This is a genomic window from Methanosarcina horonobensis HB-1 = JCM 15518 (assembly GCF_000970285.1).
GTDB classification, from domain to species: Archaea; Halobacteriota; Methanosarcinia; order Methanosarcinales; family Methanosarcinaceae; genus Methanosarcina; species Methanosarcina horonobensis.
In genome coordinates, this window is the sequence record NZ_CP009516.1 from 2248638 (window position 1) to 2306308 (window position 57671).

Annotated in this window: 55 protein-coding genes (2 of these 55 cut by a window edge); 31 read left to right on the forward strand and 24 right to left on the reverse strand. The window is 40.6% G+C overall.

Annotated elements, in window-relative coordinates:
* The 4 genes from MSHOH_RS09800 to MSHOH_RS09815 all read left to right on the forward strand — a co-directional run.
* On the forward strand, positions 1-496 hold the 3' portion of the coding sequence (locus tag MSHOH_RS09800; RefSeq protein ID WP_048139274.1) for a DMT family transporter. 470 nt of this gene lie to the left of the window's left edge; 496 of the gene's 966 nt are visible here — the last part of the coding sequence; the start codon falls outside the window, past its left edge; the stop codon is at positions 494-496.
* Positions 497-608: 112 nt separating this feature from the next.
* The gene (locus tag MSHOH_RS09805) at positions 609-1526 is read left to right on the forward strand and encodes a DMT family transporter (protein WP_048139276.1); all 918 of its coding nucleotides are present in this window, start codon (positions 609-611) and stop codon (positions 1524-1526) included.
* A 156-nt stretch (positions 1527-1682) separates the two neighbouring features.
* Positions 1683-2366, forward strand: a complete 684-nt coding sequence (locus tag MSHOH_RS09810) for an ABC transporter ATP-binding protein (protein ID WP_048139277.1) — start codon at positions 1683-1685, stop codon at positions 2364-2366.
* 9 nt (positions 2367-2375) lie between these two features.
* Positions 2376-2831, forward strand: a complete 456-nt coding sequence (locus tag MSHOH_RS09815) for a PPC domain-containing DNA-binding protein (protein WP_048139278.1) — start codon at positions 2376-2378, stop codon at positions 2829-2831.
* 170 nt (positions 2832-3001) lie between these two features.
* Here MSHOH_RS09815 and MSHOH_RS09820 read toward each other — a convergent pair whose 3' ends face one another.
* A complete protein-coding gene (locus tag MSHOH_RS09820; RefSeq protein WP_048139280.1) occupies positions 3002-3391 on the reverse strand; it encodes a transcriptional regulator in 390 nt (129 codons plus the stop codon).
* A gap of 682 nt (positions 3392-4073) precedes the next feature.
* Here MSHOH_RS09820 and eno point away from each other — a divergent pair.
* Positions 4074-5360, forward strand: coding sequence for a phosphopyruvate hydratase (gene eno / locus MSHOH_RS09825; protein WP_048139282.1), 1287 nt, complete (start codon positions 4074-4076; stop codon positions 5358-5360).
* A 590-nt stretch (positions 5361-5950) separates the two neighbouring features.
* On the opposite strand, the gene MSHOH_RS25630 is transcribed toward eno, so the two are convergent.
* Together MSHOH_RS25630 and MSHOH_RS09830 are read right to left on the reverse strand one after the other, a co-directional pair.
* On the reverse strand, positions 5951-6073 hold the full coding sequence (locus tag MSHOH_RS25630) for a hypothetical protein (protein ID WP_269850390.1): 123 nt from the start codon (positions 6071-6073) through the stop codon (positions 5951-5953).
* Positions 6074-6397: 324 nt separating this feature from the next.
* Positions 6398-7210, reverse strand: coding sequence for a sulfite exporter TauE/SafE family protein (locus tag MSHOH_RS09830; RefSeq protein ID WP_048139284.1), 813 nt, complete (start codon positions 7208-7210; stop codon positions 6398-6400).
* 609 nt (positions 7211-7819) lie between these two features.
* Between MSHOH_RS09830 and MSHOH_RS09835 the strand changes: the two genes are divergently transcribed.
* Entirely contained in the window at positions 7820-8473 is a 654-nt protein-coding gene (locus MSHOH_RS09835) for a hypothetical protein (protein WP_048139285.1), read from the forward strand.
* Positions 8474-8585: 112 nt separating this feature from the next.
* On the opposite strand, the gene MSHOH_RS09840 is transcribed toward MSHOH_RS09835, so the two are convergent.
* Positions 8586-8819 (reverse strand): hypothetical protein, encoded by a 234-nt coding sequence (locus MSHOH_RS09840; RefSeq protein WP_048139286.1) that lies wholly within the window; start codon positions 8817-8819, stop codon positions 8586-8588.
* Between the two features lie 249 nt (positions 8820-9068).
* Between MSHOH_RS09840 and MSHOH_RS09845 the strand changes: the two genes are divergently transcribed.
* The 6 genes from MSHOH_RS09845 to MSHOH_RS09865 all read left to right on the forward strand — a co-directional run bounded on the left by MSHOH_RS09845 (position 9069) and on the right by MSHOH_RS09865 (position 13792).
* Entirely contained in the window at positions 9069-9608 is a 540-nt protein-coding gene (locus MSHOH_RS09845) for an APC family permease (protein WP_052730803.1), read from the forward strand.
* A gap of 192 nt (positions 9609-9800) precedes the next feature.
* On the forward strand, positions 9801-11138 hold the full coding sequence (locus tag MSHOH_RS09850) for an APC family permease (RefSeq protein WP_048139289.1): 1338 nt from the start codon (positions 9801-9803) through the stop codon (positions 11136-11138).
* A gap of 172 nt (positions 11139-11310) precedes the next feature.
* Complete coding sequence (locus MSHOH_RS25635; RefSeq protein ID WP_275425566.1) at positions 11311-11439, forward strand: hypothetical protein; 129 nt, start codon at positions 11311-11313, stop codon at positions 11437-11439.
* Between the two features lie 362 nt (positions 11440-11801).
* Complete coding sequence (locus MSHOH_RS09855; protein ID WP_048139291.1) at positions 11802-12188, forward strand: SET domain-containing protein; 387 nt, start codon at positions 11802-11804, stop codon at positions 12186-12188.
* 266 nt (positions 12189-12454) lie between these two features.
* Positions 12455-13273 (forward strand): hypothetical protein, encoded by an 819-nt coding sequence (locus tag MSHOH_RS09860; protein WP_048139293.1) that lies wholly within the window; start codon positions 12455-12457, stop codon positions 13271-13273.
* A 150-nt stretch (positions 13274-13423) separates the two neighbouring features.
* Positions 13424-13792, forward strand: coding sequence for a metal-dependent hydrolase (locus tag MSHOH_RS09865; protein WP_082089302.1), 369 nt, complete (start codon positions 13424-13426; stop codon positions 13790-13792).
* A 667-nt stretch (positions 13793-14459) separates the two neighbouring features.
* Here MSHOH_RS09865 and MSHOH_RS09870 read toward each other — a convergent pair.
* On the reverse strand, positions 14460-14918 hold the full coding sequence (locus MSHOH_RS09870) for a pyridoxamine 5'-phosphate oxidase family protein (RefSeq protein ID WP_048139296.1): 459 nt from the start codon (positions 14916-14918) through the stop codon (positions 14460-14462).
* A gap of 352 nt (positions 14919-15270) precedes the next feature.
* Here MSHOH_RS09870 and MSHOH_RS09875 point away from each other — a divergent pair, with 352 nt between their 5' ends.
* Positions 15271-16992: a thiamine pyrophosphate-binding protein gene (locus MSHOH_RS09875; protein ID WP_048139298.1), complete on the forward strand. Its 1722-nt coding sequence runs from the start codon at positions 15271-15273 to the stop codon at positions 16990-16992.
* Positions 16993-18081: 1089 nt separating this feature from the next.
* Here MSHOH_RS09875 and MSHOH_RS09880 read toward each other — a convergent pair.
* The 3 genes from MSHOH_RS09880 to MSHOH_RS09890 form a co-directional block, all read right to left on the reverse strand.
* Positions 18082-18870 carry a hypothetical protein gene (locus MSHOH_RS09880; protein WP_048139300.1) on the reverse strand — a complete coding sequence of 263 codons (789 nt, stop codon included), beginning with the start codon at positions 18868-18870 and terminating at the stop codon, positions 18082-18084.
* 147 nt (positions 18871-19017) lie between these two features.
* The gene (locus tag MSHOH_RS09885) at positions 19018-20670 is read right to left on the reverse strand and encodes a vWA domain-containing protein (RefSeq protein ID WP_048139303.1); all 1653 of its coding nucleotides are present in this window, start codon (positions 20668-20670) and stop codon (positions 19018-19020) included.
* Positions 20671-20707: 37 nt separating this feature from the next.
* Positions 20708-22300 (reverse strand): AAA family ATPase, encoded by a 1593-nt coding sequence (locus tag MSHOH_RS09890; protein ID WP_239451315.1) that lies wholly within the window; start codon positions 22298-22300, stop codon positions 20708-20710.
* A 351-nt stretch (positions 22301-22651) separates the two neighbouring features.
* On the opposite strand from MSHOH_RS09890, the gene MSHOH_RS26010 reads away from it, so the two are divergent.
* From MSHOH_RS26010 to MSHOH_RS09955, 13 genes are all read left to right on the forward strand, one after another.
* Complete coding sequence (locus MSHOH_RS26010; protein ID WP_082089303.1) at positions 22652-22855, forward strand: NosD domain-containing protein; 204 nt, start codon at positions 22652-22654, stop codon at positions 22853-22855.
* Positions 22856-23171: 316 nt separating this feature from the next.
* Positions 23172-23657 (forward strand): MarR family winged helix-turn-helix transcriptional regulator, encoded by a 486-nt coding sequence (locus tag MSHOH_RS09900; protein WP_048139306.1) that lies wholly within the window; start codon positions 23172-23174, stop codon positions 23655-23657.
* A 104-nt stretch (positions 23658-23761) separates the two neighbouring features.
* Entirely contained in the window at positions 23762-24121 is a 360-nt protein-coding gene (locus tag MSHOH_RS09905) for a TrmB family transcriptional regulator (protein WP_048139308.1), read from the forward strand.
* Between the two features lie 327 nt (positions 24122-24448).
* Positions 24449-26797: a hydrophobe/amphiphile efflux-3 (HAE3) family transporter gene (locus MSHOH_RS09910; RefSeq protein WP_052730805.1), complete on the forward strand. Its 2349-nt coding sequence runs from the start codon at positions 24449-24451 to the stop codon at positions 26795-26797.
* 488 nt (positions 26798-27285) lie between these two features.
* The gene (locus tag MSHOH_RS09915) at positions 27286-27762 is read left to right on the forward strand and encodes a MarR family winged helix-turn-helix transcriptional regulator (protein WP_048139312.1); all 477 of its coding nucleotides are present in this window, start codon (positions 27286-27288) and stop codon (positions 27760-27762) included.
* 117 nt (positions 27763-27879) lie between these two features.
* Positions 27880-28239 (forward strand): TrmB family transcriptional regulator, encoded by a 360-nt coding sequence (locus MSHOH_RS09920; protein WP_048139314.1) that lies wholly within the window; start codon positions 27880-27882, stop codon positions 28237-28239.
* Between the two features lie 237 nt (positions 28240-28476).
* Positions 28477-29529: an AI-2E family transporter gene (locus MSHOH_RS09925; protein ID WP_048139316.1), complete on the forward strand. Its 1053-nt coding sequence runs from the start codon at positions 28477-28479 to the stop codon at positions 29527-29529.
* A gap of 207 nt (positions 29530-29736) precedes the next feature.
* Positions 29737-30501 (forward strand): ABC transporter ATP-binding protein, encoded by a 765-nt coding sequence (locus tag MSHOH_RS09930; protein ID WP_048139318.1) that lies wholly within the window; start codon positions 29737-29739, stop codon positions 30499-30501.
* Positions 30502-30789: 288 nt separating this feature from the next.
* A complete protein-coding gene (locus MSHOH_RS09935) occupies positions 30790-32205 on the forward strand; it encodes a hypothetical protein (protein ID WP_048139320.1) in 1416 nt (471 codons plus the stop codon).
* Positions 32206-32421: 216 nt separating this feature from the next.
* Positions 32422-33537 carry an IS200/IS605 family element RNA-guided endonuclease TnpB gene (gene tnpB / locus MSHOH_RS09945; protein ID WP_048139324.1) on the forward strand — a complete coding sequence of 372 codons (1116 nt, stop codon included), beginning with the start codon at positions 32422-32424 and terminating at the stop codon, positions 33535-33537.
* A 112-nt stretch (positions 33538-33649) separates the two neighbouring features.
* A complete protein-coding gene (locus tag MSHOH_RS25640) occupies positions 33650-33937 on the forward strand; it encodes a mechanosensitive ion channel family protein (protein WP_275425567.1) in 288 nt (95 codons plus the stop codon).
* Positions 33934-34473, forward strand: coding sequence for a mechanosensitive ion channel family protein (locus tag MSHOH_RS09950; protein ID WP_269851823.1), 540 nt, complete (start codon positions 33934-33936; stop codon positions 34471-34473). Before MSHOH_RS25640 ends, MSHOH_RS09950 begins: the two co-directional genes overlap by 4 nt.
* 91 nt (positions 34474-34564) lie before the next feature.
* The gene (locus tag MSHOH_RS09955) at positions 34565-35605 is read left to right on the forward strand and encodes a class I SAM-dependent methyltransferase (protein WP_048139326.1); all 1041 of its coding nucleotides are present in this window, start codon (positions 34565-34567) and stop codon (positions 35603-35605) included.
* A gap of 72 nt (positions 35606-35677) precedes the next feature.
* Here MSHOH_RS09955 and MSHOH_RS25170 read toward each other — a convergent pair whose 3' ends face one another.
* The 5 genes from MSHOH_RS25170 to MSHOH_RS09980 form a co-directional block, all read right to left on the reverse strand.
* Positions 35678-36277, reverse strand: a complete 600-nt coding sequence (locus MSHOH_RS25170; protein WP_239451316.1) for a hypothetical protein — start codon at positions 36275-36277, stop codon at positions 35678-35680.
* Positions 36278-36380: 103 nt separating this feature from the next.
* On the reverse strand, positions 36381-37016 hold the full coding sequence (locus MSHOH_RS09965; protein ID WP_158024109.1) for a hypothetical protein: 636 nt from the start codon (positions 37014-37016) through the stop codon (positions 36381-36383).
* 220 nt (positions 37017-37236) lie between these two features.
* Positions 37237-37731, reverse strand: coding sequence for a DUF6141 family protein (locus tag MSHOH_RS09970; RefSeq protein ID WP_239451317.1), 495 nt, complete (start codon positions 37729-37731; stop codon positions 37237-37239).
* A 544-nt stretch (positions 37732-38275) separates the two neighbouring features.
* Positions 38276-38821 (reverse strand): DUF6141 family protein, encoded by a 546-nt coding sequence (locus tag MSHOH_RS09975; protein ID WP_082089304.1) that lies wholly within the window; start codon positions 38819-38821, stop codon positions 38276-38278.
* A gap of 200 nt (positions 38822-39021) precedes the next feature.
* A complete protein-coding gene (locus tag MSHOH_RS09980; RefSeq protein ID WP_048143353.1) occupies positions 39022-39381 on the reverse strand; it encodes a carboxymuconolactone decarboxylase family protein in 360 nt (119 codons plus the stop codon).
* A 122-nt stretch (positions 39382-39503) separates the two neighbouring features.
* Between MSHOH_RS09980 and MSHOH_RS09985 the strand changes: the two genes are divergently transcribed.
* On the forward strand, positions 39504-40640 hold the full coding sequence (locus MSHOH_RS09985; protein ID WP_048139328.1) for an aldo/keto reductase: 1137 nt from the start codon (positions 39504-39506) through the stop codon (positions 40638-40640).
* A gap of 72 nt (positions 40641-40712) precedes the next feature.
* Here the strand turns inward: MSHOH_RS09985 and MSHOH_RS09990 are convergent, their stop codons facing one another.
* The 3 genes from MSHOH_RS09990 to MSHOH_RS10000 all read right to left on the reverse strand — a co-directional run bounded on the left by MSHOH_RS09990 (position 40713) and on the right by MSHOH_RS10000 (position 44422).
* Positions 40713-41042, reverse strand: a complete 330-nt coding sequence (locus MSHOH_RS09990; RefSeq protein ID WP_048139330.1) for a TrmB family transcriptional regulator — start codon at positions 41040-41042, stop codon at positions 40713-40715.
* 153 nt (positions 41043-41195) lie between these two features.
* Entirely contained in the window at positions 41196-43469 is a 2274-nt protein-coding gene (locus tag MSHOH_RS09995; RefSeq protein WP_239451318.1) for a hydrophobe/amphiphile efflux-3 (HAE3) family transporter, read from the reverse strand.
* Positions 43470-43933: 464 nt separating this feature from the next.
* Positions 43934-44422 carry a MarR family winged helix-turn-helix transcriptional regulator gene (locus MSHOH_RS10000; RefSeq protein ID WP_048139335.1) on the reverse strand — a complete coding sequence of 163 codons (489 nt, stop codon included), beginning with the start codon at positions 44420-44422 and terminating at the stop codon, positions 43934-43936.
* Between the two features lie 880 nt (positions 44423-45302).
* Between MSHOH_RS10000 and MSHOH_RS10005 the strand changes: the two genes are divergently transcribed.
* On the forward strand, positions 45303-46085 hold the full coding sequence (locus MSHOH_RS10005) for a hypothetical protein (RefSeq protein WP_048139337.1): 783 nt from the start codon (positions 45303-45305) through the stop codon (positions 46083-46085).
* A 612-nt stretch (positions 46086-46697) separates the two neighbouring features.
* Here the strand turns inward: MSHOH_RS10005 and MSHOH_RS10010 are convergent.
* The 7 genes from MSHOH_RS10010 to MSHOH_RS10040 all read right to left on the reverse strand — a co-directional run bounded on the left by MSHOH_RS10010 (position 46698) and on the right by MSHOH_RS10040 (position 53494).
* Complete coding sequence (locus MSHOH_RS10010; RefSeq protein WP_048139338.1) at positions 46698-47315, reverse strand: TasA family protein; 618 nt, start codon at positions 47313-47315, stop codon at positions 46698-46700.
* Between the two features lie 62 nt (positions 47316-47377).
* Entirely contained in the window at positions 47378-48454 is a 1077-nt protein-coding gene (locus MSHOH_RS10015) for a DUF5305 family protein (protein WP_048139341.1), read from the reverse strand.
* A gap of 764 nt (positions 48455-49218) precedes the next feature.
* Entirely contained in the window at positions 49219-50244 is a 1026-nt protein-coding gene (locus tag MSHOH_RS10020; protein WP_048139343.1) for a signal peptidase I, read from the reverse strand.
* Positions 50245-50297: 53 nt separating this feature from the next.
* Positions 50298-50969: a SipW-dependent-type signal peptide-containing protein gene (locus MSHOH_RS10025; RefSeq protein WP_048139345.1), complete on the reverse strand. Its 672-nt coding sequence runs from the start codon at positions 50967-50969 to the stop codon at positions 50298-50300.
* Positions 50953-51453: a signal peptidase I gene (locus MSHOH_RS10030; RefSeq protein WP_048139347.1), complete on the reverse strand. Its 501-nt coding sequence runs from the start codon at positions 51451-51453 to the stop codon at positions 50953-50955. Before MSHOH_RS10030 ends, MSHOH_RS10025 begins: the two co-directional genes overlap by 17 nt.
* A 242-nt stretch (positions 51454-51695) precedes the next feature.
* Positions 51696-52451 (reverse strand): TasA family protein, encoded by a 756-nt coding sequence (locus MSHOH_RS10035; RefSeq protein WP_048139348.1) that lies wholly within the window; start codon positions 52449-52451, stop codon positions 51696-51698.
* Positions 52452-52954: 503 nt separating this feature from the next.
* Complete coding sequence (locus MSHOH_RS10040) at positions 52955-53494, reverse strand: DUF7344 domain-containing protein (protein ID WP_048139351.1); 540 nt, start codon at positions 53492-53494, stop codon at positions 52955-52957.
* Positions 53495-54143: 649 nt separating this feature from the next.
* On the opposite strand from MSHOH_RS10040, the gene tnpA reads away from it, so the two are divergent.
* A complete protein-coding gene (gene tnpA, locus MSHOH_RS10045; protein WP_048137183.1) occupies positions 54144-54608 on the forward strand; it encodes an IS200/IS605 family transposase in 465 nt (154 codons plus the stop codon).
* Positions 54609-54930: 322 nt separating this feature from the next.
* On the opposite strand, the gene MSHOH_RS10050 is transcribed toward tnpA, so the two are convergent.
* Complete coding sequence (locus MSHOH_RS10050) at positions 54931-55128, reverse strand: hypothetical protein (protein WP_048139353.1); 198 nt, start codon at positions 55126-55128, stop codon at positions 54931-54933.
* 1080 nt (positions 55129-56208) lie between these two features.
* Here MSHOH_RS10050 and MSHOH_RS10055 point away from each other — a divergent pair.
* Entirely contained in the window at positions 56209-57120 is a 912-nt protein-coding gene (locus MSHOH_RS10055) for an EamA family transporter (RefSeq protein ID WP_082089305.1), read from the forward strand.
* A 132-nt stretch (positions 57121-57252) separates the two neighbouring features.
* A protein-coding gene (locus MSHOH_RS10060; protein ID WP_239451319.1) for a carotenoid biosynthesis protein crosses the window boundary here: on the forward strand, positions 57253-57671 show its 5' end (the start). 463 nt of this gene lie beyond the right edge of the window; 419 of the gene's 882 nt are visible here — the first part of the coding sequence; the start codon lies at positions 57253-57255; its stop codon lies beyond the right edge, outside the window.

Here is a 57671-nt window from a genome sequence, read left to right on the forward strand (position 1 = left end):
AATTTTCGGGCTCGTGGGGGGCCTTTTCAGCAGCGGAGTCATAATATCTGTCCGCTATCTCAGAGACGAGTATAACGGCCTTACTCAGCTGGTCTGGCAGAGTGTAATCAGTCTGGTCTTCCTGTCACCTTTCGCAATATCCGTGCCAGGGCAAGTACTCGCTGAAAACCTTTATATCCTGATGCTTTTCGGGATCCTGATTACAGGTGTAGGTGCAGTGTTCTATATAAGAGGGGTTGCAGGTGTAAGTGCAATTACAGGCAGCATTCTTACCCTTCTTGAGCCCGTTTCCTGTATCTTTTTCGACTACACGGTACTGGGAAGCCCGGTGCACAGTGGAATGCTTACAGGTTGCTTCTTTATCCTTGCAGCAGCAGTTGTGGTAAGCCTTGATAACTCTATTTTTCTGAGAAAGCTGATCTTCGGGGAAAAAACGTTCTCGAGCAAAAAGATATCGTTCTGGAAAAAAGAACTCCTAAGGCCACAGGGAAAATAAACCCTCCTTCTTTCTTTTTTTCATTTGTCATTCCCGGTAAAAATCAAGTTCTTAATAAACCCCTTTCCCCGTTTCCAAAAAATATATATCTTCAGTATTTTATTTCTCAAATGTGCCAGTTAAGGGAAACTCTTTCAAGCCTTACTCCGAGGTCATAACAGGTAGCGTTATTTACGGTACCATAGGAGTTTTTCTCGACAGGATCCAGGACATGTCAGTGGGATCCGTTTTATTTTGCCGGCTCTTTTTCGGTTTATGTATGATTTTCTTTTACCTGCTATTGAGTGGAAGTCTGGGGCAGTTAAGGCCAGGCAGGAACAGAAAATACCTTCTCCTGCTGGGTTTCCTTAATGCGGTAACAGGCATATGTTATTTCTCGGCTATAAGGTACAGCGGAATTTCTATTGCTGTACTGCTCCTTTATACAGCTCCCGTATATGTGAATCTGCTTGCTCCTGCAATCCTCGGAGAGAGAAACAGTAGCAAAGGCCTTCTACCTCTTATCCTTTCGGTTTCAGGGGTATTGCTTATTACCCGTCCCGGAGAAGTTCTGGTTAGTCTGAGTACGGGCTCTGATTTTGTTAGAGGCCTGTTCTTCGGCTTGGTCTCAGGGCTTTCTTTCGGCACAACTATAATTATAATCCGTTATCTGAGGCACGACTATACAGGGATCTCCCAGACTTTCTGGCTGACCGGAATAAGTCTTCTCTTTATGCTGCCGTCCGCATTTTTAACCCCGGCTTCGGTCTTCTCCAGGAACTTCAATACTCTGTTTCTCTTTGGTTTGACAATTACCTTTGCTGCCATTCTCTACCTCAGAGGAATTTCAGGCATAAAGGCACAAACAGGCAGCATTCTTGCTCTGCTCGAACCTGTATCAGGAATCTTCTTTGATACAGTGGTCCTTAAAAACCCTATTTATATCTCTACCTTTCTGGGCTGTGTGCTTATCCTTTCAGCGGCTTATCTTGTGAGCAAGAAAGGGAGAGAAAGCAGGAATCTGCCAGCAGATTTCCCGTCAGTACCCTGACCAGCTTTATCAGTTGTATCTTTTTGAAGCAGTGCTATTATCTGGAATAATACAGGCCGTTAATTTTATATAAGTTGTCTGCACCTCTGCCCAAAAGCTCTTTACTTAAGAACCCCTCTATTTTTAATATTAAAGTTCTGAAAACGCAGGAAAAGCATGACAGACAGAAGCCCAATTATAGAGCTTAAGAACCTGACCAAAGTTTACAAAAACGGAGTTGAATTTCGCGCTCTCGACAGTGCAAACCTGAGAATTAAAAAAGGGGAATTTATTGCGATTGTAGGTCCTTCTGGTTCAGGCAAAAGTACACTTATGCATCTCATAGGTCTGCTGGACACGCCCAGTTCAGGAACTCTCCTTATAGACGGTAACGATGTGACAAAAATGTCGGATAAGGAGCGTTCCGGAATGAGAAATAGGATGCTAGGCTTTGTTTTCCAGTACCACCACCTGCTTCCCGATTTCACAGCTCTGGAAAATGTAATGATGCCGCTTTTGATTGCAGGAAAGAGCAGAGAGGAAGCAAAGGTCACTGCCGAAAAACTTCTAAAAGAGGTTGGGCTTGAAGACAGAATGGATCACAGGCCAGGAGAACTTTCCGGAGGGCAGAACCAGAGGGTCGCAGTAGCACGGGCTCTTAGCTGTTCTCCGGCAATTGTGCTCGGAGACGAGCCTACAGGCAATCTTGATACGAAAACAGGAGATTTGATATATGAATTGCTCCGCAGGCTGAACAAAGAATATAATCAGACTTTTATTGTGGTAACCCATAATGAGGAGCTTGCTGGAAAAGCCGATAGAGTTGTCAAAATTATAGATGGAAAAATAACTGATCAGTGAGGGGGAAGTATGGAGTACGCGAAAGGAAGGATAGGAAGGGTCTTTACCGTCAGGGTTGATCACGGGGATGACCTTATTCTGGAACTCATCAAACTTGCAGAACTGGAGAAGATCGAGTCGGCTGTGTTTATGCTGCTTGGTGCGCTGAAGGAAGGAAAACTTGTTGCAGGTCCGAAAGAAAACAGAAGACCCCCGGAACCTGTCTGGACCAGCTTTAATGATGCTCATGAAATTCTCGGGATAGGAGATATTTTCCAGGAGAATGGAAAGCCCAAAATTCATCTTCATGCGGGAACAGCCCGGGGAGACAGTATTAAACTGGGATGCCTGAGAGGTGAAAGTGAAGTTTTTATGGTTGTCGAGGTATTCATTTTCGAGCTGGAAGGAATTTCTGCCAGAAGGGTAATGGATACTGAGCAGGGCTTTGCTCCTGTGAGCTTTATGCAGATCCCTGATCAGGAATAATATTTCCAATAGAGTATGAGTTATAATATGGCTCGGGAATTGAGTAGTTAAAGCTGAAAATGATTTACGGAAAAATCAGATCTGGCAGATTCCCTTACATCCATTTTTAAGAAACTTATTTCGTAAACTTAATTTAAACTTAGTTGCTGTGAGTTTAATTTCCAGTAAACTTAATTTTGCAGGATAATCTCCAGTTCCCTTAGCCTTTTGAGTGCGATTATTTTCTCTTTATTATCTTTTAAAAACTCTTCTTCAAGGATATGTATTATTTGGGGGAACGGTACGGTTAACTGATAGTATTTTACAGGTCTGCCTTTTCCTTTATTCTTCTTTTCAGACCTTTCATCTACCCAGCCTCGATCCCTTAGAGGGCGCATGGCTACACTCACCTCAGGCTGCCTGAGTCCGGAAACAAGTTCGATATGAAGAGATCTGAGTTCCTTGCAGTCTTTTAAACACACGATCGCGGTGGCCTCTGTCCTCGGGAGTCCCAGGCTCTGGAGCATGTCAATAATTGAATACTCTTTTTCGGTTAAATTAACTGGAGAATCTTCGGTCATCGAGAATGAATAATACTTTCAGGTTTATATATTTTATGTAGATAAAATTATTTTTTTAAATAAACTGATTATTGTCAGTAAGTAAAAAAAGCATCTAACCCTAGTAAGGCTTTTTTTCTGGAGTTTTTGTATAAAAGACTGAGGGAACAAATCTCCAGAAAAAAATAAGCTTTGTAGTTCTAACCAAAACCTTTAAAGCAGGTGTTTACAGGAATAAGACACCTCTAAGCAGAAAATAGACTTCCCGGAAGTAAGAATATATGCTCTGCCACAACAGGATATTAAAGTTACTAAAAGCCGGAAATAAGCACCTTCGATAAATGAATACCGGCTTTAAGCGCATTAGCTTTAAGTGCACTAATATCTTCAACTCTTTAAACGGGGAAGACCCGCTCTAAAGATGAAAGAGTCAATTCTTCAAAATAGAACTTCTTAAAAAATGAGACTCCTTAAATATTACTGCCCTGAGATAAACAGGTTGTTGAATGCATGAAAAAAGGGGGTGTCTTCTGTAAGAAGTAAAAGAATAACTCAGGTAAATTTATTCATTTGAACCGGATAAAGAATTAAATACCATTCGGACATGTAACGCTTAGATTAACTGACGCTTAGATTAACTAAAAGTCAAGTTCAAATAACAGAATATATGTATAGATAGTCAGAGATTAGAAAGGGTGAAATTATGTCGTATATCGGTTTACAGCAGGATTCTGGAGAATATAAGATCCAAAAGATACATGCTCGGGAGATCCTGGACTCAAGGGGAAATCCCACAATTGAAGTTGATGTGTTTACACCTAAGGGATTTGGCAGAGCAAGTGTTCCTTCAGGAGCTTCCACAGGTACGAATGAAGCCCTTGAACTGCGCGATGCGGACCCTAACAGGTACGGAGGAAAAGGAGTCCTGACTGCAGTCAAGAACGTAAATACCATTATCCAGAAGGAACTGCTTGGACTTGATGTGCGAAACCAGCGGGAAATCGATGAGCTTATGATCGAACTCGATGAAACCGAAAACAAATCGAACCTCGGAGCAAACTCCATTCTTGGCGTATCCATGGCGGTTGCAAAGGCTGCAGCAGATTCCCTTAACATGCCCCTTTATCGCTATTTCGGCGGTTCTAACGCTTTTACCCTTCCAGTGCCCACAATGAATGTCCTGAACGGAGGCAAACACGCAGGAAACGAGCTTGCAATTCAGGAGTTCATGATTCAGCCCAAAGGTGCTGAAACCTTCTACGAAGCCCTTCAGATCGGGGCTGAGATCTATCATATTCTCGGGAAGTACCTTGAGAAAAAGTATGGACGCTCTTCTACAAATGTAGGCTACGAAGGCGGATATGCTCCTAAAATGAGCGAATCCACAGAAGCCCTTGATGCTCTCGTACACGCAATTGAAGAAGCAGGCTATACCGAGTCCGAAGTCACAATAGGACTTGATGCCGCAGCAACCGAATTCTATGAAGAAGAGTTCTATAATATTGACGGGAAAAAACTGGCTGCCCCTGAACTGCTTGACTACTATGTCGAACTTGTAAATTCCTACCCCATCCTTTCTATCGAAGATCCCTTCTACGAGGAGGCTTTCGAAGACTTTGAAGCCCTTACCAATGAACTCTGGGATACTATCATTGTAGGTGACGACCTCTTTGTTACAAACATTGAAAGGCTTTCAAAAGGTGTGGATATGGGAGCAGCAAATGCCCTTCTTCTCAAAGTTAACCAGATCGGTTCAATCTCCGAGGCTTTTGATGCCGCAAGCATGGCTTCCAGAAACGGCTACACCGTAATCGTAAGCCACCGCTCTGCCGAAACCGAAGACACCACCATTTCAGACCTGGCAGTTGCAATAGGAGCAGAAATGATCAAGACCGGAGCTCCAGCACGTGGCGAGAGGACTGCAAAATACAACCAGCTCCTTAGAATAGAAGAAGATCTGGGTGAAGTTGCACATTATGTGCAGCTCTAATCCTTTTTTTAAGGCAGCTTTCTAACTTTTTTATTCATTTTTAGTTTTTTATTCACTTTGTATCGATTTTCTGATTCTTTCCGATTCTTGGTCGTATCCCCAAGTTATTGAACTGGAACTCTGAAAGTTAATTCCATTAAACTCCATATATGATCAGTTAATTTTTCTGCCATTGCTGGAGTTCTCTGGAATCATTTTTCCTTTTTCAGAGTCAATTTTTAATTTTAGAGAGTCATGAGGCTTTATAAAATATACCATGCCTGAAAGAAATCAAGAGTTTTCTGATGCATTTTCATATTTTTACTAAAATATAAACATAATCCCATATCGTTATCAGTCCTCAGGACGGGGAAGAAGGGTTCATTCATCTTTACAGGCATAAATCTGCTTTGATTGCCGAAAAAAAGGGGCTATAGCCGTATCCCCCCAATATCTGGGTCAGGCTGCTCTGGAATATTGGGACAATGCCGAAAGTGTTTTCCTCCAGGGAGTTGATCCTGCAGCTGAAGAGAGTGTTATCCGGGTTTATTTTTTTCTTTCAAGCGCTGGAGAATCGCGTAAGTAAGGATCTTACTACCGTTTTTAGGATCTTAACGTTGAGCTTCTTCTTTTGCCGCAATGACACCCTGTACAAGTGCTTCGCGCACATTGGGGAAACTGCCATCGATAATAGGCACATGTGTGAGATTAGGTTCTTCGGTTACCTGAAGCATTGATATTTTAGATCCATAACATCGAACTACGGTTCTGACGAACTCGACCCATCCGGTGGCATCCCCACTCTTCGATATGTATGAGAGCGCCAGATTCAGCTCTCTTTCTTTACAAATATCTTAGACCTGATATCTCATTAATTGAACTAGTTAGAAAATAATTGGGCAAATTCAAAAACCCAAAATTTAACTCTTGAATCTTAATTTCTAATAGTCGATCAAATTTATGATCACGGAAGCAGTCCAGAAGACTCTCTATAATTAGAATAAAATAGCTTTTGAGACAGGCTCTTAAACAGATTCTATTTTTTGGTATTTTGGTTTTTAAATAATTCCTATCATTTTCAGCCCCACATAGAACATAAGGAGTACAAAAAGGTGCTTCAGGTACTCGGGATTTACCATATGGGCAATCTCAGCTCCTTTTCTTGCTGCAAGAAAACCGGGTACTGCCAATAAAACCCAGTTAAGAAGATTAATATATCCTACGGAATAAGGAGGAAGTTCAGGCTGACCCCAGCCGTTAACTATATACCCCAGTGATCCTCCCAAAGATGTAAAAATTATTACTGCAGCTGAGGTTCCTATGGCTTTCAGCATATCAAAATGCAGGAAGATCAGCATAATTGGAATTCCGATTACTCCTCCTCCTATCCCGAGAAGTCCTGAAAAAAAGCCTATAAGAATACCGGCAAGAACATAAGAGAGTTTGTTGGAGCTTATTTCTTTTTTTTCACTTACAGCCGGTGTTGTATAAGTTCTGAGTGCTCCCAGTATGACCACGACCCCAAAAATTGTGCTCAGTACGGATGCAGGGAGATAAGAAGCAACTGCTGCACCCCCAAAGCTGGCAGCTGACCCAAAAACACCCATCAGTGTTGCTTGCCTCCAGAGTACTGCCTGTTTTTTCTGGTACTTTAAGGTAACACTTATGGCATTTAAAAGGACCACAAAAAGGCTTGTCCCGAGAGCCACTCTTATAGCCAGATCGGGGTCAAGTCCCGTTTCCTGCAAAAGCCAGTACTGGACAGGGAATATGATAAAGCCTCCTCCCACACCCAGAAGGCCTGAAATAGTGCCTGTAAAGGCGCCTGTGAGAAGGAGGATTCCAATGTAAAGGGGTTCTGCAGGAGTCATTTCCAGAGTCTGTTTTTGTCTATTTTCCAGTTCTTTTATTTGGCATGAAAGTGCTTTTAAGTACTTTCATTTTTTTGGGCCTGTTATTCGAAGAGTTTCATGTTCGTTTTCTGGGTTTAAGGACAGGTTTCAGATTTCCTTTTACATGAAATTTGGAGCTCATTTAAGTTAACAATATCGTGCTGAAAATACGCAGTGCTGCCACTGATAGTAATATGGAAAAACCCTGAACTTGCAGAAAGGTCGTACTTGAAAGGATAAATCATGGATTAAGAGGGGGATCGTTTTTCTTAAATAATTTGCCCCTGAAAGCCTGTCTATCTCTTTCTTCAGGATATCTGAGTATTTCTCTTCATCCAAGTTGTCTAGAGTGCTTGTGATATAAACAATATCTGCATATTCAAGCTATTTACTTATTTTAAAACAGGATCTCTATCTTAGTTTTCATCCCATTCCCTGCGTAACAAATATTTAAAATGAGTTATAAGTTATTAGCCAGAAGTAGGTTTACAAATTATTTATCTTTACAAAGCATCTGTTACAACTATTCATAGCAACAATACCGGGTTTATAACTTATTTGTCACAACCAGGCTAAAGAGGCACTTTTATGATCAAAATCGAGTTACACGGCACATACAACATTTACTATGCAATCAAAGGCATGCGAAACCCCATGAATTCCTGGCATCTGATGGACAGCAGTGAGCCCGATCAGGCAGGAAACTGCACACTCGGGGAAAAGGACCTTAACCTGGCCCAGCGCCTGACCCTTGCAGGAAACGAACACGGCAAGTTTCTGAGGTTCATTACAGTCTGCTTTGACCTCACGGCTCCCCTCTACTGGTGGAAAGAGTTTGATACTTATAAATTTACGGAAAAGAATTCAACCTCAACAATGCACAAGCTGACAAGTAGAGACCTTGCTCCTCACGATTTTTCCTTTGACACGATAACGGAATACAGGAACGCCCAGATCCGGCACCTCAATGATCTTATCAAAGCCTACAAATCCCGCGAGGGAGACAGTGAAGAGGACAACGCTTACCGAAAAGCAGTCTTTCGGGAACTTGTCCAGGATCTTCCGAGCGCTTACATGCAGAAAAGGACAGTCACAACGAACTACGCCGAGCTTAGGAACATTTACTTCCAGCGCCGCCACCACAAGCTTGATGAGTGGAGGGATTTCTGCGGCTGGATGAAAGAGAAACTTCCTTATGCTGAAGAGCTTATCTGCGTGGAAAAGGATGAAAACGAAAATTAAAAGATAATATTTAAAAAACAGTCACATACAGGGTTTTAAAAACCCTGTTTTTTTTTCAAGTTCTTTTAAACCCCTTTTTCTCCAACTCTTTTTACTAAAAGACGGAAAATAATTACGCTGCAATGTCAAAAGGATAAACTTCATTCCATCTATCACCAGTAATCGAACTTATCCCTCCTTCTTCTAACCTCATCTGCATTATGTCCCCTTCCAATCTGATTGTTATGAGGTCTCCACTTTCGTAATAATCACATTTGACAGAAGAAGAATTTCCATAGTGCAGGATGGCAGTACCGCAGTCATACAAAACGAGATAGTCATTTCCTGATTGGAATTTTCGTTTCATGTGTGGGTCTCCGTTATTTAGAAATTTTTATAATATTTTGACTAGTATCCATACCATAAGTTATAAAAATTAATTATATTGTTATTGTTATACTTCTTTATTAATTTTTTCTTTCTGTAAGTTTTTCCTCCAATTCTTTGCCTGGACTGCAGTTCCCGCTGGCTAATCCAAAAGTAAAACAACCGTTGAAGTTAAGTTTGGATTTTATTTCCAATTGAATACAATAATCTTTTAATTGAGATCCCGATTTTGCAGTTAAAATCTCTGAACCCGGAAAAAAATGTCAAAAGGATTTTCTGGCTCAGTTTCGGGCTGACAATCTTCATTTACCTGATGCTGGCAGTCACAAGTATGGGGGCTGATGCAGCCGGCGTTCCTCTCTCCAGAGCGTCAGGGCTTGTGGAACTCATTAAGTTCACCCCTCCGGAAAACCTGCCCATCTGGCTAATGGCAGTAGTCATCGTTGCCAATGTAACCTGCTGGAACTTTGCTTCAAGCCGGCTTATCCACGCATCCGGGAAAGAAAAAGTGCTCCCGGCTTACCTGGGAAAACTCTCGAAACGGGAACAGCCAATGGCAAGCATCCTGAGTATGTATACGGCTTTCCTTCCTTTCCCTTTCCTTCCTGATTTCAGGATTCACCTGGAGAATTCTCTATTCTGTTGCCCTTACAGGAATCGGGTACTATGGTTTTGTCAGAAAGACTGCAAAGCAGAAAGACAGGGAGGAAAAAGCAGCTTATACAGATTATTCAGACCTGTAACCGAATCTTTAAATCTTAATCCGTAAATTTACGGTTAAATTTAAACTTGCTTAAACTTTCAGTTTAACGCTTTCAGTCTAATATTTTCAGCTTAACCTTTAGCTTTAGAGTTTAGCCTTTAACCGGGTTATTCTTTACTGGCAAATATATAAATAGTGAAAAATATATTTGCTGATGAATTTAGTGGAAGCATCTATAAAGAGTATAAATGAGGAAAAATGAGAAAACTAGAAAAGACAATCACCCTCAGGAGAGGCCTGGGGCTTGCAATCTGTATGCTTGTAGGGACAGGAATTCTGGCGCTGCCGGGTCTGGCACTTGATGCCGGGAGTCCCTATGAAGCAGTTCTTGGCTGGTTCCTTATTGCCCTTATTGCAGTGCCTCTTATTCAGATCTGTGCCCGCCTTGGCCTGAAATTCCCTTCAACCGCAGGACTTGCCGGATATGCCGAAGAAGCCGTAGGTCCCTGGGGAGGGTATGCGGTCTCGTATCTTGTAGGCGGGTCTTTCTTTTTCGGGCTTCCTGCCGTTGCTCTTATTGGCAGCGAATATATGAAACAGCTTTTTAGCCTGTCCGAATCAGGGGCAGTTATTTTTGCAGTCCTTCTTATAACATTGATGTTTATCTCAAACCTTGCAGGAATGAGAGCCATTTCCATAATCAACTATGCAGCTCTGGCTGTGCTCTTCCTGCTTACAGGGTTGCTTATAATTTTTAATCTTGATTTCTTCGGTTCAGGGCTCGAGGTTGCCAGTGAAGCTCTCAGGGGCAGTGAAAATATAAACCTGGACCTGGGAAATATCTGGAAAGTTGCTGCCCTTCTTTTCTGGGCATTCCTGGGCTGGGAAAACCTCTCTTTTTCCCTGGGGGAGATAAAAGAACCCGAGAAAAACGTGCCTCTACTTTACTGGCTGAGTTTTGCCCTTGTGACATCTATCTACATTGTCCTTGCGCTTATCATCGCAGGAGCAAGCGTTGCAGGTGTGCCTCTTCAGGGAGCTGCCGGGCTTTCCGGCCTTGTCCTTTTTACGCCCGGAGGAAGCCTGCTCATATGGCTTATGGTAATAGTTATTGCAGCGAACGCCTGTTCCTGGAACTTTACTGCAAGCCGCCTGCTTTATGCCGGAGGCAGGACAGGTGCTTTCCCTGGTGCTTTTGGTAAGCTTTCAAAGAGAAATATCCCGGTATCCAGCCTTGTGGGACTGTATGTCCTGTCAATTTTACTTATACTCGGAACTTACATTTTCAAAATTCCGGTATCAACAATGATGCTGCTTGTAAATCAGAACTTTGTTTTCCTCTATGCCTTTATCATTCTCGCTTACTGGAAAACCGAAACTGGCCGGCAGAAGTGGGTCTTTTCAGTTCTCGCGCTCCTGTCTCTGGGTTTTCTTATCTCGGGCTTTACGTGGAAAATCGTTTATCCTGTCTTCCTGATAGGGTTTGGATATTACAGATTTATTGGGAAAAGAAGTTTGGATAAAACCAATAAACAAGGAAAAGAAATTATAGTTCGGGAAGATGCTCAGGAACTTCCTTATCCTATCAGGCATTAAGGAACATTACAGGAACTGTTTGAGCACTGCAATTTTCGGAACTCCCGTAAGAAGAAAAGGATAGATGGTGTTTATAGCTGCCACTACCTATTTTAGTGTTGAAAAAGTAGTAATATGGGTCTTTTACATGGCTTCAACCCTGTGTAAATGATACCAAACAAAAGGAGGCAGAATGGATTCATCCACATGGATAGTGGCATTAATTATAGTTCTGGTTTCCCTGAGATTGGTTAATGCTAACCTTAGAGAAATCGAATATGTCATTGTCCAATTAAACAGGATCCGTCAACGTTTTAAGTGATGACGGATAGGGTAGGTTGAAGCTTAACCTTCAACTTATCCACCTGTTAGATAGATATTTAATGAATCAAACACTTTATTGTATATGTGGATGGCATCTAAGTTGCCTCTAAGGGACACTTCCCTGTAAACGGTTGAACTTGCGGAAGCATGGTTTGCAGGGAAGGGGTCTTAATTCTACTTCTCTACTCTATTTCATCCGGAGAATACTGACTTCTGGGTATAATTTATCGAATAACCCCGTAAAAATTCCCGGATATTATCCATAAAGATTTTCTCGACAGAAACTTTTAAATTCTTTGCCTTCTGAAAATAATGCAATAGTTCCCAGGCAATTTAGAATATGTACAGGAGCCTGATCAAATGACATTAATATGTGTTAAAGACGCACCAGGCAAAGGTAGAGGCGTATTTGCACAGAGAAATCTTAAAAAAGATGAAGTAATAGAAACCTGCCCGGTCATCGTCCTCCCCCCCGAAGAAGTAAATACTCTTGAGCTTACCCAGCTTTATAATTACTACTTCGCGTGGGGAGCCGATTCAAGAGAAGCAGCGATTGCTTTGGGTTATGGATCCCTTTATAACCACTCATACACCCCAAACGCAAAATACCAGAAAGACTTCAGCAACGGCCTTTTAAAATACGTTTGCATAAAAGATATCCAGAAAGATGAGGAAATCACCATAAACTATAATTGTGACCCGGAAGACAGAACCCCTGTCTGGTTTGATATTGTGAGCCAGAACTGATTTTCTCTGGTTTCATATGATGATATGATTTCAGTTGTTTTTTAATTTTAATTTTAATTTTTACTGTTTTTTATTTTTTTAATTTTTCTAACTATATCAAAAATTGCACTTAGCTGTTTTTTCGCATTGTGCTGAAGGTCAAGAGGATAATCCGTAACATGACCTTGTAAGTAAAGCTTATAGTTGTAGAGGCTGTTCAGGTATAAAAGGTTAAAAAGACAAACCAAAAGACTTTGAGTTCTAAATTTTTTGTTTAGGGGTTAAAAATGGAAGATACGCTTCTCACTGTTTTTCGGTTAAGCCTGTTCGAAACCCTTTGCGTCACAGGCTCTCTAATCCTTATCGGCATGATACTGGGCATTATAGAGAACCGAGCTAATTATTATGTCCAGAGCGTCTTTGGAATGAAAGGAATCATAGCAACAGCCTGGATCGGCACCCCGATTCATGAATCCGGCCACCTACTCATGTGTTATCTTTTCAAGCACAAAGTAAGCGAATTCAAGCTATTTACCCTGAGGCCCAGGGACGGAGTCCTTGGGTACGTTAATCACAGCTGGAACTCAAAAAGTCTCTATCAGAACATAGGGAACTTTTTCATAGGTATGGGTCCGATCTTCAGCGGAACACTTGCCATGATCCTTGGAATGTACCTGTTCCTGCCAGATTCCTTTTCCATATTTTCAAATTATCTGACTCTTGATTCCGGTCAGCCTGGCTCTCAGACGTTAGCGAATATTTTCTTGCTGACAACCCAGCTTTTTAAAAGTATTTTTTCAGCAGAAAACCTGGCTTCTCTTAATTTCTGGATTTATTTTGCTCTAGCGATCTCGATCTCTTCCCACATAGCCCTTAGTAAAGAAGATCTTAAAGGAGCAGGGAGGGGGCTGGTCACAATATTCGTGTTTATTTCGCTGATAAATATGGTTGCTTTGATGCTTAATATCAATTTTACCGGCTTTTTTACAGGTATTCTATCTCTGAATGTTTATCTACTTGCGTTTTCAATGGTTTCGGTCATGTTTTCTTTAATAAGGCTGGTTTTAAGTGCTTTTGTTTACTCTCTTGCGCACAAAGTCGCGTGATGTACACCGGCCACTCATTCTTTTTTGGGTATAGAACTATGCGAATGTAATATTTTAGCCTTGATGCACCAGAAAATAGAAATAAGTAATGAAATATAAAATAGAAGGAAAATAAAAAGAAAAATAAAGTAGAAGTCAAGAAGGAATATCATGACGGGTCGGAAAATGCATATGAAAGCAGGACTTCTGGTATCATTTTTCCTCATCTATGACCTGATTTCAAAGGGGTTTATCCTCAGCTTAGAATTTCTTCCTGTAGCTCTGGTAGCCTCAGCCCTTGGGTCTGTACTGCCTGATGTGCTCGAGCCTCCCAGAAACCGTCGCCATAGAAAGTTTTTCCATTCGATTTTTTTCCTGGCACTGCTACTGATGTTTCTGGAGAATATCTATACGGTACTTCTAACTGGCGATCTGGCAGACAAAGTTACCTTTGGTCTCCTTTTTGCAGGAGCGGGATATACTTCCCATCTGGTGCTAGATGCGCTTACGCCTGCGGGACTTCCGATTGTGGGGTTGTAAGTGAATTTGAGTTAATTTTGAACCTAACAACCACATTCGCTATACAAAACCGTTCTTGTCCCGCTCGACGCAGGAGAGCGATCGTCTCAAAATATTGAAAAAGCAAAAATAAGAGTTGAAATAGCAAACTTACAAAGTGAAAAAGCTAAGTTCCCCTTCAGGATGTAAATAGGTTAAAACTCTGTGAAAAACACTTCTTTTCAAGTTTCTTCTTTAAACTCAATTTTCTTTATGTTCTTACTTTTTGACAGAGCCGCCAGACAAACTGGCGGAGACATTTATATCTACCAGAACTCAGAAAAGTTTTCGGAGTTTAGAACAGTATTTGTCTGGAACGGGTTGATCCGTATTCGATGCAGCGTAGAGAGAAAACTGAGATATTTCTTTTTTGATTCTGTAATAAATATACCGCTAATCAGGGACCAGCTACCTATGAGGAATCGAGTATATGGAAATGCTCTCAAATAAAGCAACAGGAGGATCACTGTTAAGCTTTAATCTTTCCAATATTTAACAGTAAACTATAATCTTGATTTACTGTAAAATTTTGGTCTTTACAGTACTTTACAGTAAATAGCTTTACAGTAAATAGCTTTACAGTAAATAGCTCGTTCCTTTACAGTAAATTGCTCATTCCTGCTTTTTAATCTTATAATAAAGATATAGATTAAAATCCGCTTTCTTTCCCTGTCATCTTCTCAACCTCGATCTTAATTACGCACAGCCTGTTAACCTTCCATTCTTCAAATTCAAACGGCCCCTTTTTTCCGTAATGTTCGGAAAGCACGGTAAGTCCCTCAACTTTTTCATTGTAATCCTCCAAGAACTTTGCCTGCCCGTGTCCGATAACACTTCTGTAGCGAACATTGTACTTGCAGGGGTCGTCGGCAGTGATAAGTTCGATTTCGGAGGCTGCTTCGAAACAGATCCTGGGGTTCTTTTTAAGGATCTCAATTTTCTCACCTTTCCGGGAGCTGTGAAGATAGATGACGTTTTCCTTATAGCCGAAGGACATAGGGACGATGTATGGAGTTTCGGCATCAGAAAGGGCGAGGCGGAGGAATTTTGCTTTTGAAAGGATGGCTTCGATTTGCTGTCTGTCAGAGATCAGTTTTTGGCTTCCCATGCTATTCACCTGAAAGAGATAGTTTGTGAAAAATTCTATAAAATTTACTAAACTGATAACTTTTCATTTATATTTAATATATTACATGTAAAACAATGTCAGAATAGACAGAAAAACCCATGGCAACCCTTAAGTATAATATTTTCCCTTTACTTTTTAATGTTAAGTTCTACCACAAACTACACGGAATCCAATTTACCCGTATCCGTACCTGTATCCGTAGTAGCTGTAGTGGTAGTACTATTCGCTTGAGCAAGAAAAAGAAACCATTCTGGCTCAAGTGTGCTGTTTTTGGTTATTATACTGAATAGTGCGTCCTGTGCCAGTTTTGTTTCTTTCCGGGAGTTTTAAGATGAAAGAAATGAATGGAGCAGAAGTCCTGATTAAGTGTCTGGAGGACCTTGATGTTAAACACATCTTTGGCTATACGGGAGCAGCAATACTTCCGGTATTTCATGCCCTCAGGCATAGTGATATTGAGATTATAGTTAATTCCAACGAGCAATCGGCAGCATTCAGCGCAGCAGGTTATTCACGGTCAAGTAACCGGGTAGGTGTAGCTATAGTCACATCAGGACCTGCCATAACTAATACGCTCACCAGCGTTGCTGACGCTTATGGGGACAGCATTCCCCTGCTTGTATTTGCAGGGCAGGTCCCTGAGCATAAGATAGGCACCGATTCCTTCCAGCATATTAACGTCAAAGGTATCTTCAGGGATGCAGCCAAAAAGGTCATACAGCTCTCCAATGATGATGACATAGAAACCATAATCAAGGATGCCTATTACTTTGCAAAGTCCGGAAAACCCGGGCCTGTTGTCATAGATTTCCCCCTCGACAAACAGACGAAAAATCATGAGTATTATGGTATGAACATCACAAGGTTTGAAGGAAGTTATCACGATGACAGGCATCTGTCTGAAGAACAATGCAAAGATTTTTTTAGACTGTTGCTCAACTCCAGAAGACCCCTGCTCTATCTTGGAGGAGGTCTGAACTCGGAGCCCGGAAGCCGTGCTGTCAGGGAATTCAATGGGCTTTTCGGAATACCTTCTGTCAATACACTCATGGCAAAGGGTGTCGTTGACGAAAGAGATGACCTGAACCTGGGAATGCTGGGAATGTTCGGTACACCGTATGCTAACATGCTCATACAGGAGAACGACTTCTTCTTCGCTATCGGGGTAAGATGGGATGACCGGGTTGCGGAAAAGGTTGGATTTGCAATAGGCACCGACATAGCTTACATTGATATTAATCCCGAGAAAATGCATCAGATAAAAATCGAGCGCAGTCCTAAATTCACATTCATAGGGGATGCCGCCACAGCGCTCCGCGATCTGCTGAACTATGCCAGGAAGCATGATATCTATCTGGATATTCGGGAATGGCAGATGCGTGCAAGAGACCTGAAAAGGTCGTGGCCTCTGGATTACAACAGGACATCCGAATACATACAGGCTGCTGAGGTCATTTCAATGCTTGCAAACTATGTTGACGGAAGCACAAAGATAACCACTGGTGTAGGCAACCACCAGATGCTCGCAGCACAATACCTGCCAATGTACTGCCCAAAATCTTTCATGACTTCGGGCTCCTTCGGCACAATGGGTTTTTCCATGCCCACAGCAATCGGCGTCCATTATGCAAACCCGCATTCAGGAATCATAGCAATCGATGGTGACGGCAGTCTGAGGATGAATCTGGGAGAACTGCATACTATCGTATCGCTGGACCTTCCAATCAAGATACTCATGCTGAACAACAGAAGCGATGGTATGGTCCAGAACTTGCAGGATACAGCTTATGAAGGGACACGCACAGGAACGCAAAGGCCAAAAGATGTGAATTTTGCAGAGATTGCAAGGTCATTTGGTTTCAGTTGCGCAGAGAGGGTGAGCAGCAGAAATGATTTGAAAGAGAAAATGGAAGCATTTATGAATGCAGACGGACCTTGCTTCCTGGAAGCTTGCACGGACAGGGAAGAGATCCTGTATCCGAAGGTTCCGGCAGGGGGGTCTTATAAAGATATGATTCTGGGCCCTTACATAAAATCAACTCGACTATCTTAAGAACCATGTTCTGGAACCGCAGGGGAAACCGAAAACAGAGTTTCAATCCCGTAGATTTGGGAAATCCGGGAAACGGCAACTCGAAGCTTTCAGAATCCCCGAAAAACCTGATTCCCGAGAGACCTGGTGCGGCTCGAAGCATACCTCTTTTTTGGGTGGGGAAGCTTTACGCAATTTAATTTGGTGCCTATCCGAAAAGTCAATAATGGCATGTTGTAAAGTTACAATAGGTCTAATGATTTTAAGAAATTTCAGACAAGCCGATTTTGTAATGCGTTGAATGAATGTGATTTAAGTAATAACCCTTTGTATTTCTCTCAGAATTTTATAACTGCGTGTTCTGGTTGGCGCATAGTTTTCAGTAATATAATTAATTAGCGATTTCATCTCTTCATGCTGCAAACATTGAACATATTTATCTTAGCTTGCAGGGCTGTCGGTAGTGATAAGTTCAGTTTTGGCGGCTGCTTCGAAACAGACCCTGGGATCTTTTTAAGGATCTCAATTTTCTCGCCTTTCCGGAAGCTGTGGAGATAGATAGCGTTTTCCTTATAACCGAGGGACATGGGGACGATGCATGAGGTTTAGGCATCGGAAAGGGCGATGCGAAAGAAATTCACTTTCACAAGGATATCTTCTATTTGCTGTTTGTCGGAAATGAGTTTCTGTCAGAAATGAGCTTCTGGCTTCCCATTATTTTCACCCTGAAGAGACTGTATACTTAGGAATACTCTACATTGATAAAAAGAGCCACAATTTGATAAAGGACGTTAATCTATTGATAGCTTTTAATTTATTGATAACTCTTCTTTTTTATTTAAATAACCACATGCAAAACGTTCTGAGACTAAATGAAACGGTTTTTATAGTTAACAGCTCTTAAACCTACACTGGAGCAATAAAATGAGCGCAAAACAAATTATCTGTGCAATTCTGTCCATTGTTGTCTCTTTACTAATCTTAATCGGCATCTTCACCTATGTACCTAATCCTTTTACGTAAACTGTTTCTTAAAAAAAGGAAAAATTTTCTAAGCTCAGGTTTAATGTCTTTTCTTACGTTTACTATATCTCTTTTTTTTGTAAGAATTCAGAGCTCATTGTATTCCGTGAATTTCCTGAGCTTGTAATCTGCTGAGCTATATATTACATGAACAACCTTGCCATTAAGGGTCTGGTTGGTCTGCTCAATACAGTAGCTTGTCGTGTATCCGATATCGATGTTTCCTAGAAGCACATTTTCCCCGGAAGTAATGAGAGCCCGGCTGTCCTCTATGCCTGCAACCTTTCCTCTGTAGTTGCTTATGGGAGCTCCTTCTACAGTATAAAAGCCATTTTCATTTTCCATTATGGTTTTCGGGATGGAGGTTTCAACCTTATCAAATTCAAGCTCAAAGACCTGCCCCCTAAGGTAGAGCTTTATGGCTCCGTCTGCTGCAGCTTTTTGAAATGCTTCGGGGCTTACAGTCACAGTATCGAAATCGTTGAAAATCTCTGAAAAATGGAGGGAGTCTTTGTCGAATTCGACCTCTTCAAAAACCGGATCTTCCCTGGAAGGATATTTTTCATAACCCGAGGGTTCCAGCCGGTAGAAAATCCTGGGTACAGGATCCGTAATAGGACTCATAATAGGGAATTCAGGTCTGTACACAACCTTTTCTTTGACTTCGGCAACGGTTTTATCTTTCCCGGCAGCCTCAGATTTTACAGTGGTTTCAGCTACAGCTTCTCCTCTTCCATTCTTCCCAGAAAACTCCTCCTCTTCAGAAATGTTACTCTTACTTACCTTTCCCTCTTTTTCTTCAAGGTCCGAGCAGCCCGAAACGATAACGATACAAAAAATTATGAGAGTAAATAGCACCACACATTTTAATTTCATGAAACCTCCAGAGAAGGTTGTGATTAATTTTACAAAGTATTATGTAATCAAACTATTTGCTATTATCGAAAATTTTTCCGTATAGATGAAGATAATGGGAATAAATATTCAACCACTGGAGAAAACGAGATAGGTTAAAAAGCAATCTTAAGCAATATTCATTTGTTCGAGCTCATCACTCTTTGCTTTTACTTCCACAAGGCTTACAACCCCTTCCTCTCCTTCTCGGCTCATCTCCATTTCTACCCGATACGTGTAGTCCGAGATTTCCGAAAGCCCTCCTGCTCCGCTGCCCCCAACTATCAGAGAATAGACTTTTGCGTTGTATTTCTTTTTTGCCTCTTCCCAGCGAGCAAGGACCAGCTCATCAGAGATTTCGGACTTCCCGTCAGTGATAAAAAGCAGGTCTGCTCCCTGAAAGTCTTTTTCCTTAAGGGATTTAAGGCCTGAAGCAAGCGCGGTGTTGAAATCCGTCCCGCCTCCAAAGGTGTACAGGAGGAAATTAAGGAATCTTTCTGACATCCTTTTTTTGCTGCTGAGCTCTATTTCCAGGTGCTGGCTTGTGGATGCAAAAAGAATAACCTTCATATCCCGATGCTGAGAGAGCATTAGTTTTGCCATCGCAAGCACTGCAGACTTTGCAAGGGTCTGAGAAGTCCCGTGCATGGAACCCGAGGTATCAACGAGCGCAATCATAGGTCCTCTGGGTTTTATGCGAGGAGGACCTGTATAGTGTTTGCCGAGTAGCTGATAACTCAGGAGTTTTCCCTCAAGCATATCAGCATAGAATTTTCGCTTCAGAGCCGGATTAAGGAGCTTTGCAGCTTCCATGGGCAGAAGATTATTTATCGAATCTGAAAATCGTACAGTCTGGATCCGGTTTTTTCCAAAAGGAGAATAGCGTATGCGGGCAGCCGGAGGATCAAATTCCCGCCTGCCTATAAAATTTATGATCTTCCTGAGGTCTGGATTTTTTTCAAAAAAAGCCGAATAATTTTTCAGCATTTTGAGCTGGACATAGAAAGGCTCTCTTTTAAGCTCTTTTACGGAATAGCTCCAGTTCCTACCAGGAAAAAGGAGGGCAAGGGTATCAAAAAGATCCAGGTTTTCTTCCATTTCAGAGATGAACTCCTGCATTCTGCAGTATAGCCCTTCCAGCATTCCGTCAAGAAAAGTCTGGCATCCGTCCTTCTGCATTAGATTAAGGATAGCTTCGTAAATATTTGATTTTCCTGCAACCGAAGCAGGGAACTGAGCACTCCGGGATAATGAGTCCTCTGAACTCCCGCCTGCCCAGAGAAGAACGGTCTGTTTAAGGAGTTTTTCAAATTCCCTGAGAATAGCTTCGGTTTCGGCATCAAGCCCTTTTAGCAGACCTGTTTCCGAATCCCTGTCCCTCACTGCTGAGAAACGTTCCATCAGGTCGTAGATAAGAGGGAGAAGAAGTTTAAGGCATGCAACTCCTGCTCCTCGGCTCCTTTTTGCAATCTTTTGAAGTCCGGGCCATGGTCTTGAGTTTCTAAGAGTAAGAAAGATAGGGTAAAATGCCCCTAAAAGCCCTATAAACCTTTCAGTGTCTTTAATTTCATACGGCTGCTCAAAAAGGATTTCAAAGGCAATGATTTCTGCTATTTTCTCGCGCAGAGGTCTGGGAATCGTGCGGGGGTAGGCAATGGTGCTCCTCAGCTCTCCTTCCAGCAGGGAAGCTGTCTGTTTCTGGACAGAAAGCGCTTCATGCCAGAATCTGTTTCTGGAAAAAAAAGAGTAAGATCCTTGAGGGGCACTATCCAGATTGTTCAAAAAACCGGCTGAGCCTTCCGTATCAACACCTCATTACTCATCTGAGTTTGAACCTGGACCCGAGTCCTTTCATGAAACCACCGGTACTGCTGCCGGAATCAGGCAACTGAACTTTTGCTTCCAATTTTGCGGTATGAACATCGGGAAGAGAACCGGAAGATGATGGTTTTACGGACCTTGATTCCATTGGCCTGTCCTTTCTATTTTGCAAGCCAAGGAGTTCCCTGATTTCATTTATGAGTTCTTCAGTACCTGACATCTGTATGTTTCCTGTATCGTGCAGGAGCAGGGCTTCATTCCTGTCAGCAGTTGAAAGCCAGATGTTTGCATCCATCAGGTTTCTGAGCAGCTCTTTTTCTTCCTCAAGATGCTGTTTTACTCTATTTACCCTGTCAGCAAGGGCTTCGAATTCCTTTTCAAAAACTTCTCTCTGGGTTTGAGAGAGAGTGTTTTTCTTTCCCGAACCCTCATGAAGAGAATCAATTTCCTTTACCAGGTTATCATAAGGATATATCCTCGAATTTCCATCCTGTCTGAGAGTATAGCTGTGGTTCGGGCAGGCAGCATGGTGAAGCTCCAGATTCTCTCTCAGCTTAAACTCTTCCCCGCAGCTGTCGCAGACTACTCCAACAGAAAGTTCGTTTTTTAGGGCAATACTGAGGGCTGTCTTCAGGTCCTCAGCGTCCAGGCGGAGTTTTTCCGTGTTCGTGCCGCCGGAAACAACGAGTTTAAAGACCGTTTTCCTGATGGTTTCTCGTTCTTCCGGAAGGTTCCAGAGCATGTGCTGGAGCAAAAGGGCCATTGTCCTGTCAACAGCCGGACACCCGCTGCTGCAGGCTGCAACCTTCAGGACCTGCACAACTCTTTTCCAGCGCCGGTCCGAAATCTCGATTTCCTGCAGCTGGAGGTTTTTCCGGAGTTCCGTGACTATGACTTCAACATCAGGGTCGACAGGCAGAGAATTTGATCTTTTGCGGAGCCTATCGATTTCTGAAACCTGAATGCTTGCCGCAGGCCTGAAGTCATCAGGTTCTCTAAAAAGAAGATTTTTGAAATTTTCATCATCCTGAATATATGAGAGCCTGTATCTGAACAGAAAGCGGTCATAGAGGGCTTCCAGACTTTCATCCTCTTCCGGAAGCTCGTTTGAAGCCCCGAAGACCGATAGCAGGGGGACATCAACTATATCCCGCCCGTTATGATACTTTCTTTCATTCAATATGGTCAGGAGGCTATTGAGGATAGCGCTGCTTGCCTTAAAGATCTCATCCAGCAAAGCAACATGGGCTGTCGGGAGGCAGCCGTTAATGTTTCTCCTGAACTCGTCTTCTTCAAGGGCTTTTAAGGAAAGAGGCCCGAAAATCTCTTCAGGGGTAGAAAAGCTGGTCAGGAGGTAATTAAAAAAGTTCCCGCCTTCGATTGTCTGGCAGATGCTTCTTGCAAGCTGGGTTTTTGCTGTACCGGGAGGTCCTAGAAATAGAAGGTTTTCGCCTGAAAGTACGGCGAGGAGAGAGCCGTTAATTTCGGCTTCACGTTCTTTGAAGTAGTCTGTAAATTCGGATTTTATATCGAGGAGAGTTTCTTTCAGGTTTAAACCTCCCGGTTTGTAATAGACATGAGGCAGTTCCACTGTGAGATAACTGTGAGATAATTTTGAATTAAAAGAGTTTTTCAGGGCTGTTTGCTAAGTCTTTAATCTAATTATATTTTAAGGCTTTCAATTATATGTTTCCGCCTTAACTCCGCCAGGAAAATTGCGGCTCATGATGTAATCGCAACAGCCCGCTTTATCCTGCTCGATGAAGGAGATTGATCTTTCTGAGAAGGCCGAAGACTTTAAGGCAAGGAGGAATAAATTAGACATGCCGATTTTTTGTCCAGCATGTCTTCGTCAATATTAGTGGCCTCACTCTTCAGGGAGCGAAAAACGAAGACGACCTTATAGCTGGGGTTTACCTGGATAATGTTCAAAACAGTATAAATTCAGGGAAATATTCTGTCGAATAATTACTATGGAATTTACCTTAAAAAATCACGTAAAAATTTGTTAAGCGAAAAATCAGGTATTAAATTGATCAGTTCCAGGAGAAACAGTTTATCCAATAATTTTATTTCTGATAATGAAAGAGGAATCTTTATAGGCCTCTATTCTAAATTTTTGGAATGCTTAAGTGATTATTCTTAACAGGGTGATAATTTCAGGGTCAGGGAAGGAATTTTTCAGTTCTCTCTTCACGCGCTGCATGAGCTTGATCCGCCTGCCAGCTGGTAAAAAATAATCTGCAAACCAATTCTTAATTTCAGATACATATTTCAGGATAAATTCCGGAATAAGCAGGCAAATTTTGTTGATGGATATTTTTAAATAGTATTGCATCATCTCGAGTATCATACGTTTGTTGATTTTGCATCAATAAGAATTCTAACTATCTATCAGTACGATTGAAATTTAACCTATACAAAAGTATCACCAGTTCTTGCTCGTAAATACTGGAGGAAACATGGATCCTGAATGTGCTAAAAAAGTGAGGCTGATGGATCTTGAGTTCCGAGTACTTCACAATAAATTATTTGAAGATCGGTTTTTTCAAAAAATAGCCGCCTCTCAAAACTCCGAACTCAAGGAACTTAACAAAAACCAGCCTCTCGTTATCATGATAATAGGATCGGTAAAGGAAATCATGCCTTCTACTATCGGAACGTATGTGGGAATGGACCGGAGTAGTCTTTCACGAATGGTGGATTCCCTGGAAGAGAAAGGATTTGTCAGGAGAAAAAACGATCCTGAAGACCGGAGAAAAGTCCTTATTTCCCTGACTGAAAAAGGAGAACGGTGCTATGATTTCCTTAATAGAAAATCTGAGGAAATGGCTGCCGAAATCCTGGGATTGGTTGAAGAGCAGGACTTGAGAGATTTCGAAAAGGGTCTTGAAACAATGCTGCGAGTCCTGAGAAAAATCGATTCTGCAATGGAAAGTAGAAAATAAGCAGGGAGCCGGAAGCCTCGAAGCCCTGGAGTGAACAATAACCGGAATTAACGCCGAATCAATGTAAAACTTTTATTTTTAACTTCTTTTCCTGAGGAAAAAGCATGACTCTGAAACTTATCAATAACCTGCAGAAACTTGGCTTTACGGAAAATGAGGCCAAGATCTATGCTTCCCTTGTCTGCATAAAAATGGCAACTGCAAGGGAAATCTATGAAATAAGTAGGGTCCCCAGACCCAAGGTGTACAAAGTTTTGAGAGGAATGGAAGAGAAAGGGTACGTACAGATAATTGAAGGAGAACCGATTCATTTCAGTTGTATACGTCCGAAGGAACTGATCTCAAGAATCAGGACCGACTTTTTGCTCTCTCTTTACGAGACATTCTGTGGACTCCATGCCCTGAGCCCTGAAGGGAAATTCATCGGTTCCGGAGAATCTGCGGAACCTGGGATGGGGTGTTAAAAAAGTTTCAAGACAGTTTTCAGGTACTTTTCAAGCTATTTTTGCATCAAATCCGGCTATAGCTATTGCTATGGTAACATTTGTCCCGGGATTATAATGCAAAGATACTGGATGAAAAATACGAACTGGAAACTGAATGGTTGAGAAAAGAAAGTGGTTGAAAAGTAAAATGCTGGGAAAAACTTGACTGAAAAACAGACTTGATTAAAAAATAAACCTTACTAAAAAACAAACCTAATTAAAAAACAAGTCTCCTAAGGGGGATTCCTTATAAAAAATGTCTTTGAAAAACTGGGAATTTTTATCCAGAACAACCGTTCAGTCATAATGGCTGTCATATTTTTACTGGTTCTGCTATCCTTCCAGGCTGCTCAGTATATCGAAATGGCATCCGGAACCGAGACTCAGGTGTCGAAGGATTCGCAGCTGTACAAGGACTATGACCATCTTTTCCTTAACACCTTCAGTACTGAAAACGTTATTGTGATGGTTGAGGGAAATGATGTGAAAACCAAAGAGCTCATGAAAGCTGCTGACAGGCTGGATCAGCAGGTCTCGCTAATTCCTGGTGTTACTTCGGTTTCAAGCCCGGCATCCATCCTGAAGCAGATTAACTATGCGAAGTCCGGGAGGTTAAATGTTCCCGATTCCGAACGGGAAATCCAGGAGATGATGGAGAGCTACCCGGAATATTTTGAGTCCCTTGTGCTTGATGAAACTCACATGCTCACGGTCATTGAAATTGAAGGGAGCAGTACTAACCAGCAGCAAGAAGACATTATCAATAATATAAAAATATCATCAGATGAAGCCGATTTCCCTCCAGGATATAAAATTATTATAACCGGCAGGTCTTCTCTGATGCTTGACATCCAGAGTGAAATGGGAAAAAGTATGGGTTTGTTGCTCGGAATCGCCGGAGCCCTGATGGTAGTCGTGCTTTTCCTTGTGTTCAGGCATGTCAGGTGGGGGCTGCTTCCGCTCCCTGTCGTACTCCTGGGAATAGTATTTACTTTTGGGATCATGGGATATACAGGTGTTCCCATGACAATGGTTTCAATGTCTGCTTTTCCGGTACTGATCGGGATAGGAATTGACTATGCTATTCAGTTCCACAACCGGATGGAAGAAGAAATCAGGTGCGGTAGAACTTCTTCACAGGCCCTTGTCTCTACAGTTAAGAATACCGCACCCGCCGTGCTGATCGCTCTTGTAATGACAGCGCTAGGTTTTGTTTCGCTTTTCACTTCTGTTGTCCCCATGATCCAGGACTTCGGAAAACTCCTGCTCATCGGGGTAATCATGTGTTACATTGCCTCTCTCTTTTTCGGGTTGATAACCCTGTATGGTTTTGACTGGATAGCCCGGAAAAATCCATACGGGCTATTCAGGAAGAAAGATGAGAAAAACGGTATAGCAGGCGAAAACAGCAAAAATGGGCAAAAAGCAGACCTGGAAAACCCAGTATGTGCAGGAGATATCCCTGTGCATGAACCGGGAGTAATTGAAAAAACCCTGAAAAAACTCACAGGTATTACTCTCAAGTATTCCACAGTGATTCTTGTTATATCTTTTTTGACCTGCTGTGCCGGAATTTATGCTGACCAGTCAATTCCTATCCAGACCGATACTAACTCTATGATTCCACAGGACATGCCTTCCCTGATCAACTATAAACACATGCAGAATATCATGTCGGGTTCAGGAGACCACCTTAACGTCATCCTGAGAGTTGATGATGCAAGCGACCCGGAACTTCTGGAGTGGATCGATGAGTTTTCCCTGCATGAGGTTGAAAACAGAGGGCACATTTACGGTGCTTCAAGCATAGTGGATCTTGTAAAGGAACAAAACGGCGGGACAATTCCGAAGACCTCAGAGGAAATAAAGGCAATATATGATGACATTCCAGCCAGCCAGAAACAAAAGTACATTGAAGGAGGTCAGCTGCTTCACATTGATCTTGATATAGGGACCGCTATGGCCGACCTCGAAATTACGGGAATCGAGGAGCTTCGAAATATTGTCCTGCAAGATATTCAATGGATGCAGCCGCCACCCGGAGTTTCTGTTACAATTACGGGCAGCTCGGTGGTTATTATCGATATGATTGACGGGCTTACGAACGGCCGGAGCCAGATGACCCTGCTTGGTGTTTTGCTGGTACTTATGGGCCTCCTGGTTGTTTACAGAGATATCGTAAAAGCTCTTTCTCCTATTATCCCAATGCTTGTAGTAATCGGCTGGTCAGGCCTTGTGATGTCCGCTCTGGATATTGCATATAACCCTATGACTGCAGTTATGGGAGCCCTGATCCTTGGAGTCGGGTCCGAGTATTCAATTCTGATGATGGAGCGCTACTTTGAGGAAAAAGACGCTGGAATGGACTCTGTTGATGCTATCTATCAGGCAGTATCCACCACGGGAACAGCTCTTATAGCTTCAGGTGCCACAACCGTGTTCGGGTTTTCAGCCCTTATAGTTTCCCCGTTCCCTATGGTCAGCAGTTTCGGGCTAGTAACGGTTATAGATGTCCTCCTGGCAATGGTTGTAACCTTCGTGATCTTCCCGCCTCTCATAGTCCTGATGGATAACCACAGGAAGAAGAATATCGGGATTCTGGAGAAATTACAGGATTTCAGGAAAAGCCGCAGGGCAGGAAATCTCAATACATGAACAGGCAAGGATCTCAATAAAAAGAGAAGAAAGAAAAAGCTAAATAATCTACATCTGTTTTTTACTAATTTTCTGAGCTTTTTCTTTCCCTTACTCTTTTTTTCTATCTTTCTTCTATCCTTTCTTCTATCCTTTCTTCTATCCTTTCTTCTATCCTTTCTTTCTTCTTTTTAACGGGAAACCAGAAAAGCTGGAGGGGTCTCTGATGCATATTAATTCAAAGCTAGTTAAGAAATTGAGACGAATTTCAGGTTGTGCGAAACTTTTAAGTTTATTTTTAAATTCAGTTTGAAAATAATTCGGAGTATTTATATACTATAAGTGTTAGTTGATTTATCAACTATACAAATATCAATTATACGATTTATTATAATTGAATTTTCAATTCATATATGATAATTCGTTATATTTACAAAAATTACAGGTCATTTTCCGGGCAAGGGTCCGACGAAGGCCGGTAAAATCAGGCAATAAGGGATGATTACAAAATGGATGAGGCAACACTGAGTAAAATAATCCTTTTATCAATGGAAAGGGACGCTCTCGATAATTTGGTTTTTGAGCAGACCTTTCAGAAAAAAATTGCAGGCAAGTTCAGGGAACTGAGCAAAAACCAGCCATTGGTAATTAAAATCATAGGGATCGAAGGAGAAATCATGCCTTCTACTCTTGGAAAATATACTGGTTTGGAGAAGAGTAGCCTGACAAGGATGGTTGATGACCTGGAAAAGAAAGGGATTGTGTACAGAAAAACCGACCCCGGAGACCGGAGAAAGGTGCTTGTTTCCCTTACTGAAAAGGGACTTAATTATTACAATTGTTTGAGCCAGATTACCGCCGAAATGGCTGATGAAATTCTTCAATTTGTTAATGATACGGACGTCGAAAATTTTGTGCATAGCCTTGAAACCATGGTAAAAATCCTGCGTAAAGTAGATGCCAGCCGTTCTGCAGGAGTAAGGTGAATGCTATTGGCTCTGGGGAACTGCTAGTTATATGAAACTATTGACCAACTTGAACTTTCAGATAATGAAGAGTGTCAGATATATCAGATCTTAGCATGAAAGAAGGAGGAAACCGGAGTGACTCTTAAGCTTATTGAGAACCTTCAGAAATTGGGGTTTACCGGTAACGAAGCCAAGGTTTATTCATCCCTTGTCTGCCTGAAGCAGGCAAAAGCGAGTGATATTGCCGAAAGCGCTGGAGTTCCGAGGCCCAAGATCTATGGAACCCTCAGAGGGATGGAGAAAAAAGGCTATGTCAGGATAATTGAAGGAGAACCAACCCTTTTTTGCTGCGTGCAGCCAGAAGTGCTCATTCTGAGGATAAGGGCAGATTTTATGCTTTCTTTAAGTGAAACCGCCAGTGAACTAAGTTCCTTATCTCCCGGAAGCAATAAATTTACTTCAGAATATTTCTATGGAGAACAGATCAGGGTTTGAAGAAAAAAGGAGAAAACGTTTTATTTTTTCAACTTATTTAGGTTTTTCAATTTTTTATGTTTCTTAGTATTATATATTTTTCAATTCCCAGTTTCTGGACTTCAGCGGACTAAAGGAACTATTATTTATATTTTTAAAGAACTATCTGGACACTAAAAAATTTATTCAAAAACTTACCTGAAACTAAAAACTTTTTATCAAAATAATTACCAGATAAAATTCCAAAGGTAGAAGTGCATGTCCCTCAGTACTAACCGGAATATATGGCAGTTTCTGGCATTAACAACCATACTTTTCGTATTGTTTTTTGCGATACTCTTCTATTTTGAGGACATTTTCATAGTCCTTATTGCAGGCGCAATCCTGATCCTGATTACGGAAAAAATGATACAGTTATTCAACAGGTGCATGGACAGGTTTCCTGATTGCAATAGAAAAGTGGTGGGTTTAGTCCTTCTCACGGGTATGGTGCTTCTTTTTCTGATTTTTGTGAGCAGTCAGGTACAGAGCCTTGGGGTCCTGATAGGGGATTTCAGTAATATACAGCAGGACTACACAAGTGGAGCTTCCGCCCTTTTTTCCGAGCACGAGTCCGAACTTTCAAAGCTTGCGGCTTCCGGTGTTATTAAACCCCAGGACCTGCAAAAAATCGGAAATACTATCTTTTCCGGGATTACCGATCTTGTTTCGAAGGTTTCGTATTATCTTTTTACCGGTATACTGGTAATTCCTCTCATGTTTGGCATGTACTTTAAGCACCATAATAAAATAGGAAGCTACATTCAGGCTTATGCTCCGCCTGAACATGCAGAAGGGATTATCAGGGCCTTAAAAAGTATAGGTCGTGAGCTTGAGGACTTCTTCAGTGCTAAAATGCTTGAGTCTGCTATCGTAGGTCTGATTTGCTGTATAGGTTTTTATCTGGGTGGTCTTGAAGGGTGGCTCTTCCTGGGTATTCTGGCAGGTTTTCTAAATATTATTCCTTATCTTGGTCCACTTCTGGGGGCAATTCCTCCGGTTATTGTAGGGTACATTGATAGTCCCATAACAGCTGTCTTTGCAGTGATAACAGTTATAATTGCCCAGACTATCGACAATCTTTACCTCATACCGTTCATGATCTCGGAAAAAGTGGATATTAACCCGCTCTTGAGTGTAGTCCTAACTCTTGCCGCCTCCAAGCTTTTAGGCCCTCTCGGCATGATACTCGCAATCCCCATATACATCATCTATAAAATAATTATTAAAGAGTCTTACCGGGAACTAGTTAATATATATAGCAAAGATTGATGCTCTTTTATACCTCCGGAGCCCAGCAGTCATCATAAAATAAGGTTTTTGAGGCGGATAGTGAGTCCAGATGTTCTTTTTTTTTCAGAAATTCCCGGATATCTCTTATCATACTCTGTAATAGAGAAAAGTTTAAAAATATATTAAGAGTATTTAAGAAGAGTTATTTAACTGTTGAAGCATTAAAGCTTTGAAGGAGCCTGAAATATGATTGAAGTAAAGGGTCTTTCTAAATCTTACGGACAAACAAAAGCAGTAGATATCGTTGACCTTTCTATCGGAAAAGGTGAGCTTTTTGGCCTTCTGGGTCCAAACGGCTCAGGGAAAACGACTATGATCAAAATGCTTACAGGGCAGCTAAAGCCGACCTCAGGTACTCTTAAAGTACACGGAATAAACGTGCTTGAAGACCCTCTGAGAGTCAGGGAACTTGTAGGCGTTATTCCGGAGCAGGAAACTCCTCCCAGTTTTCTGACAGCGGAAGAGTATCTGCATTTTGTTGCAAAAATTCGAAAAATGGAAGATTATGAAGAAATCTGTAATAAATGGTTTGAGTTCTTTGATTTTGGGGACCAGAGAAATTTACTATGCAAAGATCTCTCAAGGGGTACAAGGCAGAAACTCATGTTTGCCCAGGCTTTTCTACATGAGCCCGAACTTGCCATTATCGATGAGCCGCTTATTAATCTTGATCCTGTAATGCAGAGGAAAGTCAAGGATTTCTTGCAGGATTATGTAAAGAACGGGGGGACTATCTTCATTTCCACGCATATTCTTGAAATTGCAAAAGAAATTTGCACAAATATAGGAATTATTTACAGAGGGAAGCTGGTTTATACAGGCCACCTTGACGACACCAAACTTCAGGGTCGAAGCTTTGAAGGTTTCTTCCTGGATCTTGTCAGCAGGGGGAAAGGAGCCTCAAATGATATTCTAAAAGATCCTTTAGAAGAGATTTCTGCCCCAGCCTGAAACATCCTTTTATGCTTTTACTGGATTCCTCAAGTACTTTACAGTATCATTACAATCTCACAACTCAACAGTATAACTCACAACCTCGTAGTCTAATATTCAGGTATAGTAAATTCTGCGGAATACACCACTTCAAAGCTGCTCAGGACGTTCAGAGCAGAATTTGTGAGAAGACTGTCATCTGTGTATGAAAACAGGTGTGGAAAATGCAAGCATAAATGAGTTAAGTGCAAAAAATAGCAAGTGTAAAAACAATAACTATCAAAAATAACGAGCTGCAGGGATTTTATGTTTGATGTCCTCAAAAGTATGATCAAAGAAGAATGGCGGATGCATTCAAGTCTCTTTGGGCACAGCGGTTTTGCCCTTTTTCCGGTCTTTATTTTCTCGTTTACATTTTTTGTAAGCCTGGTCTTGCCTGTATTCAGGGAGATCGTTACCGATGCCCAGATAGCTCTCGGGATACATTATTTATTCCTGCTTGTGGGAGCCATGGTTGGTGCTTTCGGACTCCTGGGTCGCGAATTCATGAACCGCCGATTCGGACAGGCTAGCCTGATTGCGTATTCTTCACGTGTGCTTCCGGTTTCTGAAAGATTTATTTTTGCTAACTTCCTTGGCAAAGATATCTTATATTATTTTGTCCTTTATATTATGCCTTTTGTTTCAGGCTTTGCTCTTGCTGTAAAATTTGTTCCGGCAGGCAATTTCAGTGCTTCTTCAACCATTCTGACTCTTCTCCTGACCCTTTCCCTTTCCTTTATGATCGGGCTCTCTGCAGTGTTTTTCCTATCTACCGTTTACGCCCACTCAGGGAAGATCTCGCTTTTCTGCCTTTTTGCTGCTTCTTTTCTCCTGCTGCATGTCTCCGGAAATCTGAACCACTATACTCTTTATAGTCTGCCGAGCCTCTCTTTTTTCCTTTCTCCGTCCGAAAACCAGCTCCTGCTTTCCGGTGTTCTAATTTTAGTTCCTTCGGCTCTATCACTTGTTTTTCTGAAAATAGATTTCCCGCAGTCTCAGAGGAGTTTCTCCAATTCTTTTTCAAAACTATGCAGGTATCTGGGTACATACAGGTACGCAGCCTTTGTTGCAAAAGATTCCCTTGATCTTAAAAGAAGTGAAGGCGGGCTTGGGAAGATTGTATTCTCTTTTGTGCTGCCTCTTCTTCTTGTCTGGATACTGCTGTCCGCTCTCGGGAGGGTTATGCCGGCTTTGAGCACACTTACTCTTTTTGCCCTGGTACTGGGCGTGCTTTCATCTTCGATGTATAACTGGCTTACCGAGTACGATATTTTTGCTTCTTGCGCCTTTCTCCCCTTGAAGGTTTCTGACATGATAAAGAGCAAGCTGAACAGTTACCTTATCCTTAACCTGGTTCCACTGGTAGTTCTTACGCTGCTCGCACTTAGAAAAGATCCCTCATCCTTGATCCCATCACTCCTGCTCTTCCTGACGATCTCTCTTTATATGGTTTCGGTACTCATTTACCTGACCGGGCTTTCCCCGTCCATTTACCTGTACAACGGAAAGACCTTTGCCTTTTATACATTTTCAGTCATGCCCCTCCTGCTGCTTAACATAGTCCTGTCCATGTTCGGACCTTACTATGCATTTGTAGATCTCTTGCTTTTACCAGTTGCCCTGTACCTTCTCCTGAAAGGGTTCACAAAATGGGATCGCAATGAGAGCCGGTGTTTTTAAGGGTGGGCAGTTTCTGATTACCCTTGTTATGACCTGTGTTTATTCTTTCAAGTGGAATAAATCACGGGTTTTCCCTAATAGATGTCTTTTTAACTTTAAGGCGGGAAGTCTCCCCTTCCTCGGAGCGAAGCGACAGGTGGGGGATGAAAGCCGTCAACTTCACTATATTAAGTTTAACAAAACCTATATATCTCTTTAAAACGCATAATATATAGTATGTTAAAAGCCTACAAATATCGAATCTACCCTAGCAAAAAACAAAAGGAAATGATACAAGTTCATTTTGGTGCATGTAGATTTGTCTATAACTGGGCTTTAGAACAAAAGATAAAAACTTATGAACAAACTGGGAAATCAATATCGAGGTTTGATTTCCAGCACATTTTAGTCCATGAAGTAAAACCTTCTAACGAATGGTTAAAAGAAGCTAATTCACAGGCTCTACTTGCCTCTTTAGTAAATATAGAATCAGCATTTACTAAATTCTTTAGAGAGAAATCCGGATTTCCCAAGTTCAAGTCTAAGAAAAATCCGGTTCAATCATATCAAATGCCTCAACATTATGCGGTAGATTTTGAGAAGCAGATAATTAAGCTTCCTAAAATAGGTGAAGTTAAAACCATACTTCATAGAAGGTTTGAAGGCAAACTTAAAACCGCAACAATTTCAAGATCAAGTACAGGAAAATATTATATCAGTATCCTTGTAGATAATGAAAAAGATATTCCTGAAAAGCAGAACTTTTCAGAATCAACTACAATAGGTATTGATGCAGGCATCAAAGATTTTGCAGTTATATCAAATGGAGAAAAGGTTGAAAATCCAAAATACCTTAAAAATTCTCTAAAAAGAATGAAATGTTTGCAAAAAAGAGTATCGAGAAAAGTTAAAGGCTCTAAGAATAGGAATAAGGCTAGACAGCATCTTTCAAAAATCCATGAAACTATTAGCAATCAGAGAAATAATTTCCAGCATCAACTCTCTTTCAGACTGATTAGCGAGAACCAAGCTATTGCGCTGGAAACTCTGAATGTTAAAGGTATGGTAAAAAATCATTGTCTGGCTCAGTCTATTTCCGATGCTTCGTTGAGTAGTTTTGTAACAAAATTAGAGTATAAAGCTGAATGGTTGGGAAAAACCATTTTACGAATAGGAAGATTTGAGCCATCTTCTAAATTATGCAATGTTTGTGGGCATCACAATTCTAATCTAACTCTTGATGTTAGAGAGTGGACGTGTCCTGATTGCAAAACAAAGCATGACAGAGACGTAAATGCTGCAATCAATATCAAAAAGTTCTCTCTTCAAGATCAAAATCTTATAGTTATCTGACACCTATGGAACGTAGGGGATGAGCTTGTGGACTTGCGAACGGTAGTTCGAGGGATGAAGCAAGAAGCCACTTCCTCGCTTTCATCAGAAAGCAGGGAGGGGTAGTTCACTTGTGATCCTTCTGGCCTACGTTATAAATTCTCTTGCAGGAAACTTTATTCTGAAAAGAGTATTACCTGCCAAAGACAGGTATACTCTGAGGAAAACCGTATCAATTCTTATTACGGTTCTCGCTCTTGCCTCATTTTTTGCAATCTGGATTGAGAGAACCAGCACCCTGATTATTGCCTATGGAATTCTGAGCGCAGGAATTGCAATAGCGCTTCAGGACCTCCTTAGGAGCATAGCAGGAGGAATTATGGATAATTATATCCAAATCCCTTTAAAGCAGGAGACATGATTCAGGTGGGTGACAATATAGGCGATGTGCTGGATACCGGCAATTTCAGCACCAAAATTATGGAGATTAGGGAGTGGGGAAACTCGGACCAGTACACGGGCAGGATAATTCAGCTGCCGAACAGCTTCGTCCTTAACCAGCCGATTAAAAACTATACTCGGGACTTCTCTTTCATCTGGGATGAGATCCGAATTATGCTTATCTACGGAAGCAACTGGAAAAAAGCTCGGGAAATTGCCCTCAATATTACAAACCCCGTAGTAAAGGAATTAGAATCCCGGGCAAAAGAAGAACTCATGCGCATGGGAGAGAAGTACTTCATATCCACCTATGATGTGAAGACCAGCATCTATACATCGATAGGAGAAAACTGGATTGAAATGAGGCTCCGGTATGTGGTTGACCCAAGAAAAAGGAGAGCAGTCAACAACCTCCTTACCTCAAGAATTCTGGAAGCTTTTGAAAAAGAGGAGGATATCGTTGTTGGGACCGTTGTCAGCATTGACGCGGTGAAAGCTTCTACGAAAGAAGAATAAAAAAGAAGTGATATAAAAATTGACTTCTCTGCTTCCAGAACAAGGTCCAAACACAAAACATTAATTTCATGCCGTATATTCTACAATTTCAATGTATAGAGTAGTCCGGATTCAGTCTGAAAAAGGCGAGGAAATAAGGGAAAAAGCAATTGCCGGAAAATTTCTGGATACTACAAGAAAAATCCGGAAACTTCAAATCAGGGAAGGCACTTTTCTCGAAATTCCTGTCACAGAGGCAGCAGGTGAAACAATTGAAGGATTCCCTGTAATTGAACAGGAAGATCCTGAATTCCTTAAACCTTCGTCTTCTCTCAAAGAATACATGAAAGACTTCCTCTCCGAAACCGAACTTGTTCAGGTTCCTTCGGGCTGGCACGTACTCGGAGATATAATTATAGTCACCATTCCTGAAAGCCTTGATGAAAAAAAGTTCCTGATAGCCGAAGCTCTCCTCTCCATATACCCGAAGTGCAGGAGCGTTGTCAGAGATTTCGGAATCGAAGGACAGTTCCGCCAGCCCAAAAGAGAACTCCTTCTCGGCAGCGGGACCGAAACCATCCATAAAGAGCACGGCTGCTTTTTCAAGCAGGATGTAACAAAAGTGATGTATTCCAAAGGGAACCTTGAAGAAAGGAAAAGGATGAGCAAGCTAGGGAAAGGCGAAATTGTTGTGGATATGTTTGCAGGAATAGGATATTTTTCAATTCCCATGGCTGTCCACTCAAGGCCGAAAAGGATTACAAGTATTGAGATAAATCCGGAATCTTTTGCCTACCTGAAGGAAAACATCAGGCTAAACCAAGTGGAGAATATGATTACCCCGATTCTTGGAGACTGCTCTCAAGCTGCTCCCGAAGGAGAGGCTGACAGAGTTATTATGGGCTATGTGGGAACAACGCACCACTATCTGGAACCGGCTATAAAAGCTTTGAGAAAAAGCGGAGGCATCCTGCATTACCATGAAACAGTGCCTGAAAGTCTCGCCAGAACAAGGCCTGAAGAAAGGATAGAGAAAGCTGCCGAAGCCATGGGAAAAAAAGTCGAGATTCTGGAAACCAGAAGGATAAAAAAATATTCTCCCGGTGTCCTGCACATAGTTGTGGATGCGCGAATTTTTGAACAAAAGCTTTAAATCTGATTTTTTGGTCCGAAGCCCTCTCCAGCCTGAAAATTTATCCGGAAAATTAATGGTTATCTCACCTTTTTACTTCATGTGAGGAGAACCAGGTAAAACATTTACATCCGTGTTAAGAATCTTTCCGTAAATATTTCTTTTTTGCACAATAGGCCACCACCCATAAAGGAAAACGTTAATAGGTTCCCACATAGCAACCCAGCCGATGATAATCAGACCTTCGGAAAGCATGGTACTCAGGAGCCCGCTTTCAAAGGTTGAAAGAAGTCTGATCATAAGCAGGCAGAGAAAGAGGAAGATAACGGCAATTGTTATGTTTCTCCTCCCCCTCTGAAGAAGCCTCCTCAGGTCAATTTCCGTCAGAACTTTCCTGTAGAGGAAATGATTCTTTATTGCTTCTTTAAGGGTACGTTCCGTTTCCCGATTAAATTCGGAAGGAGGAACATATATTATAATCTCAAGAGGCTTTTTTAGAGGGAATTCTCCAACTATATTATAAATATACACTTCCGCATCTTCGTCAAGCTCTTTTTCGTGAAAAGGGGCAGGATCAAAAGAATTAAAGATCTGCATCATACTGTGAAGTTCAAGTTCAATTAAGAGCTTTCCTTCACGCTCTCTGTAAAGGGCTTCCGTCCCACTCGGGGATAAATCCACCCTCCTGGCCATTTTTTATCTACCTTCTATAGAACACTTTTTAATTCATATAAATATACTTTAAACTGTTGTTATGTTCTATATAAGGTTTTACTTCTGGTGTTCGGATATTGAGTCAGTCAGGACTCTTTTTTGACGTAAAAAGATATCCTGGAGCTTTCTCCCCTGCCTGAGACCCGGTCCCGATGTACACATCCATATGTGTGATTTTTTCGTAAATATTGCGTTTATGGACAATCGGCCACCAGCCGTAAAGGAAAATATGCACCGGTTCCCACATGGCAACCCAACCGATGATAAGGAGTCCCTCAGAAAAAAGGGTATTCACAAGGCTTTCTTCAAAAGTTGCAAGCAGCCGGATTACGAGCAGACACAAAAATAGGAAGGTAAGGGCTATTATGAAGTTCTTTCTACCCTGATCAAGAAGTCTTTTCAGTTCTATTTCGGTCAGGAGTTTTTTGTAAGAAAAATGGTTTTTTATAGCTACTTTAAGGTCAGCTTCGATTTCTGCACTGACTTCGGTAGAGGGGAGATGTATCATGATTTCAAGAGGCTTTTTCAGGGGAAATTCATCTACGGCATTGTAGATGTACTCTTCTGCTTCCGGGTCGAGATCTTTTTCTCGAAACGGAGCAGGGTCAAAAGAGTCAAAAAGCTGTAACAGGCTTTTGAGTTCGAGCTCGATTACAGGCTTGCCTGCGTGCTCTCTATAAAGAGCTTCCGTCCCTTCGCCGGAAAACCTTCTCTTCATGCCTGCTCCGGTGCCTTCTATGATATCATTTCCCCCTTGCCAGTTTCGTAAAGCATGTATCTGTATTGAAAAAACACAGCTTCTCTCTGAAGATTTTTCACTTATTTATCTGTTTGAAACCCCTGATTAATATTGGGCAGGCAAGATATAAAGCATGAGATAATCCAGAAAAAAGCATGAAATAATCCAAATGTTTGGAAAAATTATTTTGATTCACAACTCAGAAACCAGATACCGCAGACATAATTGCCTGGTGGAGTTCTTTTGGATTCCTTGAGCTGATTACGACTTTTTTCCCTGTGATGAGTTTCAGAATTACAACGAAATTCGCTTTCTTGGAAGGGGGTTTGTCCACGCAATCTTTCCCGGTAAAAGGCTCGTATGCCTGAATTTTGCACTCTTCAACAATATAAATAGGGATTTTCTTAAACGAAGGATTTAGAGGTATTAAACGGGTATAGATCCCATCCTTTCGAACCTCTGTGATATATTTTGTACAGTAGAACAGAAGGGGGAAGAACACACCGAAAACAAACCAGAGAGCTAATAAATAAAGATCAGGGACATTCTGAATTCCGGCAGGCTTTCCGAAGAAAAGGCTATGTATCTCAACGTACCAGAGTATAAGGGCTGGGTAAAGGACAGAAACCAGAAATATGTTATTGTGCAGATTCTGTACTTCTCGAAAGATCAATCCTGATTCCGGCTGTTCCATTGTAACCCCTCCCTTATAATACGGCTAATACAGCTTGACATATGCCCTGATTAACACATTCCTTCTCTTTATCAGGCAAATTCCCTTACTGCTAAAAGCAGGCACGACATACTTCCCTCAACGTCCTCACAGTAAATACATATCGTACCTTATTTAAACGCGTGCCTTTTAAAGAAACTGATTAAATAAGCAGGTATCTGCTTTTGAATGCATTTTTAACTGAAATTGTCAATTAACTGAAAATCATTCTATTTTTCTCTATTAAAACTGAGTAGAAAAACTGAGTAGATAAATCTTCCGAAAAAAAATGGAAATTCTATATTATATTTAATTTAAAAACCTGAATTATAATTAAAAATTATCCTTAGTAATAAAGTAATAATAAAAATATATAGTAAGTTATTAAATTCAAGAACATTATTGGAAAATTAATAAACAAGACGAATAAACAAGAAGATTTGATGAAATTTTGAGTTACATGATGAATTAGAAATAAGACACAGAAAAGTATATTTGAAAAACGAACAAGATAGCGCAACTATCCTTAATTCTGCATTTTTATTGCCCTTCTAACAGCTTCGGAGAGCTTTTCCAGAACCTGAGAACCAATCATCAGCTTCTTTACTTTGCACCCTTCCGCAAATTCAAAATGTACCCCTCTATTGCCCTTTGTATTATATGCTGTCCCTTTTAACCCGTAGCGTATACCCCAACCTCCGTAGTCCCTGATCGGATTGTAAGTTACTACTTCATAATTCTGGATAGTCTTGATAGGAAAAAATCTAAAAGAAAAATGAAACGGATAAAAACGAATATACAGGCCGTCTTTCCTGACCTCGGTAATCATTTTGAGGGAATAGAAAAAAAGAGGAAAAAGAATCCCGAAAACCAGCAGTAAAACAAGCATCATCCAGTCAGGGGCAGGATTGTTCCCGAAAGGTCTGTGCAGAAAGAGTTGCTGGTAGGCACCATACCACGAGAGAACTACCGGAATCCCGATGAGTCTGATCCACACCTGGTCCATCTTCTGAACTTCTCTGAAAAGAACTGGATTACATATCTTGCTCATTCCTTCAGTTGTGCAGTACATTGGACGGGCTCCGGGTACTATTATCAGTGTTTTATTGGGTTGGAAGAGAAGTTCACGAAATTGAAGGAAAATTTATACAAATTATTCTAAGACTGAAACATTGTACGGTTCAATGAAATAAACTGACACATGAATTATAATAAATATATAGAAGAACTGATTTAAAAATTATTCTAAAAAAAGTAGAGAGGAGTAGCTTATTAATAGCCCAGTCTCTCCATTTCTTTCAGCACTGCCGCACTGAAATCCGTAAAATTCTGAATACCGCCAGTCCAGGCAGCCATCATCATAGCGTCCGTGATTTCAACTCTTGTAGCTCCGAATTTCTGGAGCCTTTCAAGGATCTTCACTGCACTCTGGATATTATTGTTGGAACAGGCGATAGCGAAAACCATCAGATGCTTCTGTTTCATGGAAAGCCCACCTTCCCTTTCAGCCCAGATGGATTCATAAAAACCTGCGAGCCCTTCGCCAAAGTCCTCATTTATCCGCTCAGCATACGCAATAGATCTGGGCAAAAAGCCCTTTACTTCTTTGATTTCTTGGATATTCTTCCCCATAATAATCAATATGTCATAGGTAAGGATCGGATATAACAGTATCTCTTAATGGTATCTCTGTTAGTAAAGGTTTAGACTCATTAACCCTATAATGCAGACAGGCAAAATCACTGAGGCAAAAAATGTTATACCGCAAATTGGGAAACACGGGTGAGAAGGTTTCGATCCTTGGCTACGGCTGCATGAGGCTTCCGGTTCTTGACGGAAATCCGGAAAAGATAGACGAAAAGAAAGCAACCGACCTCCTCCGCTATGCTATTGACCACGGGGTAAATTACGTTGATGCTGCATATTCGTATCACGGTGGGATGGGTGAAGTTTTCCTGGGAAAAGCTCTTGCCGACGGCTACCGGGAAAAAGTCCATCTGGCAACCAAGCTCTCGTGCAAGCGCGTAAACTGCAAAGAGGACATGGACCGTTTCTTAAACGAGCAGCTTGGAAAGCTTCGGACGGACTGCATCGACTTCTACCTCCTGCATGCCGTAAAAAAGAGTTACTGGGAGAAGATGAAAAAATTTGGAGTCATAGAGTTTCTGGAAAAAGCTCGCACGTCCGGGAAAATCAAATATACAGGTTTTTCCTTTCACGACGATCTGGAGGTTTTTAAGGAAGTTGCGGACGCTTACGTCTGGGATCTCTGCCAGTTTCAGTTCAATTACCTGGATGAGGACTTCCAGGCCGGAATCGAGGGCCTAAAATATGCAGCTGAAAAGGGTTTTGCTGTCGTTATCATGGAACCCTTGAGGGGAGGGAACCTGGCATCAAAAGTTCCGGAAGAAGCTAAGAAGTTGTGGGACAAAGCTGAAACTAAAAGGACCCCGGCAGAATGGGCTTTTCGCTACCTCTGGAACTATCCGGAGATTAGCGTTGTCCTGAGCGGAATGTCAGAAACGGAGCACCTGAAAGAAAACCTGAGAACTGCGGAGGAAGGGTACCCCAATTCTCTTTCAGCTGAAGAAAAAAGCCTGATCTCTGAAGTAAGTAACATCTACAAATCCAGAATCAGGGTTAACTGCACAGGTTGTAAGTACTGCATGCCATGCCCGATGGGTGTAAATATTCCGCGTAACCTCAGTTATCTGAACGATATTTTTATGCTTGATGATGTAGGGAATGCCAGATTTCAGTATGGAGTTCTTCTGTTGCCGGAAGAGAAAGCTGGAAATTGTATTGAATGCGGGGAATGTGAAGAGGTCTGTCCGCAGAATATTAAGATAAGGGAAATGTTAAGGGAAGTAAGAGAGTTTATGGAGATGTGAAGGAGAATTAAAGTTTCTTGAATATAGCCATTTTTTCATTTGAATTTTCAAAATTCTGGTTTCCGCGGACCTTCAGGAAATCGTTATTTTGTCTTCAAGACTTAGAGCGTTAAGTCCGCAGGAAGTCTCTTTCAGGGAACGCATGAAATCAGCTCTGATTCTTGCGATCATTTCTTCAGGCCGCGTACAGCAAAAGAGGATCGGATCACCTTCAAGGATCTGGACATAACCCTTTTTCTCCATACCCCTGAGGATGCCGTAAACTTTGGCCCTTGGAACACCGGAAGCTACGAAAATTTCACTGGCTCTTGCTTTGCCCAGACAGACAAGAGCATAGTAAATTTTTGCTTCATTTTCTGTGAAACCAAGCCTCTGGAGATTTTTTATTAGTTTAGAGCTCATACTCGTTTCCTCTGGAGGGACAAACGGAAAAAAATCAATATATTATTTTCATCCATTATTCAATTCGCGGTTCAAACCGCAGGCATTTAAATCCTTTTCCGTCATTCTACAAGCTGTCTGCAAACAAAATATTTTTTTTCTTCTCATGTTCTTTCAAACTGCTGGGGCAGCTGTTACTGTTGTCGCTCTTCTCTTTTCACGGCGGGTGTCCATCATCACCATGAGAGGCGGGAAGACTATAAAGGTAGCAAAGATTGCCAGACAAACGTCAATTACCGTTACAAGCCCGAAATTGCTCAAAATGGGAAATGGAGAGAATATAAGAGCCGAAAACCCGAAAACCGTTGTAGCTCCCGAAGCTATAAGGGCTGAGCCTGTGGTAGTTACTGCCTGGTTGATCGCTTCTACAGGGGTCAGGCCATTATCTTTTTCTTCAAAGTAACGTTCCATCATCAGGATAGAGTATTCGGATCCAACACCAAGAATCAGAGACCCGAGAACTGCAGTCATGGGTGTATAGGGAATATCCAGCCCTGTCATCACAAGACCCGACCAGCCCACTACAATAAACATGGGGATTATTGGGGAGAGAGCTTTCACCGGGTTTCTGTAAACTACGATTAAACCTATCAACACAAGCCCTACGCCAAGCATGGTCATAAGGACTCTTCCGCTTGTAAGGGCACTGATTATATCAATCATTGCTACACTCTGACCGGTAATAATGACAGCAACACCAGGAGGAGGCTGCATCCACTGTACATCTTCCCGTACAATATCCCGCAGTTCTTTTATGCCTGTTATTTCGATATTCTCCATGGCCTGCCCTATATCAAGGTCAATTGTAAGCAGCTGGTTACCCAGCATATATTCTTTCTTCTGGCTTTCCGGGATTTTTTCGTATATTGCCTGTATTTCCTCGGAGGTTTCAGGGATTGTCCCGCCATTTCGCTCCTTTACAAGGTCCACTACACTTGTGGTCCCGTATATTTGGTCCCTGTTTGTAACTTCATGCCGGCTGAACTCTTCCATCCACTTCAGAACTTCAGGGTCGCTGTTATCCTTAACTCTAAGGATAATATTGAGATGGTCTCCAGTTCCTGAAAGCAGGTCCTGCATTTGTTTGTAATTCACAAGGGAAGGCATATCCTGTGGAATGAAGGAGTTTGTGTCGGTCTGGATAGGAACTGATTGATCTGCGTAAAGCCCCGCAAAACACGTAAGCAGAGAAATAACCAGAATAACTCTTGAATGTTCTATAGTAAAGTCGGCGACTTTTATCAGGGCTCTTTCAAGGGCTTTAGCTTTCTGAACCTTTGACGATGAAACATTTGAAGGGAGGGTTTCGGTTTTGATTTCTTCTTTCTTTTTAAACAACCCAAAAGGGTTCTTCCTGAAAATCCAATCGAAACTGTACAGAGTTACCAGTCCGAAAAAGAGTGCAGAGAGGTAACACATAACGATGCCTATCAGAAGCAGTTTTCCAAAATCCTGGATCATAGGTACGGTGGAGGTAAAAAGTGGGATAAAACCAAGAGCCGTCATTGCCAGGGCGATCAGGACGGCAGGACCTGTATGTTTTACCGTGCGGATAAGGGCTTCTTCCGAACTGTTTCCGGCATGGATTTCTTCTTCTATCCTGTTATGAAACTGAATAGCATAGTCAATTCCCAGCCCTATCAGGATAGGAAAAGCTGCCATGGAGACCATTGTCATTGGCACCCCGACATATCCCATAAACCCGAAAGTAAAAAAGACACCAAGAAGCACAACTGGTAGAGGCAAAAGTCCCCACCTTACATGCCTGAAGACCAGAAGGAGCACGAAAACCATAAGGATGGAGGCTATTCCGAGCAGCAGACCCAAACTCTGGGTCATCTCTTTGTTGATATCAACCCGCAGGGCGGGAGAACCGGTAACTATGAGGCTGTATCCCGGAGGAAAAGTAGCTTCTTTGAGCGAGATGTCCAGGGCATTAAGGATATCTTTCTTCTGCTGATCAGTTGCGCTGCCTGAAACTTTTATCACTATCATCATATGAGTCTTGTCAGGCATGAGAGATTCGAACAGAGCCGGCTGGCTATCAAGTACTTCCTTAATCTCCCGATCCGAATCGGGGATCCTGGACCTTCCAGAGATTTTATAATTGATCTGCTTTATTAGCACAGCAGGACTTGTGACAGACTGAACTCCCGGGACAATCAACATCTGCTGCTCCAGCCTGTTCGTAGCTTTCATTACAGCTTCAGACGCAACCTCATCTCCCTGAACCATCACTACAATGCTGTCGGTCTCGAAGTTTTTCTTAAAGAGGTGATCGTAGTCTTTGTACAGTTGTGTACCTTTAGAAACAAAAGTTTCCGTCCCGGAAGCCATCTCGATCAGCTGTGTCCCCTGAAGGGAAATCAGGATAAGAAGGAATATCATGACAATTATAGCTGGGCGGTTACTCTGGATTAAAATCCCTAATTTTTCGAATATGTTTTTTATGGCGGTGCCCCCTTATAAGTAGTATTTCCTTTTTCTGGAAAGTTATCAGCAGTTATTCAGGAAAAAATCCACAGCCACGGCTGGTCAAAATAAATTTCTCCATGAAAAAAATCAGGTCAGACTACTTTCATAGGACCATATAAAAATGCTTGCAGGTACAGGCTCAAAAGGACTGAAGGCAACATTTTTTGGGGTATAGAGATTCAGCTGGAACCGAATTTCGGGGTCAGTTTTTCGCCAGCTCTTTCGGGTTTGCAGTACTATTTATAATATATCCTTAATGCTTTTTGATGACTTACTTCTTAAGGAGCTGACTAAATTCCTGCAAGCATTTTTTCTACGTTTCTGTGTATTTTCTTTTAGACATCCCTCCTATTTTTTACAGGCACTTCTCTCCAGGGTTATTCTCCTGCCTCCAGTCTGGAATCGATTATTCTCAGGAAATTTACTTCTGTTTTCAGGCAGGCTTCATACCTTTCAATATCCTGCTCGCCAAGAAAACCTATGACGGAAGCGTGGATCTCTTCTATTATTCCCAGAATGATTTGATAGTACCTTTCTCCTTTTTCAGTTAAGGATATCAGAACTTTTCGCCTGTCTTCCGGGTCTATTCTTCTTTTGACAATTTCCTTTTTTTCCAGGGAATCTACCATTCTTGAGAGGCTGCTTCTATCCAGGTTCATACACAGGCCAAGGTATGAAGGGATGACTTCCCCCACCGTGCCGATTATCATGATAACTGTAGGTTGTTGTTTGCTAAGATTTTCGAGTCCTTCCAGTTTGGCTCTGGAAATACGCTGAAAAATTTCTCTATCAATCAGTTTGTTGTAGAGCATCTCCCTTTCCAGAAGCAACAGGTAGCTTTCTCTTGTTTTTTCTTTATCGTACATATTTCCTCAGGAACGCCATATCTGTAACTGCAGGGCGCAAAGGTACTGTTTTGAGCCCTGAACCTTAAGCTGGATTCAGCTCTGGTCTTTAAGCGTCTGGGAGTTTACATGAAGTTCATTTAATGAAAACTTACTGTTTGACAGCAATAAACGATGCAATTATCAATAAACGATGCAATTATCAATAATTAACAATTACAACAAATAACAATATAATATTTAAAGTTATCTAATTTTTATAATAGTTTATAAAGCAGTCTGGAAATATGACAAAACAGTCCTCAGACGGCAATTTATTAATTACAGAACGGTATCCTGAACTTAAACAAATAAAAATATTCAGATCCAATTCCGGAATATGCAGTTCATCAGTTTTTAAAATTTATCGTTATCTACAAGATCTAAAAGCAAATTTTAGAGATAGTAGTAAGGCTGCGCAAGACAAGCAGATATGAGCAAAATATCACCCAAAAACACTCGAAAGCAAAATACAGCATTTTCAGATACAGGCTCTGAATTTTCCTTTTGCCTGAAAACTGGCAGATTTACTTTATTAGAGAATTACAGTATTTTAACAGTCGGTATATGTATAAAGAATCCGATGGTGAAGGCTTGTCCTAATATGGAGGACTCAACTGTGAGATTGAAGGATATATCTGCTAGAGAATGTCTATATTTAACTTCTAATTGTTAAAAAGGGTACTTCAATACAATTTACAAGGTCATGGCCTTTTAAAAAATAAAGTAAAGCTTTATAAAGCTTTAAATTTACTTTCTGATTTTTATTTTATATTTAAAAAATAAGTATCTTTATATTTTCATTTTCCCAGTGAGCCTTGAACTTTTGTTCTAAGATTAAAAATAAAATAGGAGGAAAAAAATGAATTTCAATAAGAAGTCTATTTTTAAAGTTATGGCGTCTGTCTCTACCGTATTGATGCTGTTGGCTTTACTTCCTGCAGGAGTCTCTGCAGCAGCATGTAATCAGACAGATAGTAACCAGGCAGCATGTGTCCAGACAGCCGATGAACAGGCAACATGTAATGTAACATGTAATGGAGACTGTAGCCAGACAAACTGTGATGGAACCTCCTGTAACGAAACTTCGTGTGATGTCACTTCCTGCGATGGAATCATGTGTGATGAAACTTCATGTGGCGAGACATGCTGCAATGACGAAACATGCTGTAATAGAACTGCATGCGATGCGGGCTGTGACCAGGAAAATCGTAACGACGACTGTAACAGCACCTGCTGTAACGGAACTTCCTCTGAAGGAACTTCCTCTGAAGAAAACTGCTGCAATGGCATATGCGGGGAAACTTGCTGTGTAGGAACCTGCGGTGAAGCAAACTGTGACAGTGAGTGTGATCAGGCAACCTGTGATGACTGCTGTGAAGGAGATTGCGGTGATGGAACCTGCTGTAAAGAGTCCTGCACCCAATCCGGCTGTGAAGGTGACTGTGAACAGATAAGCTGCAATGGGACCGAGTGCAATAATGCCTGCGGACGTATTGCCTTTGATGGTAACAGTGGTACAGGATACCTTGAGAATGGAATATGCGACCTGTCTGGACCCGAAGGCAACTATGGCTTTGACTGCACACAGACAGAGAGCCTTGAGGGAGCCTGCCCTGTACAGGCTGCATCAGCCTGCAACTGAAAGCCTTGAAATGACCTTTTCAGGCTTAAGTAAAAGATAAATTCGGGATTTCGAAAGCCTCTAAATTCAGCTATCTTAAATAAATGAATATTAACAATCAGTTGAAAGAGGTCGTTGAAATTCTCTTTAATTTCTTTTTTTGCATATGCGAAATGAGACTTTGCATATAACAGGGTATTTGATGATTTTTTTACTGATTTTCAATCAGGTGAGACAAAAGTTCCCTATATTGTGGGCAGAACCGTCAAAAAGACAAATAATCGACAAATTTCGAGTCCTTTCTACCTCTTACTGCATCTACCAAACAGCCTGATATGGTCTTTTTTCTGCAAATGGAGTAGCATTATTGAAATTACTGATATACATCTTACTGATAATATATTTCTATATAAACTAATTTTTAACAGACCTAAATTCGTTTTACTCACAAAAACCAAATTTTTCCCCGAGAAAAAAGTGAGGCAGTTTATCTAATTTCAGGGTGATTAAGAAATTGAGCAAGATGTCAGTCTATCTTTCCAATAAGAGATTGTTCGTTTTACTGCAGTGAAATAAACAATCTCTCTAAATTTATTAGAACTTTTCATTAAATACAGGTCTTATCCAATCAATTTATACCGCTGTGATAATTTCATCTACTACAGATCTGTCTCCCTGAAGCTCATTTTCAGCATCTGGATCGAATAGCATAGTGAAATTGACATAGGCAACTTCTCCAGGAGATAATTTATTATTTCCATTAATTTTAACTTGACCAGCTTGATTAAGATCATCAAGATCAATGTAATCATTTTCGTTATAGTCAGTGTAAAGATTGACGATGCTTACATCATTATATCTCATTTTAGTTATTTGAATCCACTTACTGATATTAGTTTTTCCTCTGTTAGTTCCGGCTTCGTTGGTTATTCCAAGTAGAATTTCAGCTTCTCGCTCAGCATCTGTATCATCACTAATCTCTATATCAGTAACATCAATTTCCAAATAGACATCATTTGCTTCGATAGACTTTGGGTCATTATAAATATATATTGATTCTTTTTTGGAAAGGCCTGGAGGAACGTTATCAAAGTGAAAAGTATGACTTATATTAATGTCCAGAGCTTTTATGGTAAATGTGTTATTTTCACATACCTCTGTATCACTAAAATATGCTTTTGTTCCGACACTGGCTAAAATTATAGCTATACTAATGACAAATAAGCTCAAAATTACTTTTTTGCTTTTCATCTTAATATCACTCTTACGCACATACTATAACTTATTTGGTGGTTATTTGTATGTTTTATTTTTCACCTGGCATTTTCCACTGAAGATGTGTCGTAAAAAATATACAATACATTATCATGAATTATGAAATAAGCACAAGATTCGATATCCCTGATCACGCGTTCACTCATATCAACAGCAGCATCTATAAGGTCCTGAAGTGAAGAAATCTCAACCTGTCTAAGAGAACTCCAGTTATCTGGAATTTTACCCTTGCTAATAAATTCTTTAAAAGAAGAATATGTCTCTTCTTTTTCTAATTTTTTGATATATTCAGGATCAATTTTATTCATTTTTGTGCATGGGAGAAGTATCCCTACTAGAATTATGCTAAGCAGAAATAAGGAAAGAGGCAGTTTAATTACCGATACTGAAGGCTCCTTTTTAATTCTTAATTTCTCATATGTATCAACGTTTTCACTAAATTCCAGTTGATCAGGTATCTTATAATATGCAGAACTGATTATTAGGGGTAAAGCAAAAGCTGTTGTATTGCTAATTTTTTCTCCATTTATTTCTCCCTCATAATTGACATGAGTAACAATTTCTATCGTTGTATCCGATGAATATTTTAGCTGGTTCTGTATTTCTGTTACCTTTGACTGGATCTCCGATACATTAAGGGAAAACTCATGGATAAGTACATCTTTATTCTCAATGCCAGTATATTTTATTTCTTTCACAGGAAATTCCTTTTCCCATATAATTTTCTTACTCTCTCCAGAATTCTCCTTACTGGTTGCAACAACCAAAGTTTCGCATTCTACACTAAGAATCGCGGAATCTGTAGCATTCAGGTTATATGCAAATGAAACATCAAGAGTAGGAGACGCAGCAAAAAAATACATTGGTTTTCCCATTTCAAGTCGGGTTCCTTTGGAATAAAGAGGATTTTTTTCTGTTACAGGGGCTGTGTACGTATATTTTCCGTGTTGCGTATAAGAAGAAACTAACTCTTCTCGTTCTTCGTATAAATCTTTTGTATATGTTTCATAAGCCCAAGAGCTGAAAAATATTATCCCCATCCCTAATACAACAATAAACATTCTAGAGTTGTTTATTAATTTATTTTTCAGTTTAAGGAACAATATTCTCAGCATATTATCTCTCGCAATAAGTGTACCAATTTATTACTTACTTATGAACTCAAACATATTTAAATTTTTCATATTGTCCAGCGTGTTATTTTTATTCCCCTGCTTTTATTCATTATCATTCTAACAATACATCCTTATCAGGATAAAATCTTATTTTTTTAACAAAGATTCATGCATTTGTAACTTCGAAAAATCTTCCATTAAGAATTGTTATTAGTCTTGGAGCATAATATGATATTTATAAATTTAAAGGACTATTGAAGCAAAAGGTTAGGACTAAACACAGGCTAATGTTAGACAGAAGAGATAATGGCAGATTCAATTTATAATAAAGTGCAGTTACTCTGATACCTGCGTAGAAGAATCAAATCTTCTATTCTCGAAAATAAGAGAAACAGAAAGAAGAAATCTGAAGGAGATCTAAAAATTTAGTAAAGAGTCGTATGCGAAAATATCAGTAGAAAGGTTCTTTTCAAAAATAAAAAAATGGGATTCCGAAGAGTTGTCATAAAGTATAAAAGATCGGATAGAATATTCAGGATGTTAGTAGTAATAGCAACATTCTTTATTTGGAAAAGAGTATAGGGGCAGTTTTGAAATGGGCACAATAACAATTTGATTTCTGTTTTTTATATAGTATCAAATATAGTTCCGAATAAAACTGTCAGATTGATGATTATTGTATAGCATCGAATAAAAATAAACAGAATTTCATTCTAATGAACATCCAAACATCCTGATGAACGTTCTGATGAATATTTGCATGTCTATACTAAATTGAGCTTTCTTTTCCACAGAAAAAACAAGCGATTAAACCTTCCTCTTTTAACCTTTCTTCCGAGTTCTATCTTTCTATACCACAAAGGAAATATAGATAATGTAAAAATCGAGGTATAAAACACAATCTCTGCAACCACAGGTAAATAGGGATTTATTTCTGCTAGCGAAATTACCCAGAATACAGGTAGGATATAAGGTGCTGAACTTATCTTTACACGCATGTTTTCGGGAGCATTAACTAGAATTTCACTATATGGGGGAATCACTGCGTACCAAGGTTCGATAGCAAACCTATTCTTGGAATCTTCCGGCAGAAGCACGCATACGGAAGGGAGAAAATATGAGCTTTCTACCGTGTTCTCCTTCTGAAGGACCGCAGGTCCGTTCTCTCCCAAATTACTCAAAATAGTTCCTGTAAAAATAAACCCGCTTACCAGAACGACTGTTGCCAGCCGCTTTCCCCGGATAGTAAATGAAATACGTCTTGAGATCTTTTCCTTCTTATTTTCAGCTTTACGAGCACTAATAGGGTTGGAATATCTAATTATTGTCTTGATTTCGTCCAGAACTATGACAGTTGCCGGAATTATTACCGTGAAAAAGAAAAATATCTTGTTCTTAGAAGTTTCAGGAAGATACCCTGCAAATGGAATAACAAAGACAAGTTTTCCAACTACTTCCGATGCCGGAACTTTAAAAATATCTTCCTCCTCGTTTGCATCCCCTTTCGTCCTGAAGATCCGTTCCTCTCCTTCTTCTATACCGATAATCCTATGTGTTACAAATGTATCTTTGCCTCCAGGATCTTGGAAAGCTATAATATCTCCGGCCATGAGTCCATCCGGAGTGACGGATTTCACAACTATTATATCTCCGGGCAGCATCACCGGAGTCATACTTCCACTCAGTACGACCAGAGTCTTTTCCGATCCTAGCACAAATGGAATTAAGGCACTTGCCAGAAATATGGCAACTAGAAAAATAATTGCTATCTGAATAACTCTTTTTTTCATAACTCCGTCTCCGATCGGAATTTATCTCCCTAGGCTTCCGAAATATCCTAACATTATTCTGGATCCGTTACAAAACTCTTTACAGATTCGTCTTCCATAGTTATGTTAATAGTAAACGGAGCAATTTCCGAAACATCACCATCAAAATAGATTTTTACCTTTGCAATAGAATTTGCTTCAAGCAAATGGTCTGACCCGTCAATTATTTCTCCAGACGAATTGTTGCCGCTGAAGAATTCCCTTCCTTCTATCGTTATCTCTGTTATACGACTGGTATTCCCTTGAGGGACATTCCACCATGCCTGAGTTTTGTCAATAGTTACACCCCAAGTTCCACTGATATTGAAAGTAATCCCATTAAATTTTTCGTTGTTTTCTGTGTTTTCTATAAGTTTGCTGTCGGATATTGTTAGAGAGTCAGCTTCATTGCCGGCTGGAACTACAGCAGTAGTTTCGGTTGAATTTTCGTCCGGAGCTTCAGTTGAATTTTCATCGGAAGTTTCGTCAGGAGTTTCGGAAGGAACTTTATTATCGGGGAGTGCTTGGCTGCTGCCGGTAGAGGCAGCTCCGCTCTCCCATACACCTGCAGTAAGTGTATTTCCGGTACTTTGCTCCATATCGGAAAAATATGCGAATGTACCGATAGTACTTGTCCATATACCGTTCAGTGATAAAAATGAAGCAAACAGCAAGCAAAAAAGTATTAATTTATTTGTAATTTTCATCCTTATTTCTCCCGTTATCCATTAAATTCTTTACTTCTTGAATTATCAGGATAAGAGCTGGCACAATAACAAGTATGAGAAATCCCGTTAAGGTATTAGCAAAATGTATAAGAGCACCCAGATAAGGAATTTTAAAACGCATAACTCCGATTACATCTTCAGGTACCACCACATAGTTGTCCGCATACGCGCATCCGTCTCCTTTTGTTCTATAACCTTCAGGTGCAAATCCTATTACTCTGTGCGTGATTATGAATGGTAAGGGATTATCCTCAAATTGATAATAGTAAGATATGATGGTCCCTAATTCAATGGAAGTCTCCCTGGAATCTATCACAATGATATCATTCGAGGTTATTGTGGGCTCCATACTGGTGCCCGTTACAGTCATAAAACGAAACGGGCCCGTTGGAATCATGGTACATATGATAGGGGCTATTAAGATAATCAGGAGTATTACAGTAAATGCATCTTTTCTGTTCATATGTATTGAGAGATTTTGTTCAGATAGTATGAATGCTTCAATTAGCGATCTGAATCGCCTAATTTGCCTTAGATTGCAGCAATTTGCAGAACTCCGTTTTCACTTATTATTGCATATCTGGGCACACCTTTGATAGGACAGATTCTCTAAACACAATTAATACATCATGATTCAACAATATCAAATTTACTATACAGTATTCGAAATTTAAATAGTGGGGATTAGCCCACTATTTGTTAGCATTATGGTGTGTCTACATCAGCCTGTTCAAGAATGAATGCGACATCAAAGCTAACGCTGTCTCCCTGAATTGTGTTGTCAACTTCCTCTCCAAGTGGAATTCTCCACTTGAAAATGACGTCGTAGTCATCAGTAGGGCCCATCGATTCTATGGCCTTATCGAAGTGATCTGAGGCATACGAATTTATTGTAGCGAAATAAGTATTTTCAACTGGAGTTTCGGGAGCTGGGACGACAGTTCCAGTCCCGTCAGATGTCAGTATAATGTCACCTTCAGTAAGTGTTCCCGAGGAGCTATCTACGTCAATAAATACTAGCATCTCTGCTACTCCTCCGAGTTCTCCTACACCTGTACCACCAATATTATCTGACTCATACTGAGTAGTTCCTTCACTTTCCGTATTCGCAATTGCAGAGAACGTAACGTCCAGTTCTCCAATGAGAGATCCAACATTTTGGATTGTCTGAGTTTCAGTGCCAAAATCCCCAGGTTGTTTGTTGTTGAGCGTAAACGGAGCATTAGTTAAAGTAAGGTCAAGCGTTCCTGCAGTAAGAGTATTATCTTCACTTATTTCTGTATCCTGGAAGTATGCCCATGTTGCGGATCCTGCCATAACACCGACCATGCCAATGATGAGCACACTTAAAAGTATTTTCTTGTTGAACATTTCTATACCTCTTTTCGTGTTGATATTGTCAATATTTTGATTGTCAATGTGGCCGATCATCGGAAAGTCAAAGGGAAGAAAAGATTCCATTTGTGCATATTTGCGGATTCTTTTTTCCCCAGATTTCGATCCCACTTATGGATTTTTGTCTTCGCACCATTTGTGGTGATCTTTCCCCACTCCCGCTGATCTGAGCTATTCTCTCTTATGAGTTTTTTGAAGATAGTTATTTGTGGATTAGCGGAAGTTTGGGCAGTTAACGGGACATTAAACGCTGTCAAGAAGCTTTCTAACTCTATATGGTGGTAATGGAAGTTTCTATCGGACTGCTGCAAAAAAAGGTACATTACTTGATTTATCTAAGGCATATTATAACTCTTATATTTAAAGAACAGATATCTTTATATAGTTTTTAATGACGACGTAAGTCTAACATGCAAAAATTTGTTCTGGATATGCCTTACATCCAGGAAGAAAAATAATTAAAATTTGGAAAAGTAACGGTAAAGAGTTTTTGCTCCGATAATAGTTGATTACCATTATCAGTAAATCTTCAGTCTGTATGTGGATACACAGCATACTTTGAGAAAGATCTATTCTTCAAGTTTTTGAGTGTGGAGTTGATGGACTGTTGAGGAGGCTAAAAAGGCCAAGCTTATAAAAAGCATCCATTGAGAGCTTGAGATCCATTCGATAACCTCTTCATGGATTATTACACTACCGAGAATGGTAAAAACGCTGAAACCCAGGTAAAATTGGCTCCATGGAATGTCGCCTTTTTTGACGGTTTCCATGTATATATCAAAATTGCGAGATGCAGGAAGAAGTTCCACACTTTCCTTTTCTCTATTATAGACTATTACTCCCAGACTTTCCATTTTAGGAATGTGGGTTTGGATCAAAGATACATATATACTTTTTCGTATACTGCTTTTAGGTTCTTCAATTCCGGATTCTAGGCGTGCTATTTCTTCAGAAAGGGAGCGTACACTCTGGCTTCCTTTGTTGTGAAGAATTTCGAGAACATACCTTCTTCGATCGTTCTGAAGAACTCCGAAAATATCGCTCTTCGGCAACTGCGCGTATTGGAAATTTGTTTTGATATCTATCGCATCAATTTCCTTCCCGTTCATAAAATATCTCCCAAAGTATTTAAGTTACTTCCAAAGATATTATTTTTTCATCAATTATTAAATAAATATTTTAATCGTTTTACTTTTGAATTAACGTATTATTAAAGTTTAATATCGCAAAGAACTTAATAAATTATTTATTAAACTAGGATGTTCAACTATAAAAATTGTATCAATTTTCAAAAGCTTTCCAGAATAATTCAAAATTTTATTTTTTTGTTCCCGCATTTACTTTATATTAAAAAACTCTAATATATATCCTATTAATATAAAGTTCAGACTGGAACTGCCTGAAAATTAAAATTTAGATCATTAACAAAGGTCCAGAAATTTTCTATAGAGATTCTTAATTTACTACAAATTATTTCCATCATTTTTTGTTGATGTTCATTATACAAAGGATTAATCTCTTTTTCCAGTATTTAAAAGAAAGAAAGCGCCAGAATAGAAGATTTGCTTGTACTTTATTACTAATGGAGCGCAGAGGGTCACGAATACCCCGTCCTTCAGGTCGGGGATGAAGTGAACCCTCGCCTCTTCGTTTTTTCACTTTAATTATCTAAATCCTCACTTTTTTTGTAAAATAAGGTTTTTTTGGCACCATAACCAGAGGTGGTGCCAGCCACCTTTGGCTAGGATGTGATATAAGTTGGAATTACGCAGTTTTAGCCATGGCTATGGTCAGATTACTTACCACATCGTGTTGGTGCCTAAGTATCGATACAATATATTCTACAATAAGAGAATTAAAAAGGATTGCGAGTTGATTCTCAGTATAATTTGTGCTAAAAATGGCTACAAAATACATGCAATGGAAGTAGTAGATGATCATGTTCATTTGTTTCTTGAATTTCATCCAAGTAATTCTCTGTCAGAGGTAATTCAGTATTTGAAAGGAGGTAGTTCTTACAGCTTATTCAAGCTTCATCCTGATCTTAAAAAACGATATTGGGGTGGAAATCTATGGTCAAGTGGAAAGTTCTATCGATCCGTTGGAAACGTAACTGCTGATACAATTAAGCATTACATTAAAGAATCGCAAGGAAAACCGAGTGAAGAGTCTCGATTGCATAGGTTCATGAGATCCAAGCAAAGAAGACTTGATGATTTCTAATTACCAGAACAACCGGGCGGGCGGCCCGAAGCATACCCCATCCTTTAGGGTGGCCGCCCGCAATTTGATTTCATTGTATTCAGACAGGAGGTCATGTTAAGAAGAGTAATCGAATTTGATATGCTCGTAGTGAGCTTTCAACTGTCTACTCTGATTATCTGTAGGTGTAGTTCTGTATATGTAATTTACCTGTCTTTTCCAGGTGTGCCATTATTAAAAAAAGCGTTTCAAGTGTTTAAATTTCCTTTATAGAATTGTTAGGAAAATAAATACAACCATCTTTTAAGGCTATTTGTACTCTTATACTAAATATTTTAAACTTTTATCCATCGGATGAGTTGATACCTCCTTCTGCCTCCATAATTTTTAAACTTGCAATAAATCTAGGACAATCGGAAAACTTTTCTCCAATACAATATTTAGATCTGTCTTCTTCAGTTGTTTTGTAATAACCGGGACCAGCTATACATTTATCGGGATTGATACCCGCAGATAAAACTTCGAGGTAGTTACATTGCATGTTATATCACTTATCAGCGTTTAATAGAATTTGAAACAGCTTTATGAACTCTGAATCCAACATAATTGAATGCAACTCATTGTATAAATAAATTTCAACAGTTTGTCTTGAGATAATGTCTGTTATTGAGCAGGATAATCCGTAACTATCTGTATGTTCTTCTCGAAAGGTTAGGTCTTCCCACATTTTAAAGTCAAGTCAAAAAATAATTATTTCCCGAAAACTACTCTGCTTCCGCTTAATGTTTGTAATAGATTAATTTAAAAAGACGTAATAATAACGTCTTTTTTATGAAAAATTCTTTGATAAAAAGAAGTTATTTATAAGAGAAGGGTTAATCTTTCTTGGGGCAAACTGAAAAAAAATAGAGTGTTAAGATCTTTTATCTCTTTGTTTGTGACCTCCTGACATAAATGAATGATATGAAATCAGTTTGCCCCTTTCTTCTTTTGTGTTGACATCTAAATGATTTCGATCCTGATAGTACAAAAACTTTTTACAAAGTAAGTTCTCATAGTCTGAAGACATACTTAAAAAACCAAACATTTGTTACCTTCTTTAGACCCCTTTAATATTGTGGTTTCGCTTCTAGATCATGCTTTTCTGTACTTTTTAGGTTATTATGATTATGGTGAAGATCCTGCATCTTTTAAATTATCCTCAAATTACCTTAATAATACTTGAGATACTTTGACATTTGAGTAAGGAAGTAATGGAGAAATGTTAGTCCATCATCTTTTTGAATATATTTTTCTCCTATTGGATCGCTGTTCACTCAAAAACATTGGATGTTTGAGATACTCAATCTTAGTTTCAAAAATGAAAACCATTCTAAACCCTCTACAGTTTTTTTCTAAAATACCATAAAAGCAATCATTAAATACGCAGGGGACGGTATAGACGACGTGAGAAGAGAGGCCATTGATATCTACGATCATATGGATAAGAAGGAGTTGAAGGAAAACTATCTGGCTCATATACCGCAGCTAAGGGATATAAGCCCTAATTTAACTGTACCTACCATCATTATTTCATAAGATATAGAATTAAGTTAGAAGTATCAAGCGGTAATATCTGGATATGTATTGGCTTATTTATGCGTTTTCCGGGCCCGTTCTGTGGGCGCTATCCACACACATCGATAAGTATCTGGTGGAACGCTATTTCAAACAGGGAAGCGTGGCGGTGCTGATGGTCTTTACTGCGATCATCGGTGCTCTTGCCTTGCCCTTTGTCTGGCTTTTCCATCCTGGCGTAGTTGCATTGGACCCCGAATCTATGGTGATCATAGCAGCTTCGGGAATCCTTTACATGAGTGCGATCTATTTCTACCTCCAGGCATTGCAGACAGAGGAAGCATCAACGATCGCACCATTCTTCCAGGCGGCAGGAGTCTTCGGGCTTATCCTGGGATATTTCATCCTTGGGGAACAAATTTCTTATTCTCAAATCATCGGCGTTTTGCTGATCATTGCCGGATCGATTGTCCTTTCTTTGAGGTTTGGGCAAGGCACCAGCCGCGTTAAAAAACAGCTGGTTGTTTTGATGCTCCTTTGTGCCCTGGCGATTTCGCTGGGTTCTCTTATTTTTAAATTCTATGCTGTACGTGACGAATTCTGGACTACCACCTTCTGGAACTTCTTTGGCCAGGCATTGTTTGGAGTGATTTTAATGTTGGCTGCCGAAAACCGCAAACAATTTTCAGAAATGATTCATGCCAATGCAGGAGCTTTGCTTTCTGTGAATATGGCAAATGAACTGATTAACCTGGGTGGCAACCTGGGTGTGCGCTACACGCTTCTTCTAGCGCCCCTGGGAGTCGTGCAGGCTATTTCCAGTACAACTTCATTTTTCGTTCTCTTCTTCGGCGTCATCCTTTCGCTCTTTTTCCCGAATCTCGCAAGAGAGGAGATCAGCATTGGCAGCCTCATGCAAAAAATCATAGCCACTACCCTTGTTATTGCTGGAGTTCTATTGATCAGCATGCAATAGTGGCAAATTATTCAAGTGGGTACTCAGGAATATGCCGACAGTCTCGGGTGATGTAATTATCCATATACGAGGAATAAATGTTATCGAACATTCTCGCAAGTTTTTTAAGCTGTCATTTAGTATTTAATGCGCATGCCCTTGCTAAATCTATGCTTTCTCGCCTTCGAGATTCTGGTTTTAGTGCTCTTTCTGGCCTGTCTGCAAAATGCATGGCAACGAGGCTCTTGGGTAGCCTGGCAACTTCTTGCCGGGGTGCTCTTCGGCTTGCTGCTGGAATGGGCTACAATCCAACAGCTCAACGCCTACGAGTACGGATGCTTTTTGGTAATGCTTGGGCCTGTCCCTGTGGTCATTGGGGTGGCCTGGGGAACTATCATCTATAGCGTTCGCTCCTTTTCCGATAAAACTAATCTTCCAGAATGGGCACGACCGGTGCTCGATGGCCTGATGGCCTTGAACATCGACCTTTCCATGGATGCAATAGCCATCCGCCTGGGCATGTGGGATTGGGGAAATGGTTTTGATTATCAGTACTTCGGTGTTCCTTACAA

What these genes read in the sequence shown, in the direction of transcription:
- MSHOH_RS09905 (WP_048139308.1), top strand. Translation starts at nt 23,762, where the DNA reads ATGACTCTGAAACTTATCAATAACCTGCAGAAACTTGGCTTTACGGAA.
- MSHOH_RS09925 (WP_048139316.1), top strand. Translation starts at nt 28,477, where the DNA reads ATGTCCCTCAGTACTAACCGGAATATATGGCAGTTTCTGGCATTAACA.
- MSHOH_RS25170 (WP_239451316.1), bottom strand. Translation starts at nt 36,277, where the DNA reads ATGGCCAGGAGGGTGGATTTATCCCCGAGTGGGACGGAAGCCCTTTAC.
- MSHOH_RS09965 (WP_158024109.1), bottom strand. Translation starts at nt 37,016, where the DNA reads ATGAAGAGAAGGTTTTCCGGCGAAGGGACGGAAGCTCTTTATAGAGAG.
- eno (WP_048139282.1), top strand. Translation starts at nt 4,074, where the DNA reads ATGTCGTATATCGGTTTACAGCAGGATTCTGGAGAATATAAGATCCAA.
- MSHOH_RS09985 (WP_048139328.1), top strand. Translation starts at nt 39,504, where the DNA reads ATGTTATACCGCAAATTGGGAAACACGGGTGAGAAGGTTTCGATCCTT.
- MSHOH_RS10050 (WP_048139353.1), bottom strand. Translation starts at nt 55,128, where the DNA reads ATGCAATGTAACTACCTCGAAGTTTTATCTGCGGGTATCAATCCCGAT.
- MSHOH_RS09995 (WP_239451318.1), bottom strand. Translation starts at nt 43,469, where the DNA reads ATGATATTCCTTCTTATCCTGATTTCCCTTCAGGGGACACAGCTGATC.
- MSHOH_RS25630 (WP_269850390.1), bottom strand. Translation starts at nt 6,073, where the DNA reads ATGCTTCAGGTAACCGAAGAACCTAATCTCACACATGTGCCTATTATC.
- MSHOH_RS10010 (WP_048139338.1), bottom strand. Translation starts at nt 47,315, where the DNA reads ATGAAAAGCAAAAAAGTAATTTTGAGCTTATTTGTCATTAGTATAGCT.
- MSHOH_RS09980 (WP_048143353.1), bottom strand. Translation starts at nt 39,381, where the DNA reads ATGGGGAAGAATATCCAAGAAATCAAAGAAGTAAAGGGCTTTTTGCCC.
- MSHOH_RS25635 (WP_275425566.1), top strand. Translation starts at nt 11,311, where the DNA reads ATGGATTCATCCACATGGATAGTGGCATTAATTATAGTTCTGGTTTCC.
- MSHOH_RS10000 (WP_048139335.1), bottom strand. Translation starts at nt 44,422, where the DNA reads ATGTACGATAAAGAAAAAACAAGAGAAAGCTACCTGTTGCTTCTGGAA.
- MSHOH_RS09815 (WP_048139278.1), top strand. Translation starts at nt 2,376, where the DNA reads ATGGAGTACGCGAAAGGAAGGATAGGAAGGGTCTTTACCGTCAGGGTT.
- MSHOH_RS10015 (WP_048139341.1), bottom strand. Translation starts at nt 48,454, where the DNA reads ATGCTGAGAATATTGTTCCTTAAACTGAAAAATAAATTAATAAACAAC.
- MSHOH_RS09810 (WP_048139277.1), top strand. Translation starts at nt 1,683, where the DNA reads ATGACAGACAGAAGCCCAATTATAGAGCTTAAGAACCTGACCAAAGTT.
- MSHOH_RS09910 (WP_052730805.1), top strand. Translation starts at nt 24,449, where the DNA reads ATGGCTGTCATATTTTTACTGGTTCTGCTATCCTTCCAGGCTGCTCAG.
- MSHOH_RS09865 (WP_082089302.1), top strand. Translation starts at nt 13,424, where the DNA reads ATGACGGGTCGGAAAATGCATATGAAAGCAGGACTTCTGGTATCATTT.
- MSHOH_RS09820 (WP_048139280.1), bottom strand. Translation starts at nt 3,391, where the DNA reads ATGACCGAAGATTCTCCAGTTAATTTAACCGAAAAAGAGTATTCAATT.
- MSHOH_RS09930 (WP_048139318.1), top strand. Translation starts at nt 29,737, where the DNA reads ATGATTGAAGTAAAGGGTCTTTCTAAATCTTACGGACAAACAAAAGCA.
- MSHOH_RS10040 (WP_048139351.1), bottom strand. Translation starts at nt 53,494, where the DNA reads ATGAACGGGAAGGAAATTGATGCGATAGATATCAAAACAAATTTCCAA.
- MSHOH_RS09850 (WP_048139289.1), top strand. Translation starts at nt 9,801, where the DNA reads ATGAGAAAACTAGAAAAGACAATCACCCTCAGGAGAGGCCTGGGGCTT.
- MSHOH_RS09835 (WP_048139285.1), top strand. Translation starts at nt 7,820, where the DNA reads ATGATCAAAATCGAGTTACACGGCACATACAACATTTACTATGCAATC.
- MSHOH_RS09950 (WP_269851823.1), top strand. Translation starts at nt 33,934, where the DNA reads ATGATTCAGGTGGGTGACAATATAGGCGATGTGCTGGATACCGGCAAT.
- MSHOH_RS09880 (WP_048139300.1), bottom strand. Translation starts at nt 18,870, where the DNA reads ATGAAATTAAAATGTGTGGTGCTATTTACTCTCATAATTTTTTGTATC.
- MSHOH_RS10030 (WP_048139347.1), bottom strand. Translation starts at nt 51,453, where the DNA reads ATGAACAGAAAAGATGCATTTACTGTAATACTCCTGATTATCTTAATA.
- MSHOH_RS09840 (WP_048139286.1), bottom strand. Translation starts at nt 8,819, where the DNA reads ATGAAACGAAAATTCCAATCAGGAAATGACTATCTCGTTTTGTATGAC.
- MSHOH_RS09875 (WP_048139298.1), top strand. Translation starts at nt 15,271, where the DNA reads ATGAAAGAAATGAATGGAGCAGAAGTCCTGATTAAGTGTCTGGAGGAC.
- MSHOH_RS09830 (WP_048139284.1), bottom strand. Translation starts at nt 7,210, where the DNA reads ATGACTCCTGCAGAACCCCTTTACATTGGAATCCTCCTTCTCACAGGC.
- MSHOH_RS10035 (WP_048139348.1), bottom strand. Translation starts at nt 52,451, where the DNA reads ATGGAATCTTTTCTTCCCTTTGACTTTCCGATGATCGGCCACATTGAC.
- MSHOH_RS09935 (WP_048139320.1), top strand. Translation starts at nt 30,790, where the DNA reads ATGTTTGATGTCCTCAAAAGTATGATCAAAGAAGAATGGCGGATGCAT.
- tnpB (WP_048139324.1), top strand. Translation starts at nt 32,422, where the DNA reads ATGTTAAAAGCCTACAAATATCGAATCTACCCTAGCAAAAAACAAAAG.
- MSHOH_RS09955 (WP_048139326.1), top strand. Translation starts at nt 34,565, where the DNA reads ATGTATAGAGTAGTCCGGATTCAGTCTGAAAAAGGCGAGGAAATAAGG.
- MSHOH_RS09900 (WP_048139306.1), top strand. Translation starts at nt 23,172, where the DNA reads ATGGATCCTGAATGTGCTAAAAAAGTGAGGCTGATGGATCTTGAGTTC.
- MSHOH_RS09860 (WP_048139293.1), top strand. Translation starts at nt 12,455, where the DNA reads ATGGAAGATACGCTTCTCACTGTTTTTCGGTTAAGCCTGTTCGAAACC.
- MSHOH_RS09970 (WP_239451317.1), bottom strand. Translation starts at nt 37,731, where the DNA reads ATGGAACAGCCGGAATCAGGATTGATCTTTCGAGAAGTACAGAATCTG.
- MSHOH_RS10005 (WP_048139337.1), top strand. Translation starts at nt 45,303, where the DNA reads ATGAATTTCAATAAGAAGTCTATTTTTAAAGTTATGGCGTCTGTCTCT.
- MSHOH_RS10025 (WP_048139345.1), bottom strand. Translation starts at nt 50,969, where the DNA reads ATGAAAATTACAAATAAATTAATACTTTTTTGCTTGCTGTTTGCTTCA.
- MSHOH_RS10020 (WP_048139343.1), bottom strand. Translation starts at nt 50,244, where the DNA reads ATGAAAAAAAGAGTTATTCAGATAGCAATTATTTTTCTAGTTGCCATA.
- MSHOH_RS09990 (WP_048139330.1), bottom strand. Translation starts at nt 41,042, where the DNA reads ATGAGCTCTAAACTAATAAAAAATCTCCAGAGGCTTGGTTTCACAGAA.
- MSHOH_RS09915 (WP_048139312.1), top strand. Translation starts at nt 27,286, where the DNA reads ATGGATGAGGCAACACTGAGTAAAATAATCCTTTTATCAATGGAAAGG.
- MSHOH_RS09975 (WP_082089304.1), bottom strand. Translation starts at nt 38,821, where the DNA reads ATGTACTGCACAACTGAAGGAATGAGCAAGATATGTAATCCAGTTCTT.
- MSHOH_RS09870 (WP_048139296.1), bottom strand. Translation starts at nt 14,918, where the DNA reads ATGGGAAGCCAAAAACTGATCTCTGACAGACAGCAAATCGAAGCCATC.
- MSHOH_RS09855 (WP_048139291.1), top strand. Translation starts at nt 11,802, where the DNA reads ATGACATTAATATGTGTTAAAGACGCACCAGGCAAAGGTAGAGGCGTA.
- MSHOH_RS10055 (WP_082089305.1), top strand. Translation starts at nt 56,209, where the DNA reads ATGTATTGGCTTATTTATGCGTTTTCCGGGCCCGTTCTGTGGGCGCTA.